The sequence below is a fragment of the Betaproteobacteria bacterium genome (genome assembly GCA_016194905.1).
In the GTDB taxonomy this organism is placed as follows: Bacteria; Pseudomonadota; Gammaproteobacteria; order Burkholderiales; family JACQAP01; genus JACQAP01.
In genome coordinates, this window is the sequence record JACQAP010000008.1 from 1 (window position 1) to 57,148 (window position 57,148).

The window sequence follows — 57,148 nt, forward strand, 5'->3', positions numbered from 1 at the left end:
GGCGGCCCACGAAACAGGCAATGAGGCAGACGAGGACTAGCGCCAGCAACATCGCTGGCGCTCCCCATATCAGAAAACCGGCCTGTCGATTTTTAGGATAAACCGGTCTTGACGTATTAGTCAAGTACTGCGTAATCGCCTATCTTTGATTGTCGCTAAATCGCTAAAATCAGAGCCACTCAATAAAAAGGTCCCCATACTTTGCGACAGATCAAATCGATGGGCTGCAAGCTCTGAAAGGTCAATCGATTTCAGACTAAACCTTCCTTTGGTGTTTGGATGAGTAGCGAGCTCCTGTGAAACCTCTGGATGTGCATTTACATGTGCCATAAATATGTCGCGCGAAAGAACTTCGACAGCGCCCCAAGCTAGCACCGCCCCTTGGAGGAGTAGTTCGATCGATGCTGTGCGGAACTCCTCGTTTTCCAAACTAGAAGTCAAATACCTATAGGCTTGAAAGGCGAGACTGCGTAGCCCGTCAGTTGACTCAAATTCATCAGAAAACTTCTTCCGTGTGCTTTCTAAAGCTGCCTCCTCGAGCTCTGGAGACATATCGCCGCTGCATTCGCCCTCCGATACCTCAAGAGGTATTTTCCGAATTCGTTCCGCCATTAGTAGTTGCTGAAATCGCATGTCGCTCGCACGATTGCTCGCAAACGTAATCGGTAGAGCGACAACAGCAATCAGAGCGTCAATATTTCCAACAAACGCTTCCCCTGCGGACTTATACGTCCCGGGCAGCTTACCCGCCGCATCCCTAAGAGGGGAAAGATACCAATCCTTATCGAAGCTAGAAAAGAAGTTCTGATAAACCGTGTTCCCTATCCGCCGCTCTTCGGGCGTGAGATGGCCCCATGACCTTCCTTTGGAAGCCATTGGAGCTTTAGAACGCATTTATCAAACCGTTCAAATTGTTGATCGAGTTGGACGTTGAAATACTTGCTCTCGTGACCTGGCAACAACCCAGTATCCGGGAACTCTAGTTCTTAAAGAAGATTCGAAAGAAGATTCCTGGCCCCGCTCCCCCTCCCCGCTGCTGGTATCGATCGAAGAAAAATATTCTGTCTTTCGCGTTCCTTTGCGTCCTTTCTTGCCCTTCCTTTGCGCCCTAAAAGGGTACTCCGACGTGCTGGGCACGTAGGGTATTTGCGTCAACGCCCCTGCGCTTGGGGTACTAGATATTCAGGCCGCGCTTCTCACCACCGCCCGCGGCGCCTTCGCCTGATTCATCTTCGCGACCGCCTCGTACGAAATCGGGAAAGGCGGCCGATCGACATAGCGCCCGCTGCCCTCGACGACATCGAGTTTGCCGTTGGCCCAGCAGACGCGTCCCTGCGACAGCGTATAGCTCGGCACACCTTTCACGGTCATGCCTTCGAAGATGTTGTAGTCGACTTTCTGGTGATGCGTCTTCACGGAGATCTTGCGCGTGGCTTCCGGATCCCAGACGGCAATATCGGCATCCGCGCCCACGCCGACGAAACCCTTGCGCGGATAGATGTTGAAGATCTGCGCGGCATTGGTCGAGGTCACACGCACGAACTCGCTCGGCGTCAGCCGCCCGGTATTGACGCCGTGATGCCAGAGCACGGTCATGCGGTCTTCGACGCCGCCGGTGCCATTGGGAATCTTGCTGAAGTCGTTGCGGCCCGCCGCTTTCTGCGGTTCGCAGAAGCAGCAGTGGTCGGTCGCCGTCGTTTGCAGATTCCCGGATTGCAGTCCGCGCCAGAGTGCTTCCTGGTGCTCCTTCGGGCGGAAGGGCGGGCTCATGACGTGGGCAGCGGCCGTGAACCAGTCCTTGTTCCAGTAGACGCTGTCGTCGATCAGCAGGTGGCCGGCCAGGCATTCGCCGTACACGCGGCGGCCTGCGTTGCGCGCGCGCGTGATCGCGTCCAGCGAGTCCTTGCAGGAGACGTGCACTATATAAAGCGGCACGCCGAGCACGCCGGCGATGCTGATGGCGCGGTTCGCCGCTTCGCCTTCGACTTCCGGCGGGCGCGACAGCACATGGCCTTCGGGACCGGTGATGCCCATGTCGAGCAGCTTCTTCTGCAACTGGAACACGAGTTCGCCGTTTTCCGCGTGCACCGTGGGCATCGCGCCGAGTTCCAGGGCGCGGCTGAAGCTGTTCACCAGCACTTCGTCGTCGGCCATGATGGCGTTCTTGTACGCCATGAAATGCTTGAAGCTGTTGACGCCGTGCTTCGCCACGAGCGTGCCCATGTCGTCATGGACGGTCTTGTCCCACCAGGTCACCGCGACGTGGAAGCTGTAGTCGGCGGCGGATTTCTTCGCCCAGCCGCGCCACTTGTGGAAGGCCTCGAGCAGGTTTTCCTTCGGCGACGGAATGACGAAATCGATGATCATCGTCGTGCCGCCGGCGAGGCCGGCGGAGGTTCCCGACAGGAAATCTTCGCTCGCCACCGTGCCCATGAAGGGCAGTTCCATGTGCGTATGCGGGTCGATGCCGCCGGGCAGGACGTATTGGCCGCCGGCGTCGATGGTCTGCGCGCCGGCCGGCGCCTTGATGTTCTCGCCGACCGCGACGATCTTGCCGCCGTCGCACACGACGTCCGCACGGAAGCTGCGATCTGCGTTGACTACGGTGCCGCCTCGGATGAATACAGACATGATGTGTCCTCCTTGTTCAGTCGCTGATGCTTGTACGAAAGGTCAGGATGTTGCGATCCGGCTCGGATTGTTCGGATGCGTGGTCCAGTCGCCATAGCCGCCGACCTTGTCACCGGTGCGCGGGTCGATTGCGCCGTCCGGTAATGTCACCAAGGTCAGGCAACCCTCGACCGGACAGACGTTCACGCACAGGTTGCAGCCGACGCATTCCTTGTCGATCACCTCGAAGTGGCGCCGGCCGTCCTTTTCCTTCGAGATGGCCTGGTGCGACGTGTCCTCGCAGGCAATGTAGCAGCGGCCGCACTTGATGCAAAGATCCTGGTCGATGCGGGCCTTGGCCACATAGCGCAGATTCAGGTGCTCCCAGTCCACGAAATTCGGCACGGCCTTGCCCACGAATTCCGGCACGCTGCGATAGCCTTTGCCGTCCATCCAGTTGTTCAGGCCATCGATCATGCTCTCGACGATCTTGAAGCCGTACACCATCGCCGCGGTACAGATCTGAACGTTCGCCGCGCCCATCGCCATATATTCCGCCGCATCGCGCCAGGCTTCGATGCCGCCGATGCCGGAGATCGGCAGTCCGGCGCATTCCGGATCGCGCGCGATCTCGCCGACCATGCGCAGCGCGATCGGCTTCACCGCCGGACCGCAATAGCCGCCGTGCGCGCCGCGTCCGCCCACGCTGGGTCCCGGCGACATCAGGTCCAGATCGACGTTGACGATCGAACTGATGGTGTTGATCAGCGACACGGCGTCCGCGCCGCCTTTTTTCGCGGCCCGCGCCGGCGTGAGAATATTGGTCACGTTCGGCGTGAGCTTGACGATCACCGGCAGGCGGCTGTACTGCTTGCACCAGGCCGTCACCATCTCGACGTACTCCGGCACCTGGCCGACCGCCGCGCCCATGCCGCGCTCGGACATGCCGTGCGGGCAGCCGAAGTTCAGTTCGATGCCGTCGGCGCCGGTGTCCTCGACCATCGGCAGGATGTGCTTCCAGGATTGTTCCTCGCAGGGCACCATCAGCGACACGACCAGCGCGCGGTCCGGCCACTCGCGCTTGATCTCGCGGATCTCGTTCAGGTTCGTCATCAGCGGCCGGTCGGTGATGAGCTCGATGTTGTTGAAGCCGATGAGCCGGCGGTCGTTACCGAACACCGCGCCATAGCGCGGCCCGCTGACATTCACGATCGGCGGATCTTCGCCGAGCGTCTTCCAGACCACGCCGCCCCAGCCGGCTTCGAAGGCGCGGCGCACGTTGTAGGCCTTGTCGGTCGGCGGCGCGGACGCCAGCCAGAAGGGATTCGGCGAGGGGATGCCGACGAAAGAAGAAGACAGGTCAGCCATGGGCAGCTCCTTTGGCCGGCGCGGCGCGCAGCACGTTGTTATGAAACCAGGCGTCTATCGATGCGGCGGCGCGCTTGCCGTTTTCCACTGCCGCGACCGTGAGGTCGAGCCCGCCTGCCACGCAGTCGCCGCCGGCCCAGACACCGGCAAGCGAAGTCTGGCCGTCGTCATCGGCCTCGATGCGGCCGTCGCGCATTTCCAGCACCTGTTTGCCGCCTTCGACGAAAGGGTCCGTGACCAGCACCTGGCCGATGGCCTTGAACACCATGTCCGCCTCCAGGGTGAATTTCTCGCCGGTGCCGGCAAGACGGCCGCTCGCCTGCGCCTTCGTATATTCGAACTCGATGCCGGTGAGCGCTCCGTTCGCGGTGACCAGCCGCAGCGGCTGCGACCAGTGCTTGATGCGCACGCCGTTGACCTGCGCCCAGTCCCGTTCCTTATGGCTCGCGCCCATCTGTTCTGCGCCGCGACGATAGACGATGGTCACGTCTTCCGCGCCGAGGCGCTTCGTCTGGCAGGCGATGTCGATCGCCGTCATGCCGCCGCCGATGACGACGATCCTGCGCCCGACCGGCAGCGCGGACAGATCCTTCGCCTGGCGCAGGGTCTCGATGTACTTGATGGCGTCGTGTACGCCCGAAATCCCGCCATCCTCGATGCCGAGCCCGTTCACGCCGGCGAGGCCGATGCCGAGGAAGACCGCATCGTGATCGCGGCGCAGTTGCGCGAGCGCGATGTCGCGCCCGAGGACTTTTCCGGTTTGCACGTCGATGTTGCCGACAGCCAGCAGATAGTCCACTTCGTGCTGCGCGATACCGCCGGTCACTTTGTAAGCGGCGACGCCATATTCATTCAGGCCGCCGAGCTTCGGCCGCGCATCGAACACCGTAACCTTGTGGCCCAGCGTCGCCAGCCGGTGGGCACAGCCCAGCCCGGCCGGCCCGCCGCCGACTACTGCAACGTGCCTGCCGCTCGCCGGACCGGCCTTGAACAACTGCACGCCCGCATCGAACAGCCAGTCCGTCGCGTAGCGCTGCAAGGCCCCGATCCTGACGGGACGTTCTTCCTGTGCCGTTCGCACGCACACACCTTCGCACAGCACCTCGGTCGGACAGACGCGGGCGCACACCGAGCCCATGATGTTCTGCGTCAGGATGTCCTTCGCCGCGCCCTTGGGATCGCCGGTGGCGATCTTGCGGATGAAGCTCGGGATGTCGATGGCCGTCGGACAGGACTGCACGCACGGCGCGTCGTAGCAGAAGTAGCAGCGGTCGGCCTCGACCAGCGCCTGCGCCGGAGTCAGCGGTGGGTGCGAGTCCGCGAAATTGCGCGCGTACTGTTCGGGCGGAAGTCGTTTGTCGCGGATGTCGCCCACGGGATTCCTCTACAGCGCCGCGCTGATCGCGCCGTAGCTTTCCGGCCGCCGGTCGCGGAAGAACTGCCACAGTTCGCGCACTTCGCGCACCATCTCCAGGTCCAGGTCCGCCACCAGCAGCTCATCCTTGTCGCCGCTCGCCTGCGCGACGATCTTGCCGCGTGGGTTCACGAAGTAGCTGGAACCGTAGAACTTGCCGATGTCCCATGGGGACTCGGTGCCGACGCGATTGATCGCGCCGACGTAATAGCCGTTTGCCACCGCCGCGGCGGGTTGTTCGATTTCCCACAGGTACTGGCTTAAGCCGGCCACCGTCGCCGAAGGGTTCACCACGTACTCGGCGCCGTTCAATCCCAGCGCGCGCCAGCCTTCCGGGAAATGCCGGTCGTAGCAGATGTAGACACCGAGCTTGCAATACGCGGTCTGGAATACCGGGTAGCCCAGGTTGCCCGGCTTAAAGAAGAATTTCTCCCAGAAGCCCGCCACCTGCGGGAGGTGGTTCTTGCGGTACTTGCCGAGGAATGTGCCGTCCGCGTCGATGACCGCGGCCGCGTTGTAGTAAACGCCCGTCATCTCCTCTTCGAAGATCGGCACGACGATCACCATCGAATATTTCTTCGCGTATTCGCGCATCAACTGAGTGGTCGGGCCATCGGGAATTTTCTCGACGGCGCGATACCACTTCTTGTCCTGGCTCGGACAGAAATACGGCTGCGTGAAGACTTCCTGGAAACACAGTACCTGCACGCTTTGTTTGCCCGCCGCATCGATCAGCGGCAGATGCGCTTCCACCATCTTGTCGCGGATTTGCTGGGGCGACATGCCGGTGTCGCCCTTGAGACCCATCTGGATCAGTCCCGCTTTCAATGTTGTCATGCTCTTTCCTTTCTCCTCGTGCCCTCACCCTCGGTCCCTCTCCCGGAGGGAGAGGGAGGAAAAGCCCTTCTCCCTCCGGGAGAAGGGTTGGGATGAGGGAAAGCGGCGCAATCGAACAGTGGCGCCGCTTATTTCTGCGCGGCTTCCCACACCTTGTGCGTCCACGCACCCTGCGGTTTCTTGCTGATGACCGGATCGGACTTGCCGGTCAGCAGCGTCTTGACCGTGCGATCGTAGGCCGCCGGCTCCAGGAAGCCCAGCTTGCCGCCTTCCACCAGCTTGGCGATTTCGCTCATCTGCGTGGTCTGATGCCCCTTGGTCTGGGCGCCGGAAGCGTCGTTCTCGAGCACGATCTTAACCGCTTCTTCCTGATGCTTGATGGCGTAGTCCCAGCCTTTCAGCGAGGCCTTCAGGAAGCGCGCAAGCTTGTCCGCCATCTTCGCGTCGGCGAGCGATTTCTCCAGCGTGTACAAGCCGTCTTCCAGCGTCGCCACGCCCTGGTCTTCGTACTTGAAGACGATCAGGTCGTCGGCCTTCATGCCGGATTCGATCACCTGCCAGTACTCGTTATACGTCATGGTCGAAATACAGTCGGCCTGCTTCTGCAGCAGCGGATCGACGTTGAAGCCCTGCTTCAGTACCTTGACCGCATTGGCGTCGCCGGAAGTTTTGTAGCCGAGCTTGTCCATCCACGACAGGAAGGGATATTCGTTGCCGTAGAACCAGACGCCGAGCGTGCGTCCGGCGAAGTCTTTCGGCGTCTTCACGCCGGAATCCTTGCGGCAGGTCAGCATCATCCCGGAGCGCTTGAACACCTGCGAGATGTTGACGAGCGGCACCCCCTTTTCGCGCGTGGCGAGCGCGGAAGGCATCCAGTCCACGATCACGTCGGCGCCGCCGCCGGCGATCACCTGGCTCGGATTGATGTCCGGACCGCCGGCCTTGACCGTCACGTCCAGGCCCGCCTCCTTGTAGAAGCCCTTGTCCTTCGCCACGTAATAGCCGGCGAACTGCGACTGGGTCACCCACTTCAGTTGCAACGTCAGCTTGTCCTGCGCGAAGGCGATGCTGTTACCGAACGCAAACAGTGCCAGACCCAACAAAAAATTGCGGCTTTTCATTTTTCCTCTCCTGAGTTCCGCCAAAAAACGTAACTGCGAAATGCGATCACCCGCGATAGGACGGGTGCCAGAACGTGCAAACCCGTTCGATCGCGGCGATCGCGCCATAGAAAACCGATCCAGCCAGGGCGGCGACCGCGATCGCCGCCCAGACGACATCGACATTTAGTTTTGCCACTTCCGTGCTGATGCGAAAACCCAACCCCAGTATCGGCGAACCGAAGAACTCGGCGACGATCGCGGCGATCAGCGCCAGCGTGGAATTGACCTTGAGTGCATTGAACACGAACGGCAGCGCCGAGGGCAAGCGCAGCTTGGCGAAGGTCTGGCCGAAGCTGGCGCCATAGGAATGCATCAGATCGCGCTGCATGGCGTCGACCGAGGCCAGGCCGGCCAGCGTGTTGACCAGCATCGGGAAGAAGGTCACCACGGTGACTACCGCCGCTTTCGACTGCCAGTCGAACCCGAACCACATCACCATGATAGGCGCGATGCCGACGATCGGCATCGCGCTCGCAAGATTGCACAGCGGCAGCACACCGCGCTTGAGGAAGGCGATGCGGTCCGCGATCATTGCGGTGACGAAGCCGGCGGCGTTGCCGATCGCGAAACCAGCAAGCACCGCCTTCATGAACGTCTGCCGGAAGTCCGGCCACAGGATGTCGGCGCGATTACCGAGTACCGTCGCTACCTGCGACGGCGAGGGTAGCAATACCTGCGGAACCGCGAAGCCGGTCACCACGACCTGCCAGAGATACAACAGCGCCAGCCCGAACAATCCCGGTGCGAGCAGCGCGGCGACGCCGTGGCCTGTCGACCGCGCAAGAACGTCGAGCCGCTGCCAGAGAAACAGCGTCCAGCCGGCGACGAACAACCACAGTCCCGGCGCCTGCATGCCGAAGGGGCCTGGTCCGCCAAGGAGGATCAGTGTTCCCGCTGCGCCAGCAATCAAGCCTACCGCGGCGGCCACATGATCGACCGCGAAAGAGCGCGGCCACAGACACAGCACCGCTCCCGCGCAGGCAATCAGCGCAAAGGCGAACGCGGCGGTATTGGCCATCCAGCTCGCGCCCCCCGCCGGCACCATCAGGCCGGCGGCCATCAGGATGATGGCGATCAGGTAAGTGCGGCGGCTGGCGTTCATGCGGGGGCCACCTCCTTCACCGCAAGTAGCATGCGTGCATCGAGCTGTCGGTGTCCGGCGGCAATCGCGGGCGGTCGCATCCCCATGGAATGGGGCCCCTGCTTCCTGCTCATGCCGCCCCCTGCCTGCTCATGACCAGTCGTTCGGCAACGGCAACCATGGACACCAGGACCACGCCGACCAGTGACGCCATGATCAATGCCGACCAGATCTGCATCGTCTGTCCGTAATACGACCCGCTCAGCAGCCTTGCTCCCAGGCCCGCTTGTGCGCCGGTGGGCAATTCGCCGACGATGGCGCCGATCAGGCTCGCCGCAATCGCCACTTTCAGACTGGCGAACAGGAACCCGGTGGCAGAGGGCCAGCGCAGTTTGCGGAATACCTGGGCGCGGCTGGCGCTGTAGGTGCGCATCAGATCCAGTTGCAGGGGATCGGGCGAGCGCAGCCCCTTGACCACACCGACGGTGACCGGAAAGAAACACAGATACATCGAGATGATCGCCTTTGGTAACAGCCCGCCGAAGCCCAGATTGCCGAGCACGACGACGATCATCGGCGCGATCGCGAGTATCGGCACGGTCTGGGAGGCGATGATCCACGGCAGCAGGCTGCGATCGAGCATCGGCAGATGAATGATGCCGATGGCGAGCGCAATCCCGAGCGCTGCGCCGAGAACGAAGCCGAGCAGGGTCGCGGACACGGTCACGCCGGCGTGATAGATCAGGCTGCGCTTGCTGTCGATGGGGGTGGCGAAAACCGTCTGATAGAAATCCCGCGCGATCTGATGCGGCGCCGGCAGCACCGGTCGCTCCATCGACCAGGTCGCATCGACCAGTTGTCGAACCGTCCAGTTGCCACCGTCGCGCGCGAAACGGTCGATCACCTGCGGCGCGTTGAGCCATACGGCGAGCGCGTACCAGCCCACGACCACGATCGCGAGGACCGCCACCACCGGCGCAGCGTGAAATGTGAACCGGGTTCCCGCTGTCGTCCAGGCGGCCGCGGGCAATGCGGAGACCTCAGTCGTCATAACTGTGTCCGGCACGCAACGCCTGGCGCACGCGGTGCGCCACTTCCAGGAAGCCGGTCGTGTCGCGAATGTCCAGACCGCGATCGGGCGGCAGCTTGTTTTCGACGATTTCCAGGATGCGCCCGGGCCGCGGACTCATCACGACGATCCGGTTCGACAGGAATACCGCTTCCGAGATCGAATGCGTGACGAACACGACGGTCTTCCCGGTCTGATGCCATAGCTGCAGCAGTTGCTCGTTGAGGTGATCGCGGGTGATCTCGTCCAGTGCCCCGAACGGTTCGTCCATCAGCAGGAGTTCGGGTTCGAAGGCGAGCGCGCGCGCGATGGAAACGCGTTGCTGCATGCCACCGGACAATTGCCACGGGAATTTCCGCTCGAATCCCGCCAGGCCGACCATGGAAAGATATGCGGCGGCTCGGACCTTGCGCTCCGCGGCCGGTATGCCGATGATTTCCAGGGGCAGCAGCACGTTGCGCAACACATTGCGCCACGCGTAGAGCGCCGGCGCCTGGAACACATAGCCGTATGCACGCTTGAGACGCGCCTGTTCCGGACTGACGCCATTGACCGTGATGCGGCCGGCGCTCGGTGTCGCCAGATCGGCGATGACGCGCATCAGCGTCGTCTTGCCGCATCCGGAGGGACCGATGAAAGAGACGAATTCGCCGCGCCGGATCTGCAGGTCGATGTTTTCGAGCGCGGTGACCGGCGCATCGGCGGTTTGAAACGTCAACGAAAGCCCGCTGATATTGACGGCAATCCCGGACGGTTCGGCGAATTTCTCCACTGCTTGTAGCGGTGATGCGGCGCGCACGGCAGCCCGTTCGGGCAATGCAAAAGCCTTGTCAGGAGTCGACACTGCGGTCACCGTACAAACCACTCTCGAGGGATGAACTGAAGTTGGGACACGACGTTTGTGCTCCGCTAGTACGCAACCGCTGTGCCAATACACAGTCGCTCTGCTAACGCAATCGCTGTGCCACGGTTTTGTGCCAGCGCGGCGCCGCGATCCGAAGCCTGGCGCGTCGAATCCTAAGCGCAATTCGGATTCCGACAGCCTACTCCGCGACGAAGGCGGAGTCCACGCGCCTATCGGTGGTGCGGACCGGACTAGCCGTGCACCGGCGTGTGGCGCCAGGGAGGGACCGTGACAGGTTACGGATGACGGGTGTGGTGATCGACTACAGGGCCGAGGTTCGAGGGCCGAGTGGAAAAAGGCATCAGGCACCTACTCGAACCTCGAACCTCGGCCCTCGTCCCTCGGCCGCGGTCTCAGGCGGCAGAGCTACGTCGGGTGACGGATGACGGGTTCGCAGCCCACCGGGAAATTCACCGAGCTGGCGATGAAACATTTCTCGTGCGCATCGTGATGCAGCCGCCTGGCGGTTTCGAGATCCGATTCCGGTGTGACCGTTATCTGCGGCCGCAGCGTCACTTCCAGAAAACGACCACCGCCGTCTCCGGTTTCTTCCATGATCCCACCCGCCTGATCCTCGTAGTCGAGCACGACGACCTTGTTGACCGCACACACATGCAGATACCAGAGCATGTGGCAGGTCGACAGCGAGGCGACCAGCAATTCTTCCGGGTTGTATCGCGATGCGTCGCCATGAAATGCCGAATCGGACGACGCCGGTATCGCCGGTTTGCCCGGACCGCGGATTTCATGATTGCGGCTGTAGGCGCGATACGCGGACGTGCCCGTGCCCATGTTGCCGGTCCAGCGCACCGTGGTTTCGTAGTGATGATGCTTGGCCATGCCAGCTCCTGTAACAGATTAGCGATGAGCGATGAACTTCTTCAAGCGTTCGATGCCTAGCGCCAAGCGGTCTTCGCTGGCCGCGAAGCACCAGCGGACAAAGCCTTCGCCTTCCGGTCCGAAGGCAATGCCCGGCGCCAGCCCGAGTCCCGTCTCCGCGACCAGGCGCTTGCAAAACGCCAGGCTGTCCGTCACGCCGCGCACCCTGAAGAAGGTGTACATCGCGCCTGCAGGCAGCGGCGCTTCGATGTCCGCAATTTCCCGCAGTTGCGCGGAAAGAAAATCGCGTGCTTTGTGAAAACGCCGCTGCGTGCGCGCAATCACCGCATCCCCCTGCTCGATGGCGACGATGCCGGCGCGCTGGACGAATCCGGGTGCACAGGATGTGTTGTACTCGATCAGCGTGCCGATTCCCGGCATCAATTCCCGGGGCGCCACGATCCAGCCCAGCCGCCAGCCGGTCATCAGCCAGGATTTGGAGAACGTATTGGTGCTGACGATGCGGTCCTCGGCATTGCCGATGTCCAGGAACGAGGGAGCCACGCCATTGCCGTAGTAGAGGCGCTCGTAGGCGTCGTCGCCGAGCATCCAGATGCCGTGCCGGCGGCAATGCGCGAGGATCGCGGTCTGCTCCTCCCGGCTGACGGTCCAGCCGGTCGGGTTGTTCGGCGAGTTGATGTAGATCGCACGCGTGCCGGGAGTCAGCGCATCGAGCAGGCGTTCCAGATCGAGTGCCCAACCGTTTGCGCTGAAAGTCAGCGGGAAGGTCAGTGCTTGCGCGCCGAGGATCCTGGGGATTTCCACCAGGTTGGGCCACACCGGCGTGACGATCACGACGCGGTCGCCCGGACCAATCAGTGCCTGGGTCGTCAGCATCAATGCCGACATGCCCGAATTGGTGACCGCGATGTTGTCGGGGGCCGCCTCGACCTGCGAGCCGTGCAGCCGCGACACGTAGGCGGCGATCGTATCGCGCAGTTCGGGAATGCCGAAATTCTGCGTATAGAAGGTGTCGCCCCGCTGCAGCGCCTCGATGCCGGCCTGGCGAATGAACTCGGGGGTCACTTCGTCAGGCTCGCCGAACCAGAAAGCGAGCAGGTCTTTTCCTCCCATTGCGGCATTGGCGACTTCGCGGATCTTGGAGTTGCGCAGGGCCTGGACGGCGGGGCGGGCGGCTAGGGAACTGACGTTCATAGGCCTGAATCTCGGAAGGAGCGGCATTTTCTCATACCGGAGGCCCACCTCTCCCCCACCGGGCGGGGAGAGGTAGTGGGGGGCTTGACAGGGTTTGGTAATTGTACCAAACTTTTTGGTAATCATACCAAGGAACGGCGATGGCCCCGGACAACGCAACCGACGTGAGACAGAGAATCCTCGATGCCGCCCTCGCCCTGATGGCCGAGCATGGCTTCATGGAAGTGACGCAGCCCAAGATCGCCAGGGCGGCCGGGGTGCGCCAGAGCCACCTGACTTATTACTTTCCGACCCGCAGCGAGCTGTTGAAGGCGGTCGCGGTGCATTCCATCGAGACCCTGCTCGGTTCGCTGGTGGCCGGTGCATCGGCGGGGAAGCTGACGCCTGAACTGTTCGCGCAGTTCGCCGGCGAAGCGCTGGCCGACAAGCGGCGCGCGCGTGTCATGCTCGGGCTGATCGTCAGTTCGGAGCAAGACCGGGAGATCAAGCAGTTCCTGCGCGACTTCATCGTGCGCGTACGCGCCGCGATGACCGATGTCGCACAACTGCTCGGCAGGGAACCGGATCAAATCAATATTGTGGCGCTGCACATGCTCTTCGTAGGCGCCACTATTCTGAATGTCGCGCGGGACGACGCGAACTCCAGGCGCGAATGCGCCGAGATTGCGCGCATTGCGATCGAGACCTTTCTGCCCGGGGGCGAGCCCGTACCTCCGCAGGAACGTCAACGGAGAAGGAAATGAAGGCCGCTTTACGCAGTTGTCGCTTTATTTTTATCGCCCCGATCGCGCTCCTGGCGGCGGGTTGCGGCGAACCGAAAGCTGTCGCCTACCAGGGTTATGTCGAAGGCGAGTATGTGCTAGTTGCATCGCCGGATGCGGGGTCGCTGCAGTCGCTGAATGTCGCGCGCGGGCAGAATATCGAGAGCGGCGCGGCGTTGTTCACGCTGGAGCGCGAAAACGAAACGGCGGAAAAGCGCGAAGCCGAGGAGAGATTGCGTGCCGCGCAGGCCAAGCTGGAGAACCTGCGCAAGGGACAGCGCGCGCCGGAACTGGAGACCTTGATCGCCGAAGCGGAGCAAGCCGAGGCCGCGCGCAAGCTTTCGGCTTCGCAGCTCGCGCGCAATCAGCAATTGTTCGAAAGCGGATTCATCTCGTCAGCGGGGCTGGACGAAGCCAAGGCCAACCTCGCACGCGATCGGGCGCGCGTGGAACAGGCTCAGGCGCAGATCCGGGTCGCGAGGCAGAGCGTCGGACGTACCGGCGAACTCGCCGCGGCGCAGGCGGAAATCGACGCCGCCAAAGCGGTAGTGGCGCAGGCCGACTGGAAACTCGCGCAGAAAGCCCAGCGCGCGCCGCAGGCTGCACTCGTGCAGGACACCTTCTTCGTGCAGGGCGAGTGGGTGCCCGCCGGCAAACCGGTGGTCAGCCTTCTGCCGCCTGCCAATATCAAGTTACGCTTCTTCGTGCCGGAAGCCGTGGTCGGTCAGTTGCACACCGGCCAGGGCGCGAAAGCCAGTTGCGACGGTTGCGGTGCGCCAATCGCCGCAACCATCAGCTATGTCTCGCCGAAAGCCGAGTTCACGCCTCCGGTCATTTACAGCAAGGAGTCGCGCGCCAAGCTGGTCTTCATGGTGGAAGCGCGGCCTGCGGCGGCCGACGCGGTGCGCCTGAAGCCCGGACAGCCCGTGGATGTCACCCTGTGAACGCCGGTTACGTCATCGACGTGCAGGGGCTGAACAAGCATTTCGGCGACAAACACGTCGTCAGGGATTTCTCCCTCAGGGTAAAGCGCGGCGAGATCTTCGGCTTCCTCGGTCCCAACGGCAGCGGCAAGACCACGTCCATCCGCATGCTGTGCGGATTGCTGACCCCGGACAGCGGCAGCGGCACCTGCCTCGGCTACGACGTGATTCGCGAGACCGCGGCGATCAAGCGCGAAGCCGGCTACATGACGCAGCGCTTTTCGCTGTGGGAAGACCTCACGATCCGCGAGAACCTGGATTTCGTCGCACGCATGTACGGCATGCCGAACCGCCGCCAGGCGGTTGACGCTGCGATCGCGCAACTCGGACTGAGCGCGCGCCAACGACAACTTGCCGGCTCGCTGTCGGGCGGATGGAAGCAGCGACTGGCACTGGCCGCCTGCATGCTGCACAACCCGAAACTGCTGTTGCTCGACGAGCCGACCGCGGGTGTCGATCCGAAGGCGCGTCGCGATTTCTGGGAACAGATCCATGCGCTGGCCGCCGGCGGCATCTCGGTGTTGGTTTCCACGCATTACATGGACGAAGCCGAGCGCTGCCACCGGCTGGCCTACATCGCCTACGGCAGGCTGCTATCCTCGGGCACGGTCGAGGAAGTGATCGCCCAGCAACAGTTGGTAACGTGGATGGTGTCGGGCCAGGATCTGCATTTGCTGGAAAATCAATTGCGCGAACTGCCCGGCGTCGGGCAAGTCGCACCGTTCGGTTCGACGCTTCACGTCACCGGCCTGGATGCAGCGGCGCTGGACGCAGCGATCGCGCCGTTCAAGGATGACCCGCGTTATCGCTGGCAGCGGACCAACGCGACCTTGGAAGACGTATTCATCCACCTGATGGATAACGTGGCGGATAACTTCCAATGAAGTTCAACCGTTTCTCCTTTTCGCGCTGGATCGGTATCGTGGTCAAGGAGTTCATCCAGCTCAGGCGCGACCGGCTCACCTTCGGCATGATCGTCGGCATCCCCGTGATCCAGTTGCTGCTGTTCGGTTTCGCCATCAATTCCGATCCGAAGTCGCTGCCGACCGCGGTACTGTCGCAGGACAACAGCCAGTACGCCCGCACGATCGTGGCCGCCCTGCAAACCAGCGGCTACTTCAGGGTGGTACGGCAGGTATCCACGGAAGCGGAGCTCGAGGACTTGCTGGCGCATGGCAAGGTGCAGTTCGTCGTCACCATCCCGGCGGGATTCGAGCGTGACCTGGTGCGCGGCGGGCGGCCGACGCTGCTGATCGAGGCCGATGCAACCGATCCGTCGGCCACCGGCAATGCGATTGCGGCGCTCGGGCCGTCGATCGAAACCGCGCTGTCGCACGATCTGAAAGGCGTGCTGGGTGATCAGGCGCCGGCATTGCCTGCCGTGGATCTGCGCATCCATCGCCGCTACAACCCGGAAGGCGTGACGGCCTACAACATCGTGCCCGGTTTGCTTGGCGTGATCCTGACCATGACCATGGTGCTGATGACCGGGCTGGCGATGACCCGCGAACGGGAGCGCGGCACCTTCGAGAATCTGCTCGCCACGCCGGCGCTGCCGATCGAGGTGATGACCGGGAAAATCGTTCCCTACATTCTCATAGGCCTGATCCAGGTCACGCTGGTGCTGCTGGCGGCGCGCTACATATTCTCGGTGCCGATGCAGGGCAATATTCTGTTGCTGTACGGCGTGGTGCTGATTTTCATCGCGGCGAACCTGACGCTCGGCATTACGTTCAGCTCGCTCGCCAGGAATCAGTTGCAGGCCATGCAGATGACTTTCTTCTTCTTCCTGCCTTCGATGCTGCTGTCGGGATTCATGTTTCCGTTCCGCGGCATGCCCGACTGGGCGCAGGTGATCGGCAACGTGCTGCCGCTGACGCATTTTCTCTCGCTGGTGCGCGGGCTGATGCTCAAGGGAAATGGAATCTACGACCTGTGGCCGCAACTCTGGCCGATCCTGTTGTTCATGGCGGTGGTGCTGGGGGTGGGGCTCAAGGCGTATCGAAGAACGTTGGACTAAAAAAACGGCCGGTCCCTGGACCAGGACCGGCCGAAGCGGTGAGGCTTTTGGACCCCACCCGCACAGGTGGTGAAGTGCGCTACATGTGGTTTGCAGCCGCCGTGATCATTCCGATACGACGCTGGATGATCTGATCGCGATCGGTGGCGCTGTTGCGCAGCGCGGTGAGCAGCGTCGTATCGTCGGTGGAGCCCGGGCCGAATCGCGCCGGAACAGGCGCTGCGTCGCGGGTGCGCGTCTGGGCGATGGCGAAAGCAGTGAACAAAGTCTGGGTTTTCATCCTTGTTGCCTCCTGGCTGCTGCGGTTGATCGGCGGGCGCGGCGCCATGTTGCTCAGCAGCGCGACGTCATGGAAGCGTTATGAAAGGGGTTGCTACCTCGGCGCCTCGCGGTATCATCTGGTTAGCCTTTCAGGCTTCCCGGGGGAGGGACCATGTCGCAGGCAGTCGCGGTGGTGGAGGCGCTGAAGCGCTCGCTCAAGGCAAAGAAGCTGACCTATGCGCACGTGGCGCGCGGGCTCAAGATGAGCGAGGCCAGCGTCAAGCGCATGTTTTCGTCGCATCACTTCACGCTGGAGCGTTTCGAGCAGGTTTGTCAGATCGCGGGGCTCGGCCTGACCGAACTGGCGCGGGAGGTGGACAGCGAGAAGAACTACATCTCCCACCTGACGCTCGAGCAGGAACGTGAAGTCGTGGGCAACGCCAAGCTGTTCCTGGTCGCTGTCTGCACGCTCAATCACATGACCCTGGAACAGATTCTCGCGACCTACGACGTCCCGAAATCGGAGTGCATCCAGTTGCTGCTCAAGCTGGACAAGATCAAGTTCCTCGAACTGATGCCCAACAACCGCATCAAGCTCAAGGTGTCGCCCAATTTTGCCTGGCTGCCGAATGGGCCCATCCTGCAGTACTTCAAGACGCAGGCCCAGCACGAATACTTCCGTTCCCGCTTCGACGGCCCGAACGAGATCATCATGGTGATCAATGCCATGCTTTCGCCGGCATCGAGCGCACAGGTCGTTGCCAAACTGCGCAAGCTGGCGAGCGAGTTCTCCGAACTGCACAACGACGACAAGCAGCTGTTGATCGGCGAACGCCGCCCGGCCAGCGTGGTGCTCGCGCTGCGTCCCTGGGAGCTGGATGACTTCAACAAGCTGCGCCGCAAGCGTCGGACGCGCGCCGCTGCCTGAAGGGGTCCTGACTCCGGGTTCACGGCCGTGCTAGCATCGTCGGCGTCGCGGAGCGTGCGATTGAGCGCGGCGCTTCGCCAGGGGCTAGGGAAGAGGGACTAGGGGCTAGGGTTCAAGCGGCTAGTGCTTCCGGCCCGCTGGTCCGGGACCAAATCAAGCCTGATAACAAAATCCAACGAGGAGTTATGAGCACAACACAACTGCAGAATTACATCGCCGGCGAATGGGTTGCCGGCGCCACGATGTCGAAGGACGTCAATCCGTCCGACACCGGTGACGTCATTGCCGAATACGCGCAAGCGGACAAGGTACAGGCCGAGCGGGCAGTGGAAGCGGCACGCGCCGCCTTCCCGGCATGGGCGACGTTTGGCGTGCAGGCACGCGCCGACCTGCTCGACAAGGTCGGCAACGAGATCATCGCGCGCAAGGACGAACTCGGCAAACTGCTGTCGCGCGAAGAAGGCAAGACGCTGCCGGAAGGCATCGGCGAAGTGGTCCGGGCGGGGAACGTCTTCAAATTCTTTGCCGGCGAAGTGCTGCGCCGTTCCGGCGAACTGATACCGTCCGTGCGTCCCGGCATCGACGTCGAACTCACGCGCGAACCGGTCGGTGTCGTCGGCATCATCGCGCCGTGGAATTTCCCGGCTGCCATTCCCGCATGGAAGATCGCGCCGGCGCTGGCCTACGGCAACTGCGTGGTGTTCAAGCCGGCCGATCTGGTGCCGGGCATGGCGCACGCGATTGCAAAGATCCTCGTCGACGCCGGCGTTCCGAAGGGCGTTTTCAATTTTGTCATGGGCCGCGGCAGCGTCGTCGGCGAAGTGCTGGTCAACGACAAGCGCGTCGATGCCATCACTTTTACCGGCTCGGTCGAGACCGGCAGGCAGGTCGCCGCCAAGGCGATCGCGCGCATGGCCAAGTTCCAGCTCGAAATGGGCGGCAAGAACCCGCTGGTGGTGCTCGACGACGCGGATCTGAAGACCGCGGTCGAATGCGCGGTCAATGGCGCGTTCTTTTCGACCGGCCAGCGTTGCACGGCCTCGTCGCGGCTGATCGTGACCAAGGGCATTCATGACAAATTCGTTGCGGCGGTAGTCGAGCGCCTGAAGGGCGTGAAAGTCGACAACGCGCTCAAGCAGGGCACCGACATCGGCCCCGTGGTGGACAAGAACCAGCTCAACCAGGACCTCTTCTATATAGAGGAAGCCAAGAAGGAAGGCGGCAAGCTTGCTTTCGGCGGAAATCCGGTCAAGCGCGAAACCGACGGCTTCTATCTGGAGCCGGCGCTGTTCACCGAGACCGTGAACACCATGCGCATCAACCGCGAGGAAGTGTTCGGTCCGGTCGCTTCGGTGGTGGCGGTGAAGGATTACGAGGAAGCGCTGGCGGTCGCCAACGACACGCCGTTCGGCCTTTCATCCGGCATCGTCACGACCTCCCTGAAACAGGCCTCGCATTTCCGCAAGAACGCGCAGGCCGGCATGGTCATGGTGAACCTGCCGACCGCGGGTGTGGACTATCACGTGCCTTTCGGCGGACGCAAGGGCTCGAGCTACGGTCCGCGCGAGCAGGGACGCTACGCGGCGGAGTTTTTCACCACGGTGAAAACCAGCTACGTGCTGGCCTGAGCATGAACCGGCGACGTCTTCGATCCGGCGCATCGGCGGCATTGTTGTGCCTGGCGTGCAGTGGTGTCTTCGCGGCCGACGATGAGCGCATCGTGCCGGCCAATGAGGAGCCGCGCCATGTGGTCAAGCTGGAAAACGAATGGGTGCGCATCATCGACGTCGAAATTCCGGAGGGCGAACAGACGCTGTATCACACCCATTCGCTCGACTATCCCTACGTACTGGTGACAAGTGTCACGCTCTACAACCAGATCCACGGGCAGGAACCCAGGGACGTGAAAATGCAGGCGGGCTTCATCGGTTACTACAACGCCTCCTCGAAAGGCGCCTACACGCATCGCTTCATCAATCGCGGGCCGGGCACGTTCCGCGCGATCGGCATCGAACTGCTCAAGCCGATGGAGGATCCCGCAGCGCCGAACGCAGCATTGCCGACCTTGACCGGCGCCGAGACCGCGCTCGACAACGCGCGCGTCGGCGCTTACCGCGTCAAGCTCGCACCCGGGGCAACGATCGGTCCGCTGACGATACCAGGCCCGAGTATCCGCGTGGCGATGGGCGAGGGAAAAATGGTGCATGAAACCGAGGGCACGCAAACCGAAATGCATCTTGCGCCGGCACAATTCGTGTTCCAACCGCAGACCACCGCAGTGACCTTCACCAATACAGGCGCCGCGGAACTGGAACTGGTCGAATTCGTGCTGAAGTAAGCGTTGCCGGGACAAGAAAAAAGGGCGCCTCGCGGCGCCCTTTTTTGCTCCGTTGCCGATGCAACCGGCATCGAAGACTTGTTTCCCTCCAACCAACAGCCTTTCCCGGGAAAGGTAAGAAGGAGACCAGCGGGACCGCCCGGACAGGCAGGCCATAAGCAGGCCATAAGACATGCGTGCCAGCGCGGTTTTAGATACCTTACTGCCGTGTCTGACATTGGCGCAGGCTTCAGGTTCCCAGTCGCCCTAGGAAGACTGCGCTTGAGCACTCGCGTCCACGGAGCATAACGCCGTCATGTTGACGAGGCGCCGCACCGTCGCGCTGGGCGTCATGATGTGAACCGGCATCGCCGCTCCGAGCAGGATGGGGCCGACCGTAATCCCTTCCCCTCCGAGCATCTTGAGCAGGTTGAAGGAGATGTTGGCGGCGTCGAGGTTGGGCATGATCAGGATGTTGGCTTCGCCCTTGAGTCGGCCGTCGGGATGAACGTGCGACCGGATCGCTTCCGAGAGCGCCGCATCGGCATGCATCTCGCCGTCGATTTCCAGTTCCGGCGCAATCCGCTCGATCGCATCCAGCGCCTGGCTCATCTTCAGCGCCGAGGGAGAATCGTCGGAGCCGAAATTCGAGTGCGAAAGCAGCGCCACCTTCGGCGCGATGCCGAAGCGGCGCACTTCCTCGGCCGCCATTACGGTGATTTCGGTCAGTTGTTCGACCGACGGATCTTCGTTGACATAGGTATCGCTGATGAACACGGTGCGCTTCGGCAGCATCAACACGTTCATCGCCGCAAAAACGCTGGAACCGCGCCTCAGGCCGATGATGTTGGCGACATGCCGCAGATGGTCCTTGTGCCGGCCGAAGGTACCGCACAACAATGCGTCGCCGTCCCCCCGGCGCAACAGCATGGCCCCGATCAAAGTATTGGACTGGCGCACATGCACCTTTGCGTCATCCGGAGACACGCCGCGCCGGCGCATCAACTTGTAGTACTCGGTCCATACCTCCTTGTAGCGGGTATCGGACTCCGGGTTCACCAGCTCGAAATCCCGACCCGGCGCGAGCCGCAGGCCGAAGCGCTCGATGCGCGTCTCCACCACTTCCGGACGCCCGATCAGGATAGGCCGTGCGAGCTTCTCGTCCACCACGACCTGCGCGGCGCGCAATACCCGTTCGTCCTCGCCCTCGGCATAGATCACGCGCTTGGGTGTTTTTTTTGCCGCGGCGAACACCGGCTTCATGAAGAAGCCGGACTGATAGACGAAGTTGGTGAGTTGCTCGCGGTAGGCCTCCAGATCGGCGATGGGCCGAGTGGCGACCCCGCTTTCCATCGCCGCTTTCGCCACCGCCGGTGCGATACGGGTAATGAGCCGCGGATCGAAGGGCGTGGGAATGATGTAATCCGGACCGAAGGACAGGTTCTCGCCCCCATAGGCCATTGCCACCACGTCGGATTGTTCGGCCTGCGCCAACTCGGCGATGGCGTGCACGCAGGCGAGCTTCATTTCCTCGGTGATTTTGGTGGCGCCGACGTCGAGCGCGCCGCGGAAGATGAACGGGAAGCACAGCACGTTGTTGACCTGGTTCGGATAGTCCGAGCGGCCGGTGGCGATGATTGCGTCGGGCCGCACCGCCTTGACCTCCTCCGGCAGGATTTCCGGCGTGGGATTGGCAAGCGCGAACACCATCGGCCTGTCGGCCATCTTCTTGACCCAATCCTGCCTCATTGCGCCGGGCCCGGACAGGCCGAGAAAGATATCGGCGCCGGCGATCACGTCGGCGAGCTGGCGGGCGTCGGTCTTGCATGCATAGCGGGCCTTGTTCGGCTCCATTTTGTCGTCGCGGCCCTCATAGATCACGCCTTTCGAGTCGCAGACGAAAATGTTTTCGCGCTTGAGTCCCAGGCCGCACAGCAGATCGAGGCAGGCGATGGCCGCGGCGCCGGCGCCGGAGCACACCAGCTTCACCGAGCCGATTTTCTTGTTTACTACCTTGAGTCCGTTGCTCACTGCCGCGCCGACGATGATCGCGGTGCCGTGCTGGTCATCATGGAACACCGGTATCTTCATGCGCTCGCGCAGCTTGCGCTCGATGTAGAAACATTCGGGCGCCTTGATGTCCTCGAGGTTGATGCCGCCCAACGTCGGTTCGAGCGCCGCGATCATGTCCACCAGCTTGTCGGGATCGTTTTCGGCGAGCTCGATGTCGAACACGTCGATGCCGGCGAATTTCTTGAACAGGCAGCCCTTGCCTTCCATCACCGGCTTGCCGGCGAGCGGGCCGATGTTGCCCAGTCCAAGCACCGCGGTGCCGTTGGTGATCACGCCGACCAGGTTGGCGCGCGAGGTCAGTCGTGCAGCGCGTGAGGGATCGGCTTCGATGGCCTTGCAGGCATAGGCAACGCCTGGAGAATAAGCGAGCGCAAGATCGCGCTGATTGATGAGCCCCTTGGTCGGGGTAACGGATATTTTTCCAGGCGTCGGTTTCTCGTGATACTCGATCGCCGCCGCTTCGAGCTGGTCGTTCATGATGCGCTCCTCCTGTAGATGGATTTTTATAACGGCGATGATACTCGGGGCGCCCGATTTGTCATCATCCGGTTATGAATTTCACAATGCGGGATAACTCGCGCCGGGTTGGGCGCAGCAACCTTTGCTGCGCCGCGAGCATCCTGCTTCGCGTTATTCTATCGACCGCTTGCAGGCGGACCCCCCAATTTTGCTCCGGCAATCACAACCCAGGTAAGCATGAACTCCGAAGCGCATAACCTTTCCGAGCCGATGCCGCCCGTCCGCGTTGCAGCCAGCCTGCGCGCGCTGTCGGTGTTGTTGCGTTTCGCGACGCCTTATCGGCGGCGCATGGTCCTTTTCAGCCTCGCGTTGATCGTGTCCGCCGGCTGTTTCCTGGTCATCGGCCAGGGACTCAAACAAGTGGTCGACCGCGGCTTTTCCGGTGGCGATCCGGCAGCGCTGAACCAGGGGTTGTTCTTCCTGTTGACGGTGATCGTGGTGATGGCGAGCGCGACCTGGGTGCGCTTCTATCTGATTTCCTGGTTGGGCGAGCGCGTGATCGCGGACATCCGCCGCAAGGTGTTTTCGCACTTGCTTACGCTGTCGCCCGCCTGGTTCGAGCAGACCCGCACCGGCGAGATGATTTCGCGGTTGACCACGGATACCGCGCTGCTCGAGCAGATCGTCGGCACCAGCGTGTCGATGGCGTTGCGCAACGGCCTGCTCGGAGCCGGCGCGCTGGTCATGCTGACGCTCACCAGTTGGAAGCTCACGCTGCTGGTATTGCTCACTGTGCCGGTTGTGATCGTTCCGATCGTGTTGTTCGGCCGCCGCGTGCGCAAGCTGGCGCGCGCCAGCCAGGATCGCGTCGCGGACCTCGGCGCCTATGTGGACGAAGCGCTGCACGAGATCCGCACCGTGCAGGCCTACGGCCACGAGGAAACCGACCGCAAGCTGTTCGGCCGCCGCATCGAGGCCGCGTTCGATACCGCGCGGCAGCGCATCCAGGTGCGCGCATCGCTGATATCGGCGGTGATCGTGCTGGTGTTCGCCGGCATCGGCATCATCCTCTGGATCGGTGGGCACGACGTGCTGGCCGGAAAGCTGACCGCGGGCGAGTTGTCCGCCTTCGTATTTTATGCCGCGATGGTGGCCGGCGCGGCGGCGGCGCTGAGCGAAGTCATGGGCGACCTGCAGCGCGGCGCCGGCGCCGCCGAACGGCTGATCGAAATCCTCGACACGAATCCCGCGGTCGTCGTACCGGAGAATCCGCTTGCGTTTCCGCAGCCGGCGGTCGGATCGGTCGAGTTCGACGCGCTGACTTTCCACTATCCGTCCCGACCCGCCAGTGCCGCGATACAAGACTTCACGCTGGATATCGCGCCCGGCGAAAAGCTGGCGCTGGTGGGGCCATCGGGCGCGGGCAAGTCGACGGTGTTCCAGTTGCTGCTGCGCTTCTACGATCCGCAGCGCGGCACGATTCGCATCGACGGCGTCGACATCCGGCGCGTGGATCCGATGCAGCTGCGCAACCGCATCGCGCTGGTGCCGCAGGAGCCGGCGATTTTCGCGGCCAGCGTCACTGAGAACGTACGCTACGGCAGGCCCGACGCGGCCGATTCCGATGTCAGGCAGGCCTGCGATGCGGCGTTCGCCACGGAATTCATCGAGCGCCTGCCGGAGGGATTCGACACTTACCTGGGCGAGCGTGGCGTGCGCTTGTCGGGTGGCCAGCGCCAGCGACTGGCGATCGCCCGCGCGGTTCTGTCGAATCGCCCGATCCTGCTGCTGGACGAAGCCACGTCCGCGCTCGACTCCGAGTCTGAACGCATGGTGCAGATCGCACTCGAGCGGCTGATGGAGTCACGCACCACGCTGATCATCGCGCACCGGTTGTCCACAGTGAAAAGCGTGGATCGCATCGCGGTGATCGACCGGGGCCGGCTCATCGGGGCGGGCACGCACGAAGAACTACTTGCCTCCAATCCCCTCTACGCCCGGCTCGCCGAACTGCAGTTCGGTGTCTGATTCTTGAACCACGGAGGACGCGGAGGACACGGAGGAAAAGCAAGAGCAAAAAATGCTCCGACTACACTGTTGCCGTGGCTGATCATGATCCGTCGCAGCAAGAGTTGGCGGCGCAGCTTTGCGAACAGTCACTTTCCTTTTAACCCCGAATGGTTTTTTCTCGCTTTGTTTTTCCTCCGTGTCCTCCGTGTCCTCCGCGGTTCAAAACTAACTGCTTCGAGCAGTGCGGCGCTCGCGGCGCCACTGCCACGGGGGTTCGGGATCGTTGTCGCGCCACAATCCGCGGCACTCGCTTTTTGCCTGGCGCTCCGCTTCCAGATAGGGCTTGCGGTCTTCGACCGGCAGTTCGCGCAGGCATTGCGCAAACACCCAGGCCGAACCTTTCCCGATCTGTTCAAGATCGACGTCGACACCGTCTCGATTTTGCCGACGATGCGGCCATAGCGATCGGTCTTGGACCACTCGACCACGACCGGCTGGCCGGATAGCTGGCGTGCGTACCGGTGGATCTGGTTTCGGGCGCGCAGTATGACATCGCTTCGAATAGCATGCCGCCGCGCGTCGCCAAATCCCTGCTGTTAGAATCCGGCTACTTTCCAACTCCGCAATTCAGACGAAACCTCCATGAGCATCCAGCTTTTCACGCCCTTCCCCATGCGCGGCCTGACGTTGCCGAACCGTATTGTCGTCTCCCCGATGTGCCAGTACATGTCCGTGAACGGCTCGGCGAACGACTGGCACCTGATGCACCTCGGCCAGTTCGCCATGGGCGCGGCCGGCCTGGTCATCACCGAAGCCACTCATGTTTCTCCCGTCGGACGCATCTCGCCGCGTTGTCTCGGGCTGTACAGCGACGAGAACGAGAAGACGATCAAGCATGTGGTGGATTTCTGCCGCAAGCACGGCGTCGCCAGGCTCGGCATCCAGCTCGCGCATGCCGGCCGCAAAGGTTCGGCGCACACGCCGTTCGAAGGCGGCAAAGCGCTTGCCGCGAACGAGGGCGCCTGGACCACAGTGGCGCCGTCCGCCTTGCCGTACGGCCCCGGCTGGCACGTGCCGGAAGCACTCAGTCCGAGCGGTCTGGCGGACGTGAAGCAGCAGTTCGTCGAATCCGCGAAGCGGGCGCTGCGCATCGGCTTCGACCTCGTCGAGTTGCATGCCGCGCACGGTTACCTGATGCACCAGTTCCTGTCGCCGATTTCGAATCAGCGCACCGACGATTACGGCGGCTCGCTGGAAAATCGCATGCGCTTCCCGCTCGAGGTATTCGAGGCGGTACGCGCTGTGTGGCCGCAGGACCGCGCGCTTGGGGCGCGCGTGTCCGCCACCGACTGGATCGACGGCGGCTGGACGCCGGAAGAAACCGTGATGTTCGCCAGGGAACTGCGGTCGCGCGGCTGCGACTTCATCGACGTGAGTTCCGGCGCGCTGGATCCGCGCCAGCAGATCCCTTTCGGACCGGGATTCAATTTGCCTTTCGCCGAGAAAATAAAAAAGGCCGCCGGCATCGCCACAATGTCGGTGGGCATGATCACGAAGCCGGCACAGGCCGAGGAAATCGTTGCCAGCGGCAAAGCCGATCTGATCGCGATCGCGCGCGCGGCGATGGACGATCCGCGCTGGGCCTGGCGCGCGGCGCGCGAACTCGGCGGCGAGGCGCCCTATGCGCCGAACTACGTGCGCTGCAGTCCCGCGGTGTGGAAGCCCTGACCCTCGATCCGGAATCCGGAAAGGTCGTTACGTGACTGCGATCGCGCATGTTGTGGAGAGCCGCCGCCGCGAACTCGGCGGCGGCTTCGAGGTCAGGCGAATTTTGCCGTTCGGCGGCGGGCGCATGGTCGGACCTTTCATCTTCCTCGATCACATGGGGCCGGTTACCTTCCCCGCGGGACAGGGCGTCGACGTGCGCCCGCACCCGCATGTCTGCCTGGCCACGGTGACTTATCTCTTCGATGGCGAGATCGAGCATCGCGACAGCCTCGGCGTGGTGCAGACCATTCGTCCGGGCGACGTCAACTGGATGACGGCGGGCAGCGGCATCGTGCATTCGGAGCGTACGGGTGCGGCATTGCGCGCGTCGGGCCACAAGCTGCACGGGCTGCAATCGTGGGTGGCCTTGCCGCTTGCCGATGAAGAAACCGGGCCCGCGTTCCATCATTTTCCGGCAAAGCAGTTGCCGTTGCGGGATGTAGACGGCGTTCGCATGCGGCTCATTGCCGGCGGGGCCTTCGGCCTGCGCTCGCCGGTGCAAGTGTTCTCCGAAACGTTCTATGTCGATGCGACATGCGATTCTGGCGCAATACTCGAATTGCCGATCGAGCATGCGGAGCGCGCGGCTTACGTGGTCGAAGGCAGCATCGAAGTGGAAGGCCGGACCTTTGCGGAAGGAACGCTGTTGGTGTTCATCGAAGGCGAAGGTGTGAAGTTGCGCGCGAAGAATCCGAGTCGTGTCGCGCTGCTGGGTGGAGCGCCACTCGAAAGCCGGCGCCATATCTGGTGGAATTTTGTGGCGAGCTCGCCGGAACGCATCGAGCGGGCAAAGCGCGAATGGGCGGATGGAAAGTTTCCGCGCGTTCCCGGCGAGAGCGAGTTCATCCCGTTGCCGACCGGCTGAAGCAACCGGAATCGGCCGCATCGACGCGAGTTTCGGCTCACTGGACCCGCGCCATCAGATTCCGTTCGCGCTGGGCCTGGCCGCGCTAGCTGGGCGGCGAGACGCCGTGCGCGCCGAACTACGTGCGTTGCAGCCCCAGCGTATGGAAGCTTTGAATGATTCGCGTCGCCACACAGTTCGGAAACGGCTGGCAGTCAGAATGAATCCAGTGGTAGAAAGCCGAGCACTTCGGCCGTGGAGGAATCGAGGAGCACGGTCCAGAACACTTTTCTTCCCACGAGTGGCAGGTAAAGCACTGCATCGGGGGCGCGCCCGGTCCGTTCGATCGCCTGGTCGATATCCGCCGCCCTGTCGGGGAAGCGTTTCTTGAGCAAGACGGCAGGCTTGGCGGACTCAATCACCCGGATGCGTGCGTCCGGGTAGGGTTGCCACAGGTCCGGTCGCGCGCCGAGCGGCAACCCCTGCAACGCCGCCATCGTGGTATTGAATTTCTCGTCGGCATCCCGGAAAGGGCGCAATGCCAGCACAGTGGTCCCGAACGGAGGCAGTGTGCGCAATTCGGGTGGTGCCTGAGCAAGTAGTTCCTTCGGCACTTCGATCGCGTGGACCACGCGAAAGCGGTCGTACTCGAAAACCAGATGCACGGGGCGCGCTACGAACGCCGTCCACATGCCATAACCGAGGGCAACGAGCTGGACCACGCCAACGCAAACCAGATCGCGGCGAAGAACCAGCCAGGGCTTGGCGCGGTTGAAAATCGACAGGGTGATCAGTGGTCCGAGGATGACGTCAACCGATACCAGAATCAGAAATAGTTCACGTCCGCCGGAAATCTCGCGGTAGGGATCGGGATACCAGAAGACAAATACGAACAGCGCGGAGACGACCGCGATGATGGCACTGATGAAGAAGTGAACGGCGCAGGCCCGCAGTCGGTCTCGCCAAGAGAAATGGATTGCATTGAGCATGGTCGCAATGATTCGTGAGGCGCGCTTGATCGTTTGTCTCGTCGGCCAACGTCGGTTTCGTCGCGCCGGAACGCCTCCGGAATCCGTCCGGGCGCACGATAAGAATATCGCAATTTTCCGATCAATCAAGAGTGACGCTGCCACCGGGTCAGAGCGACGTGGCAACCCGCAGTGCTGAAAGCGGCGCAGCTTAGAATATCAGCCGTACCAGGTACAGGCTGACGATCGGGAACACGAACAGCAGGATCACGCGCAGGAAATCCGAGACCAGGAAGGGAATGACGCCCTTGAAGGTTTCCATCATCGGCACGTCCTTGGCGAGACTGTTGATCACGAAAATGTTCAGCCCCACGGGCGGATGCACCAGCCCGATCTCGACCACCATCAGCATCAGGATCCCGAACCAGATCGCCTTCTCGGTGTATTCGAGCCCCCACAGGTCGAGGCCCATGATCGCCGGGAAGATCACCGGAATGGTCAGGATGATGGTGGCGAGTTCGTCCATGAAAAAACCCATGACGATGTACATGGCGATGACGATGGCGACGATCGCCAGCGGCGACCAGCCGATGTGCGTGACCCAGTCGGCAAGCTGCTTCGGCATCTGCGACAAGGCCAGCGCGCCGTTCAGCATGTCGGCGCCGAGGAAGACCATGAAGATCATGCCGGAGGTTACGGCGGTGCCGAGGAAGCTGCGGCCGACGCCCTTGAGGCTGAGTTCACGCCGCAGCAGGGCTGCGGCGAACATTCCCGCCGCGCCCACCGCGGCGCCTTCGGTGGGCGTGAAGAATCCGCCGTAGATGCCGCCGAAGACGATGACGAACACCGCCGCAATCGGCCAGATCTCGAGGAAGGCGCGCAGGCGCCCGGCATTCGAGACGCGCGGCTGCGCCGGTCCGAGGTCGGGGCGCAGCGTCACGGTGATGGCGATCACGATGCAATAGCCGATCGCCGCGATGATGCCGGGGATGAAGGCCGCCATGAACAGCTTGGCGATATTCGTCTCGGTCAGGATCGCATACACCACCAGCGGCACCGATGGCGGAATCAGGATGCCGAGGGTGCCGCCGACAGCGAGCGTGGCCGTGGACAACCGGCCGGAGTAGTTCAGCCTGCGCATTTCCGGCAGCGCCACTTGCGCCAGCGTTGCCGCAGTGGCGACCGACGATCCGCACACCGCACCGAACATGGCACAGGCGACGATCGCCGCCATGGCCACGCCGCCGCGCAAATGCCCGATCAGCGAACTGGCGAACTTGAACAGGGAGCGGCTCAAGCCTCCCTGGGTGGCGAACTGCCCCATCAGGATGAACAGCGGGATCACCGACAGGTCGTAATTGGAAAAACGCGCGTAGGTCGCGCCTTTCAGGTGATTGAACAGTGCCGCATCGCCGGCGAGCAGCCAGTAACCGACCGCGCCGGGCAGGAACATCGCGACCGAAATCGGCACGCGCAGGATCATCAGCGCAAGCATCGCGCCGAACAGAGACAGGCCGAGGCTGAAATTATTCATCGCCGGCTTTCTTCCACGCGGTGCGCGCCGACTGCAGCGCCGCAAATACCGTAAGGAGCAGGCCCGGGATCATGGCGACATAGCCGATCCACAACGGGAAGCCGAGGATCATGGTGCTTTCGTTGCTGGCTTTGACGGCGATCGCGCCGGCACAGGTTCGCCATGTCACCAGCGCCATGACCAGCGCGAACAGCGCTGCGCCCATGGCGTCGAGCCGGCGTTGCTTTGTCTTGCGCAGGCGTACGGTAAAGAAATCGACGGTGAGGTTGCCGCCCTGCAATTGGCACCATGGCAGCATCAGCGCAATGCAGCCCGCCAGCGCGACCTGTACCAGTTCGAAGTCACCCTGAATCGGCTGGAAGCCGAGCGAGCGCATGACGATGGACGCGACCGCCATCGCGGCAATCGTGGTCAGGATCGCACCGCCCGCGAACGCCGATACGGCGGCGAGTTTTTCGATGAGTGACGGCTTGCCTGCCGGAGGGTTTGCGGTCGTGCTCACGATTTTCGTTGTTGTCGGGCCCGGACCCGCTTCTCCGTGTGACCTTTGGCTCCAGCATGGCCGCCGGATGTCGCGCCCTTTTATCGGACGGCCAACTGTTGGAAGTCCAATATTCTCACATTGCCGGCCGCGATGGGTGCCGCTGCGCTACTTTGGCGGTGCAACCACCACCTTGTCGTAGGGATGGCGCCGCGTGATCAGCTTCGAGTGGGCAAATACGTCCAGCGCGGTTTCGTAGTGCGCGGGATCGATCGCGATATCGCCGGCCCAGCAACCGAGTTCCTGGTAATAGCGTATCGCGGCGATCATGGCGTCCGGCGCGATGTCCGGAAAGAAAGATTGTTCCGCCCCGGCAACGGTCGTGGCGGACGCCGCCTGCACCCAGGCGCGGGCCTTGCGATAGGCGCGCGCGAAGCGAATCGCGTCCGGCGATGCCAGCCATCGCGGCGCCGCAGCAAGGCTGCTGAAAGCGACCGGGCCGATGGCTTCGCCGACCGAGGCGACGACTTCGGCCAGGCCCTCGTGCCGCAGTTGCTGCGGGTAGGGCGCCTGTTCGTGGTACCAGTCGCCCTGGCCTTTGCGGAATGCCGCCATCGATTTTTGCGGATTCCCCGCGTCGATGTCGGAGGTCTTGTCGAGCGAGACGCCTTTCTTGTGCAGTGCGTAAGCCAGCATCGCCTGCGGCTGGCCGCCGTGAGCGTACATGAATTTCCCGGTGGTCAGCTTGGCCCAGCCGAACTCCGGCACCGGATGGCGCGATGCGATGAGGAAACCGTCACGCTGGTTGATCTGCGCAAAACTGACGAAGGGCGGCCGCTCGCCTTTCTCCAGATAAGGCCAGGCTCCGGACACGGCGGTCTGCGAAACATGAATTGCGCCGGATACCAGCATTTCGCCGACGCTTTTTCCCGGCGGCATCACGCTATAAGTCGGTTCGAAGCCTTCCGCCGCGAAGAAGCCCTCGGCGATGCCGGCGATCAGCGGGCTGTAGAACGCTGAATGACGATAGACCATCAGATTGAGAGTTCCCATCGCGGCCATTATGATTCGTTCCGGCCGGAAATGTCCGGTATTGCGGGGGAGGGCACTTTGTCGGAAAGCAGGCGTAGGGGAATCTTTGCGTTGATCCGCAGCCGCCAGGACGCGCTGAACGTCGTCACCGACACGTCCATCGTGTTCCTGCTCGTGGCCGGCATCCTGGCGCTGCTCTATCTGATAGAAGGCGAGCGGACACTGCTCGACGTGGGACTGTTCGGGTTCCTCGGCGGTTTGCTCTGGCGTTTCAAAAGTCCCGCCGCCGCGATCACGCTGCTGCTCGTATCGGTCATGAGACTGTTCGTGACGCTGGCGCAGATTCTCGACACCGGCGAGGTCAACTGGATATTCGTGGTGATCACGGCCGTTGCTATCTTCACCAGCATTCGCGCGGCCGAGGCAACGCTGAAGCTGATCGGGCGTTTCCACCTTCCCGCAGCGCAGGACGAACAGCCCTGAGCGTTCAGTTCTTCGGGGCTCGCCTGTTGACGAGAAAAATCCCGGTTCCCACCATGGCGAGCGCGCCGAGGAAGGCCGGGCGCAGCGGTTCCGCGAGCACGACCGCTCCCATCATCACGCCGAACAGCGGTGTCAGGAATCCGAACACCGCCAGCCGTCCCGCGAGATAGCGGGTCAGCAGCCAGAACCAGGCCAGATAAGTCGCGAATGCGACAATCATGCCCTGATAGACCAGGCTTGCCACCGCGATCGGCGTGAGCGCTATCACACCCGCTTCCCCCATCAGCCACGACGCGATCGGCAAGGTCAGCGACGAAACCGCGAGCTGATAGAACAGCACTTTTGCTGCGCTGATGCGGGTGAGTCCGGTGGCGCGTATCCACACGGTGGTGGCCGACCAGAGGATGCCGCCGATGACTCCGAATGCATCGCCGAGCAGGGAAGCGGGTGACGACGCGAAGCCGTCGCCAAATGCGGTAACGATGCCGCCGAACGCCAGCAGGATGCCGATCCATTGCGCCGGATGCAGCCGCTCGCCCGGCACGAACCAGTGAAGCCCAAGCGCGGTCAGGCACGGCGCCGTGTAGACGAACACCACCATGCGCGATGCGCCGGTATGCGCGAGTCCGGCGTAGATGAACAGGAATTCCCCCGCGAACAGCGCGCCGGCAATCAGTCCGGCTTTCAGCGTGCCATCGCCGTCGAACAGCGGGATGTTGCGCATCCGCGCCCAGATCGTCAGCAGCACCGTGGCGAGTATCGAACGCAGGCCGCTCTGCATCACCGGGGAGATGTCCGCGGCCGCGAGCTTGGTCGCCACGTTGGTGAAGCCCCAGACAAAGCAGCACAACACCATCGTCGCAAAGGCGACGGAATCGAGAGGGACGCGTTTCACTTGTTGAGGGGCTAGGGGTTAGGGGCTAGGGAGGAAATTAAGTCAATGGAATCTCAATAATATTGCGGAGCGCTTATCGTCGAAGACCGGTACTAGAGTTTTTGTTTTTCCCTAGCCCCTAGTCCCTAACCCCTAGCCCCTCGCCGCCCGCGCAGCTTAGCGCATCGGCGGTTTCACCGACGTGCGAGATAGGCGCGGAAGAAGTCGAGGAAGGCGCGTACTTTTGCGGAAGTGTAGCGCGCGTTCGGGTACACGGCGTGCACGCCACCCTGCGGCAGCGACCAGCCCGCCAGCAATCGCACGAGGCGGCCGGCGCGAATATCGGCATCCAGCATGTATTGCGGCAGGATCGACACCCCCACGCCTTCGCGCATGAACGCACGTAATGACGCCGTGCTGTTGGTGCTGACCGTCGACGAGACTCGAACCGTCTGCGTCTTGCCGTCTTTCGCGCTGAAGGTCCAGGTGAGTGCGCCGCACAACAGAGTCAGCGCGATCCAGAGGTGCTTCGCCAGATCTTCCGGGCGCTTGGGTGTGCCGAATTTCTTCAGGTACGCCGGCGCGGCCGCGACGACCTGATCGAATCCACCCAGCCGAGCGGCACGCAGGCTCGAGTCGCGCAGCCAGCCGGTGCGGATGGCCAGGTCGAAGCGCCCGGCGACAAGGTCGACCACCTGATCGGTGGCAACGAATTCGACCTTTACCTCCGGGAACCGGTGCATGAATGCCGCCAGCGCAGGCACGACAACCGCCGAACCATAATCCTCCGCGGTCGTCAGCCGCAGTGTGCCGCTCGGCACTTCCGATCCGCCACCCACCCGCGCGATGGCCGCTTCCAGTTCCTGCAGCACCTGTGCGCAGTCGGCGTAGAACACCGCACCCGTCTCCGTCGGTGTCACCTTGCGCGTGGTCCGGGTCAGAAGACCGATACCCAGTTCCTTTTCCAGCCGGCTGACGTGCTGGCTGACCATGGCCTTGGTCAGCCCGAGTTTTTCCGCGGCTGCCGTGAACGAACCGGATTCCACCACGGCCGCGAAGGCCGCGAGGCGGTTGAGGTTGACCGAAGAGGCGACGGGCATGGCGATTGTTTAGCTTTGGTTGACAGAGAATTATGATTTGGACGCTTTATCCGATCAATACCCGGGAGGAAGATGGGCGGGTCGAAATATATCTGCGGAGGATCGAGTCATGATCGTACTGATGGGTGCAAACGGTAACATCACGTCCAGGCTGGCGAAGTTGCTGCTTGGCCAGGGCAGGAAAGTCAGGGTTGTCGGGCGCGATGCCGCGCACATGAAATCGCTGAAAGATGCCGGGGCGGAACTCGCTGTCGGCAGCGCGGCCGATGCGGCTTTTCTGGCGCAGCAGTTCAAAGGGGCCGATGCGGTGTACGCGATGATCCCGCCGGACTACTCCTCGGCGGATCACCGCAAATATCAGAATGCGGTGGGCGAAGCGGTCTCGCTGGCCATCGTCAGGAGCGGAGCGAAGAACGTCATCAGTCTTTCCAGTGCGGGCGCTGCATTACCCGGCGGCACCGGACCGATCGCCGGCCTGCACGACCAGGAAGAACGCTTGAAGAAGCTCCCCGGCGTCAACATCCTGCATCTGCGCGCGGCCTATTTCATGGAAAACCACTTGCATGCGATCGGGCTGATCAAGGCGTTCGGCGTCTATCCCGGCATGATCGTGCCGGACGCTCCGATGGCGATGATCGCGGTGCAGGACATCGCGGCGCATGCGGCAAAGGAACTGGTGCAGCCGACCTTCAAAGGCCAGTCGGTGCGTCATCTGATCGGGCCGCGTGACTACACCATGAGCCAGGCGGCGGGCATTCTCGGCGCGGCGATCGGCAAACCCGACCTCAAGTATGTCAAGGGCGATCCGGTGCAGGCCAAGGCCGGCATGGTGCAGAACGGCTTCTCGCAGAATGTCGCCGACCTGTTCGAGGAAATGAGCAACGCCATGTCCGACGGCCGCATTACCCGATCCATCGACGCCGGCACCACGATCCGCACGTCGACAACGCTGGAGCAGTTTGCCCCGGTGTTCAAGGCGGCGTTTGCCGGCGCCCACTGAATCGAGATCAAGCGCGTGCTTGCCGACGGCGACTTCGTCATCCTGCACGTGCACGGCATTCCCGAGCCGGGCGCGCGCGGCCTGGCGATCGTGGACATCTTCCGGGTGGACGGCGAGCGCATCGTCGAACACTGGGACGTAATCCAGGATATCCCCGAAAAAGCGGCCAACAATAACGGCATGTTCTGAGACAATCGCACTCTTAAGTCTGGCGCGCCGTCCGTCCAGAGTGGACGGCCGGTTTGCATTCATGCTGCCGGATCTTCAGGGAGGAGCGAAAAGCATGGCCGATGTTGCCGGTTACCGGCGGCCCCCGAAGGGCACACAGCCCGAATATCTTCATCCGCCTTACGCATCCACGCGCAAGCGCGCGCCGACCCGGCCGCTGATCCTGCTGCCGCATACATTGTCCGAGGTGACCGGCCCGGTGTTCGGCGAGGACGACGTGCGGCCGGAGGATCACGACCTCACGCGCCAGCACGCCGGTGACCCGCTGGGCGAGCGCATCATCGTCAGCGGCCGCGTGCTCGACGAAAACGATCGCCCGGTGCCGCATTCGCTGGTCGAGATCTGGCAATGCAATGCCGCGGGCCGCTACCGGCACCAGAACGACAATCACGACGCGCCGCTGGACCCGAACTTTACTGGCGCCGGCCGGGTGCTCACCGACAAGGAAGGCCGCTACCGCTTCGTCACCATCAAACCGGGCGCTTATCCGTGGCGCAATCATCACAACGCCTGGCGTCCCGCCCATATCCATCTTTCGCTGTTCGGCCGCGCGTTCGTGACGCGGCTGGTGACGCAGATGTATTTCCCCGGCGATCCGCTGTTGCCTCACGATCCGATTTTCAACGGTACTGCGAACGAAGGAGCGCGCCACCGGCTGGTGGCCGACTTCGACTGGGACACCACTGCGCCCGAATACGCACTGGGGTACCGTTTCGACATCGTATTGCGCGGCCGCAACGCGACGCCGCTGGAAAAAGTGAAATGAATCTCACGGCCACCGCATCGCAGACCGTCGGCCCGTTCTACCGCATCGGGCTGGAGCATCTCTACGTCAACGATCTCGCACCATCGGCAGCAGCGGGCGACAAGATCGTGATCCACGGTCGCGTGGTCGACGGCGATGGCAAACCCGTCAACGACGCCATCCTCGAAATCTGGCAGGCGGATGCGCACGGAAAATATGCCCACCCCGACGATGCACAGGACAAGCCACTGACGCCGGGTTTCAAGGGTTTCGGCCGCGTGCCGACCGATGAGAACGGCGGATTTCGCTTTACTACCGTCAAGCCGGGGAGCGTCGCCGGGCCGCGCGGAATGCCGCAGGCATCGCATCTGCTCGTCGCCGTGTTCATGCGCGGGCTGTTGATCCATTTGCTGACGCGCATTTATTTTCCGGACGATCCGGCCAACGCCACCGATCCCGTGTTGAAACTGGTTCCCGCGGAGCGTCGGTCCACGCTGATTGCAACGAAGGCCAACGACGGGCTCGAGTGGAATGCGATCCTGCAAGGCGAGAACGAAACGGTTTTCTTCAGCTACTGAACCGTGACCCGTACTCTTGAATCATGACCCGTCTTCTCGACCCGTTGTTCCGGACCGATGCGATGCGCGAGATCTTTTCCGATCGCGGGCGCCTGCAAGGCATGCTCGATTTCGAAGCGGCGCTTGCGCGGGCCGAAGCGCGCCTCGGAGTGATTCCGAAGGCGGTGACGCCGGCGATCGAGGCCCAATGCCAGGCGAAGTTGTTCGACATCGAAGCGCTGGCGCGCGCGGCGGCAACGGCCGGCAATACGGCTATTCCCATGGTGAAGGCGCTGACTGCCCTGGTCGGGAAGAAGGACAAGGAAGCGGCGGACTTTGTCCACTGGGGGGCGACCAGCCAGGATGCGATGGATACCGGACTGGTATTGCAACTGCGCAGCGCATTCGATTTGATCGACGCCGATCTCGCGCGGCTTGCGGATGTACTGGCACGCCTCGCGAAAAAACACAAACGCACGCCGATGGCGGGGCGCACCTGGCTGCAACAGGCGGTGCCGGTTACCCTCGGTCTGAAGGTGGCCGGCGCATTGAGCGCAGTGGAGCGGCATCGCGCGCGCCTGAGTGAGTTGCGTGCGCATGTGCTGGTCATCCAGTTCGGCGGTGCTGCGGGGTCGCTGGCGTCGCTCGGCGATTGCGGCCTCGACATCGCCAAGGCGCTGGCAGCGGAGTTGAAGCTCGGCGATCCGGATATTCCGTGGCATGCGCATCGCGATCGTGTCGCGGAAGTGGCCACGACGCTGGGTCTGCTGGTCGGCACGCTGGGGAAGATCGCGCACGACGTTGCGCTGATGATGCAGACCGAAGTCGGCGAAACTTTCGAACCGGCGGCACCCGGGCGCGGTGGGTCTTCGACCCTGCCGCATAAACGCAACCCGGTCGGCTGCGCTGTGGTGCTGGCCGCGGCAACGAAGGTGCCCGCGCTGGTGTCGGTGATGCTTGCGGCGATGGTGCAGGAGCACGAGCGCGGGCTCGGCAACTGGCACGCCGAGTGGGAAACGCTGCCGGAGATCTGCATGCTCTCGGCCGGCGCGTTGGAACAACTCACAAAGATAATCGAAGGTCTGCAGATCGACGCGGTGCGCATGCGCCATAATCTTGACGCCACGCATGGCCTCATCCTGGCCGAGGCAGTCTCCGCCGCGCTCGCGCCGAAGCTCGGCCGCGAAGCGGCGCATGGGCTGATCGAGGAGGCTTGCCGCCGCGCCATCGAACAGAACAAGCCGTTGCGCGATGTGCTGGCGAAAGATGCAAAGGTCCGCAAACATCTTTCCGCGTCCGATCTGGACCGGTTGTTCGACCCGGCCAACTATCTCGGCATATCCGAACAATTCGTCGAACGTGTGCTGGCCACGCGCACCCACTGGAAGAAACAAACATAGGAAAATCGTTATTCACGGAGGACACGGAGGAAAGGCAAGAGCAAGGATGTATTTGGGTAGGAACGTGTCAATGGGTGATGATCCGTCACGGCAAAATCTGGCAGTACAGGTTTTCGGATAGTCACTCTGCTATTAACCCCCGATCCGCTCTTCTCCATTTTTTCTCCGTGTTCTCCGTGATTCAATGGTCTTCCTTATCGAGATAAAAGAGGAGTGGGAATGGACGAACGAGAACGCTATGGCAAGGGACTGGAAGTGCGTCGTGCGGTGCTCGGCGATGCGCACGTGGATTGGACGCTGAAGACCCGGACGCCGTTCAACGACGATTTCCAGGATCTCATCACGCGTTACGCCTAGGGTGAAATCTGGACCCGCCCGGGCCTGCCGAAGCACACGCGCAGCATCGCCACGCTGGCGATGCTGGTCGCGCTCAACCGTCCCGACGAACTGAAGCTGCATCTGCGCGCGTCGGTCAACAATGGCGTGACCCGGGACGAGATCAAGGAATTGCTGATGCAATGCGCGATCTACTGCGGCGTGCCCGCCGCCAATGCTGCTTTCCACATGGCGAAGGAAGTCTTTGCCGAGATGGACGCCGGCAAGTGAATCGGTAAGCGATCGTTTTGTCCGAAAGGCATTTCCGTACCACGCTGATCCTCAGCGCGCTTGTCGCATTCGCGCCGATGTCGATCGACATGTACCTGCCGGCGTTGCCGGCGCTCGAACGCTATTTCGCCACCGACACCGCATCGGTGCAGCACACGCTGGCGTCCTTCTTCATCGGGCTCGCGATCGGGCAGCTTTTCTACGGGCCGCTCGCGGATCGTTACGGCCGCAAGCCGCCGCTGTATTTCGGACTCACCCTATATATAGCGGCTTCCGCGGGCTGCGCGCTGGCGCCGGGCATCGGCAGTCTCATCGGATTGCGTTTCCTGCAGGCGGTCAGCGGCTGCGCCGGCATGGTGGTGGCGCGCGCGGTGGTCCGGGATCTTTACGACTATCAGGAATCGGCGCGGGTGTTCTCCATATTGCTGATGGTGATGGGCATTGCGCCGGTGCTGGCGCCGCTGGCCGGTGGATACCTGCTGGCCTGGCTCGGCTGGCGTTCGATTTTCTGGGTGCTCGCGCTGTTCGGCGTGGCGTGCCTGCTCGCGGTGAAGTTCAGGCTGCCGGAGACACTTCCCAAAGACATGGCTCGTATTCCTCTCTCTTCTGCACTCGCGAACTACGCCAGCCTGCTGGCAGACCGGCGCTATCTCGGCTACGCCTTGTCCGGCGGATTCGGGCAAGCGGGGATGTTCGCCTACATCTCCGGCTCGCCGTTCGTGTTCATCGACCTGTACGGTGTGCCGGCGCACGCGTACGGCTGGCTGTTCGGTCTGAATGCGGCCGGCATCATCGCGTTCACGCAGGCCAACCGCCTCTTGCTTTTGCGTTACGACGCCGACCGGGTTCTCGGTATCGCAAACCTCGTGAATTTCCTGTTCTGCCTCGTGCTGCTCGCGATGGCGTTTACGAACGCAGTTGGATTGATCGGGATCCTGGTTCCGCTGTTCTTCGTTGTGTCCTTGCGCGGCTTGACGTTCCCGAATGCTTCCGCCGGCGCAATGGCGCCGTTTCCCGACAAGGCGGGAAGTGCGTCGGCATTGCTGGGCAGCGTGCAGTTTGTGATTGCCGCTATCGCCAGTGCGGCGGTGGGAATCTTGCACGACGGGACTGCGGTGCCGATGGCTGCGGTAATCACGGTTTGCGGGTTGCTGGCGTTCGTTACTTACCGCTGGCTTGCGCGAATGGACTAGAGCGAAGAGCGTTGACGCAAAGGGCGCAAAGGAAAAAAGAGAGGGCGCGAAGTAAGTGCGGGATGGGGCGGTGCGGGAGCGTCGCCCCTTTTGTTTTGGCTTTCTCCCGGGATTCTTCCCCTTGAAGCCGCGTGGCACTCAGCACGCATCCGTTAACGCATAAGTTGCGCTTGCGCACTAATCCGCAGCAGAATGATGCTGTATCGACTATGACGCGGAGGTTTTATCCATATCCACGGCAAAAAAGAAGAACTCACTCGTCTGATCCAGGAGCAACCGGAGGACAGATCGCGCGAGGAAATCGTGTGCGAGCTTGCCTTTTATGTCATGGTGGAGCGGGGCTGGCTGACTCGGACGCAAAACGCACGATTTCCAGTGAATTGTCGTCACTTCTGATGTTTATTTTCCATTGGAATGCAAAATACATCAGTGGCCCATCGATATTGGGAGATGTATCTTGGAGTGTCGAACATGCTCGCCTATGACACAGATTTGAATCTTGATCTTGCTTTGGGCGACCGCTACAAAAGCGAGACGCAAAAGGCAAGGGTTATTTCGGAAGCATGGACCGAAAGAAATGCATTCTGCTGTTCATGCGGAGGCACCCTGACAAGAGGACAAAACAATGCGCGTGTGCTTGATTTCACCTGTGTGAAATGTGAAAACGAATTCGAATTAAAGAGTACTCGTGGAAATTTCTCTACCAAGATACCCGATGGAGCATTTGAGGCGATGATGGCCCGCCTAAGTGATGCTTCTAGTCCGGACTTCTTTTTTCTCACTTACGATGTCAGCTCTTCTCGCGTGACAAATTTCTTTGCAATTCCAACCTACTTCCTTGATGCAACCGTAATTGAGAAGCGAAAGCCGCTGAGCCCTCAGGCGAGACGCGCAGGCTGGGTAGGATGCAATATCGTCATGAATCGCATTCCAGAAGCTGGTAGGGTTTTCTACGTAAGGAACAGCGAAATCCTAAAAAGGTCGGCTGTCATAGAAACGTGGGGACGAACTGCTTTTCTGCGGCGTGAAACGAACCTCGAAGCTAGAGGATGGACACTGGAGATTCTTCGTAATATCCAGTCTCTAAATGTCCGAGAATTCACGCTTCAAAAAATGTATGACTTCGAGGCTCAATTGAAGCGGCGATTCCCGCGCAACAATTTCATTCGAGCTAAAATTCGCCAGCAATTGCAGGTCTTAAGAGATGCCGGCCTCATAGTGTTCGAAGGTCGGGGACGCTACGTGGCCAATTTTGGTCCCTCTATCGAACCATCGCAACATATGCAGCCCGCGAACTCGGTAATCTCTGTAACAAATTAGGAGGGGAATCGGTGTCTTATCTTAACTACTATCACTGCTCTTGTGGAACGCGTTGGGTCGATACGTGGAGTTGTACGTGCAATGATCGATGCCCAGTATGCAATAAGGAAATCGAGCCTTATCGTTCGGATGACTTTCCTCAGAACGAAGGCCAGAGTTCGGTCGCACCCGCGCAACGCAATGATGCGGCCATATAAGCCCGCAAAATAGGCGCAGCAAAAAAGGGGGGTCAGAGCAGCAGAAAAGAGGGCCAGTTCTTTACCTTATAGGCGACACGGACCGTGTACGTGCTTCATTGACGGGATCGACTGAACCGCGGCAGAGCGAATGCGCGCGGTAAGACCACTGCGTAGTCAGGTGTCCAGCGTGATCGAATTTTGGTGCAAATGCTGCATGGTATTGGCTTGGTTGCTGCCAGTTGTAGCCGCCGCTGCGGATGGCCGGCATTCCGTCGCATTCGACCTCGGATCGGCTGCGATCCGCTACCATAAGCAATACCGCCTCCCGGTGGACGATGCGCCGAAGCACGTTCTGCGCATTTACGATCTGAGCCGCGAGTTCGCGCCCGGGTTTTTTGCTCTCGGTGCGGTCGCGGTCACAACGATCCGGGAATGGGGATCGAGCGACCTTGTCGACGAGAACGGGACCGAGTCGGCGTACGTGATGTTCGTTCTGGAAGACGGCAACCGCGTATTCGGGCGTTATCGCGGGACGGTCGAGACCCGGCGCTGGCCGGATGGCTCGCGCCACTACGACATCCGGGGCGTCATCAATCTTACTGGCGGCACCGGCGAGTTCGGGAACATCCGCGGCGCGATCAGCACCTGGCAGGCGCTCGACCCAGGCGCGGACAGCAGTCAGGGGCGAGCCGAGGGCGAATACTGGTTCGAACGGTGAATGATTTTCAGAACGACCGCGTCGGCCCTGCGGCATTGTCTTACTCTTGCGGTTGTCCGGACTGATGGCAAAGGCGAAATCGTCTCGTGATGCGGTCGCCCCCAAAGAGCGGGTGAAGCGAAAAGAACCACGTCGCCTCGACCGCGCCGCGTTCAACCGGACCACTCTCCAAGTCGCCCGTGACCTCTTAGGTAAATTTATCGTGCGGAGTTATCGAGGTCGCAATATCTCCGGGATGATCACCGAAGTGGAAGCGTACAAGGGTCCGAGGGACGCCGCTTCTCATGCCCGCGGAGGGCGACGTACTGCGAGGGTCGAACCCCTCTATGCCGCTGGCGGGACGGTGTACGTGTACTTCATCTACGGCATCCACTGGATGCTCAACTTCAGCACTTCCGGCAAAGACATACCGGAGGGCGTTCTGATTCGCGGCATCCTGGCCGACCCCAACGGGGAGCGGAAACTCCTCGCCGGACCGGGCAGAGTCACCAAATATCTGAAGATCGACAAGAAGCTCGACGGCGCGGACGTGACAGACTCGAAGCAGATCTGGCTCGAGGATCGGGGAGTCCGCATACCAGCGCGATCCATCAAGCGCGGACCCCGCATCGGCGTCGACTTCGCGGGGCCGTACTGGGCTGCGCGGCCTTGGCGATTCTGGATCGAACGTAGTACGGCCGCACTGGTCACTAACCGGCTGTTGAAATAAGGCGGGCTTCCTCAGCGTGCTTTCGCATGCTCGCTTGCCCACCGAATGGCGTAATCGGCGACTTCCTCCCATCCAGGTTCGGCGCAGAGGAAGTGCGAGCGGCCCGGGAATAATTTGAAGTCCGTCCTAACCGGCGACTTGCTGTGCTTGCGGTAGGCCGCTTCGACCATGCCGGGCGTGACGGTACGGTCCTTCTCCCCGGCAATCAGCAGCAGCGGGGCGCGATCCGGGTTCTTCCAGTTCACGCCGGTGCCGATACCAATTGCGCCCTCAAAGTAAATGCGTCCGGGCGTGGGCACGATCTGTCGTTCATAAGTCGCGCGCTTTTCCGCCTCCGGCAATCCGTTGGCGAAATCCCTGGAGAAGTTCTCGAATTTCATCGTCAGCGTGCGGTTCCATCCGTTCCAGGCGAACAGCACCGGAAGCGCGCTGAGTAATGCGGTTGGCCCGACGATGACCCCGCGCGGAGCCGCGGGATCGATGGCCACGCCCGCCGCCCCCAGGCCGCGATCCAGAAGCAACTGGGTGAATAACCCTCCGAAGGAATGCCCCATGATGATGGGCGGTTCGGGCAGTTCGCGGATCTTGGCGGCGTAGTGATCGACGATTTTCCCGACCGTCAGATTTTTCAATTCCGGATGCGGCGCGCGTTTCAGTTCCGCGACCGGACGATCGTCATAAGGCCAGGCCGGCGCAATGACCTTGTAACCCTGTGCTTCGTAGCGGGTCTTGAACGACTCCCAGCCCGCGGGGGTGAGCCAGGCGCCATGGATGAGCATTACAGTCTTGGCCATTCCAGTCTCCTCTTGAGAATTCTCAGCGGATCAGTGCATCCTAGCTTGATCAGGTTGAGCGTGGGCAGAACCTGCTGCAACCGGCCGCCGGCGGCGAGTGTTGCGATTTTCCCGCAAGATCGGAATCGCGCCCATCCCGATGATCGCGTGAGCGATACCATGGCGTGTGCGCCGACTTCCAAGCCTGACCATCCGCCGCCCAAACCGTTCCCCGGCACCCGTGCATGAAGCTCCATTCAAACGACCTGGATAAAATATCCGCCCTGACCCTGGAACACTACAACCAGCGCGCCGAGGATTTTCGCGACGGCACGTACGATCATGACGTGAGCCAGAACATCGCCGCACTGCTGGGCCATATCGAAGCCGAGCCACCCTTCACGATTCTCGATTTCGGCTGTGGACCGGGGCGCGACCTCAAGACATTCGCCGCTCTCGGCCACCTTGCGATCGGGCTGGATGGCGCCGCGCGTTTTGCGGAGATGGCGCGAACGGAGTCAGGCTGCGACGTATGGCAGCAGGATTTCCTCAAGCTCGATCTGCCGGACGGGCACTTCGACGGCGTATTCGCCAATGCCGCGCTGTTTCATGTTCCGTCCCAGGAGCTGCCGCGCGTGCTGCGGCAATTGCATGCTACGCTGAAGCCCGGCGGCGTGCTGTTCAGCTCCAACCCGCGCGGCCGCAATGAGGAAGGCTGGAACCACGGTCGTTACGGCGCCTATCATGATCTTGAAGCCTGGCGCGCCCGGATGTCGGATGCGGGATTCATCGAACTCGATCACTACTACCGGCCGGCCGGATTGCCGCGCGAAGAGCAGCCCTGGCTGGCGAGCGTATGGCGCAGACCGGCACCTTGAGCGGACCATGAAAGACGCGGTATGAATGAACTCTTTGCCGGGTTGATCGCCGGCGTGTTCGGAATGGCTTATTTTGTGTACGGGAAACGTCAGGCAAAATTCGCTCCGATGATCTGCGGCGTTCTGCTCTGCCTGTATCCCTACTTCATCGATAGTCTTGCCTGGTTGTGCGTTATCGGGGCGGCGCTGCTCGTCGTGCCGTTCGTGACGGATTTCTAGACCTTCGATTGCCCATGCGATTATCCGACGGACTGCGCGCGGTCGCCGCATACGAAGCGGCCAAGGGAGCATTGGTACTCTTTGCGGGATTCGGGCTGCTATCGCTTTTGCAGCACGATGCGCAGTACTTTGCCGAGCAGTTGGTGGCGCATCTTCACCTCAATCCCGCCAAAGGATATCCACGCATCTTCATCGATGCGATGACGAACGTCACGGACGCCCGGCTGTGGCTTCTCGCCGGGTTGGCGCTCGTTTATGCCGCGGTCAAAGGGATCCTGGCGTATGGCCTCTGGCTGGAAAGGCGCTGGGCGGAGTGGTTTGCCGTTGCCAGTGTCGGCATCTACGTGCCGGCAGAGGTATACGAGATCGTTCGGGGGGTTACCTGGACAAAAATACTGCTGTTGATCGTCAACGTCTGTATCGTGGCGTATCTGATTTATGTGTTGTGGCGTTTGAAAGGCAGCCGGATCGAACAGCAGAACAAAGAGACCGGATCCTAAAGTCCTGGCCTCAGGCGCCGCAGCGCGTATTTCGATGACCGAATAACATTTTTCCGGAGGAATAGTGAAGATCTCGATGTATCAAGCCTCAGTACCCGTGTTTGTCCGCGCGCTCAATAACCTTGCCGCCATTCTCGAAAAAGCGGCCGCGCACGCCGAAGCCAGGAAGGTCGATCCCGCGGCACTGATCAACTACCGCCTCTACCCCGACATGCTTCCGTTTGCGAAGCAGGTCCAGATCGCCAGCGACAGCGCCAAGGGAGGCGTGGCGCGGCTCGCAGGCGTCGAACCGCCCAAGTACGAAGACAACGAAGCAAGCTTTCCCGAATTCATCGCCCGCCTGCGCAAGACGGTGGCTTACCTCGAATCGATCAAGCCGGAACAGATCGACGGTTCCGAAGACAAGACCGTTACGTGGAAGACGCAAACCACCACCAGGACCATGCAGGGCATGCCATATCTTCTGAGTCACGTGACCCCGAACGTCTATTTCCACGTCACCACGGCCTACGACATTCTCCGGCACTGTGGCCTCGAAATCGGCAAACAGGATTTTCTCGGAAAGACCTGAGCGTTTTGCTGCCGGTCAGCGCGACACGGATCGGTCCTTCAAGGAGGGGCGGGTCTGAACTACCGTTCCGCAGCCTCGCTCGGTCGTCGACGAGGCCACGCGGATCGGGGTGCGGGGCATGGGCTGGCAGTGGATCTTGTCGTCGATCATGACGCACTTGTCGTTGCCGTTGAGGCTAAAGTCGACGCGCTGCTTGCCGTTTTCCATATTTCCCTGTGAGATATTCACGTCGCGAGGTCGGGTTCCCGCCCGGGAAGCCTGTATTCCGTGACAAATTCACACTTGCGGCGCGCGCCCTGGCTGCTGGAAGGACTGGGTATGGGGTACGATATCGAACGCTACCAGTGCGATCCGGCGTGAATCTTGATGGTGTTTGACCGAAAGGTCTCCTATGCGACCCAAGGAAAATGCAGAAGTCAGGAATCTCGCGGAGAGCGAAAGTTCGCTACGCGAGAGCGAGGCGCGCTTCCGCGATCTGATCGAGCTGTCCTCCGACTGGTATTGGGAACAGGACGCCGAATTGCGTTACACGATCCTGTCAGGCGGCGTTTTGCAGACGGCCGGATTCCGTCCCCAAGACAGCATCGGCAAGACCCGACGGGAACAACCCGGAATAGCGTTGTCCGAGGAAGAATGGGCCGCGCACCAGTCGGTGCTGGATGCGCACCAGCCGTTCTACGACTTTACGTATAAGCGAATCAATCCCGATGGCGAGGCGCGCTACGTGTGTATAAGCGGCCGTCCGGTCTTCGATCCGCAGGGAAAGTTCAAGGGCTATCGCGGGATTGGGCGAGATATCACCAAACGCGTAAACGCCGACAATGCCTTGAATGAAAGCGAGGCGCGCTTCCGTGACCTGATCGAGTTGTTCTCCGATTGGTACTGGGAGCAGGACGAGAATTTACGCTTCACAATTCTTTCCGGAGGGGTTCTACAAAAAGCCGGGCTCCGTCCCCTGGACAGCATCGGCAAGACCCGACGGGAGCAACCCGGAATCGTGTTGTCCGAGGAAGAGTGGGCGGCGCACCAGGCGGTGCTGGATTCACGCCAACCCTTTTACGACTTGACGTATAAGCGCGTCAACCCCAAGGGTGAGACGCGCTACGTGTCGATTAGCGGACGACCGATTTTCGGTGCACAAGGCGATTTCAGGGGTTATCGCGGTATCGGCAAAGACATTACCGAACACGTGCTTGCCGAAGACCTTCAGTATCTTGCCTATCACGACGCTCTCACGACGCTGCCTAACCGCACCATGTTCAGCCAAATCCTGAACCGCGGAATCAGGCAGGCGCATCGCCGCAACAAGAGACTTGCCGTACTCTTCCTCGACCTCGACGGTTTCAAGAATATCAACGACACGCTCGGGCACAATGCGGGCGACTTGCTGCTGCAAGAGGTTGGGACACGAGTCAAACGCAGCCTGCGCGACAGCGACATCGTCGCCCGTTTGGGGGGCGATGAGTTCGTCGTATTGCTGGAAGAAGTGAGCCAATCCAGGCCTGTGCGCACGGTTGCGGACAAGATCCTTTCCGCCATAGTCAAGCCATTTCGCATAGTCGGTCAGGAGGTCAGCGTCACGGTGAGCATCGGCATCAGCATCTACCCTGATGATGGCAAAGACCAGCAATCGCTAATGAAGGCTGCGGACATCGCGATGTACCGGGCGAAGGTACAGGGCAAGAACAACTGCCAGTTCTATTTCGAGAAAACAGACACCCCTTCGTTCGAGTAGGCTGGTTTGGAGCGCAACAAAGCCGGACGGCTCTTGGTGGCGGCATACCTGACAACGCTAAGAAAACCTTTGGAAAGCCCAAACCGATGATCATCGTCCACCATCTCAACAATTCGCGATCCCAGCGAATTCTCTGGCTGCTGGAAGAACTCGGCCTCGAATACGACATCAAGCGTTATCAGCGCGATCCGAAGACCATGCTGGCGCCGCCGGAGTTGCGCCAGATCCATCCGCTCGGCAAGTCGCCGGTCATTACCGACGGCGATCTCACGCTCGCCGAGTCCGGCGCGATCATCGAATACCTGGTGGGTCGTTACGGCAACGGACGCCTGGTGCCTGCCGCCGATACGCCGGAGAAGCTGCGCTACGCCTACTGGCTGCATTACGCGGAAGGTTCGGTGATGCCGCCCCTGCTGCTACAGCTCGTCTTTGGCCGTCTCGACAAGGGCAAGATGCCGTTTTTTGTGCGACCGATTGCCCGCGCCATCAAGAATCGGGTGAAGAGTTCGTTCATCGAGCCGCGGATCAATCAGCATCTTGACTACATGGAAGCCGAACTCGGCAAGGCGGCCTGGTTTGCCGGGCCGGCGTTCACCGCGGCCGACATCCAGATGAGTTTCCCGCTGGAAGCGGCGGTCGCGCGCGGCGGCCTCGACGCGAAACGGCCGAAACTCATGGCGTTCCTGGATCGCATCCACGCGCGGCCCGCCTACAAGAAGGCGATCGAGCGTGGCGGCGAGTATCAATTGCTGAAGTAGAGGAAGACGATGTCGTGGACACATCGGCAGGCGACGCGCGAAGATTTGCCGGCTATCGTCGAAATCTACAACGCGACCGTTCCTTCCCACCTGGCTACGGCGGACCTCGAACCGGTGTCGATCGAAAGTCGCATCGAGTGGTTCGAGGAACACCGGCCGGATTTCCGTCCGCTCTGGGTGGCGGAGCGGGACGGGCGCACCGCCGGATGGCTGAGTTTTTCCACTTTCTACGGGCGGCCTGCCTACAACAAGACCGCCGAGCTGAGCATCTACGTCGACGAACCCTTCCGCCATCGCGGCCTGGGTTCCTATTTCCTGGCACAGGCCGTCACCCATGCGCCCTCCATCGGGGTCGACAGGCTGCTCGGATTCGTTTTCGGACACAACCAACCCAGCCTGGACTTGTTCGAAAAGTTCGGCTTCGCGCGCTGGGGTGGATTGCCCGGCGTTACGCTGCTCGATGGCGTGGAACGCGACGTGATTATCCTTGGCCGGCGAGTGGCGAACTCGACATGAAGATGGCGTATCGGCGGAAAGACGACCGCATCGTCATGGACTGATTTCTCGCGAAGTCAGTGCCTACCTGAAGCTTTCGGGATCGAGGCTGTCCCGGCGTTTGCCGCCGACTTCCGCCTGCGGATACTTCCGAGTTTGCTGGGTTCGTGTCGAAGCGTCGCCAATTTCAGGCGCACTGGACGCGAGCGGCAGCGGGAAAACATTTCTTTTGCGAATGGATATCGCAATCTGTTGCGCGTCTCAGCGATGAATATAGCGGAGACAACTGTCCGACCCGACGTGTCGTCAAATGGTGACATTCGACCAAAACAATTTGCAGGCGATATTGCAACAATCCGATAATTCGAGTTGTCTATTGGATCGCATGTGTCTTACCAAACAAGGAGGCCTTCATCATGCGTAATGGAAATCTTCGATTCTTGCTGGGCATCATCGCACTGGGATTTGCCGTCACCGGCGGCGGATCGCTGCGTGCAGCCGATACGGATGACGGCTCGACGACCGTGAGTACGGCGGCATCCCATCCCACCGAAGAACTCGTCGAGAAGTTCAGTGCCTTTGCCGGATCGACGCAGAATGCGGAAGCGTTGGTCAACGGGCTGCGCAACGGGACGTCGATCACTCTGACCGACAGTGGTGGATCGAGCACGGCCATCACGCCGTCCACCAAACCCATGGGCTTCGGCAACGTGAACATCGCGCTTTCCCTCGCGCGCCAGGAACTCGTACAGCAGGGCATCACACAGCCGACGCCCGCGCAAATCCAGGCAGCGCTGACCGGGGGAACGATTACCACATCCACCGGATCGGTGGCCTTGACGGGTATTCTGACTTTGCGCGGCCAGGGCATGGGCTGGGGTGCAATCGCCAATTCCCTGGGATTCAAGCTCGGAGAAGTGGTGCGGTCGACCCGTGCCGAGAAAATCGGAAAGGCGGAGAAATCCGACAAGGCGGACGCCGATGACAAGTCGGCGAAGCCCGAGCGCATCGAAGTGGGTCGCATGGACAAGGTGGAGCGACCTGAGCGTCCGGTCCGACCGGAGCGCCCCGAACGCGCGGGTAAGTAGACTGCCGGATTGCAGCGTCCCGGATTGACCTGCGGCACCGGCGTGCTGCAGGTCAATTCGTTTATTCACCCAATGTAAATCGGATCAGAACATCGGGAACATGAACCCTCGTCATTTCACGGCGCGTTTTTGCGCGACCCTGGTATTCACGTTTGCCTGCGCGGGAGCGTGGGCGGCCGACGGACAACTCAGTCTTTCCACCGGCTTCGATTACAGTTCGGGCGACTACGGCGGGTCGACGTCGACCGACATCCTGTCGATCCCCGTCATCGGAAAATACGAAACCGGGCCGTGGACCTACAAACTCACGGTTCCTTTTATCGAAGTGACCGGTCCGGGAAACGTCGTTCCCGGCGTCGGACGCGAGAACGCGGTCAAGGGCAAAAAAGGAGCGGCTGTCAGCGGCACATCGACCGAATCTGGCCTCGGCGACATTACCGGCGCGGTGACCTATAACCTCTTCGCAGGGAGCGCGTCCGCGCCCGCCATCGATCTCACCGGCAAGATCAAGCTCGGTACCGCAGACCGCGATAAGGGGCTGGGCACCGGCGAGAACGACTATTCGGTGCAGGTTGACGCCTATCAAATCTTTGGTCGGGTCACCGGATTTGCCACGCTCGGTTACAGCATCCTGGGCAGTTCCAGCGCCATCCCGCTGGATAATGTTTTCTACGTGGCGATCGGTGCCGGTTACAAGTTCGATGACAGGCTCAGCGGCGGCTTGATGCTTGATCTGCGCCAGGCTGCTTCATCCACCAGTGGAGAGCGGCGGGAGCTGACCGGTTACGTCAACTACAAACTCGACAAGGACTGGAAAGTGCAGGGCTACCTGTTGCAGGGTTTTGCAGATGGCAGCCCGGACTTCGGATTTGGCGCGCTCGTGACGCGCATGTTCTGAGCGCTTACCGGATGAATGCCGGTGCGGATCGTGCATTGTCCGGCTATACCGAACTCGAATGAAAAGGCCGGGTAGTTTCATGCCCGGCCCGATGTTTCCCGGCAAATGTGAGGAAAAAGGATGACGGGAATCCTGCGTGGTCGCGATACTCACGCGCGCCAGGCACTCGCCCTGGTCGGCAGCGATGCCGTATTCTCGATCGCACGCCCGACTTTCAAGCTGTCTGCCTGACCAGAAGTCTTCCTCATTGCGAACCTAGGCTGGCGCGCCGACCGAAGGCAGCGGCGACCAAGCTTCGTAACACTTTCGGTTTCGGAATCACGAAGCGGGAAATGATTTCGAACGTAAGCCGGCCGGCCAATCGCCCTTCGAAATCTGGTTGTGTTAAGCCGTACGTGGGCAGCGCCTGCTCTGAGAAAGACACGACGATCCATCGCCCGCCTTCGTAACCACCGGCAAAAAAAAGCCGGCAATCACGCCCGGCAAATAGTACTACGGGAGGAATTCTTGGTCAGTTGGACTCGGAGGAGGCCATGCGGATCGGGGCTTTCGGCATCGGTGCGCAGTGGATCTTGTCGTCGATCATGACGCACTTGTCGTTGCCGTTGAGGCTGAAGTCGACGCGCTGCTTGCCGTTTTCCATGGACACGCGGAAATTGTCTTCCGCGAAGGCGGTGGAGCTGGACAGGACGGCCGCGATCAGAAGGGCGCCGAGAATCTTGTTCACGATCTGTTCCTCCAAAAGCGTTTCGTGTTGGAGAAACTTTACGATTGAGGGGGGTGGCGGCGCGGTGAACTCTTGCCGCTGTTGCGTGTGATTTATTCACATCCTGGCGCCTTGCCGACTGTCGGTTCAGATAGTAGGGTGATCCAGTCGCCTGTCATGGCCTTGTCGGATCGGGAAGATTCCGGTTCTCCCGGGAGGCGTTTCCGGACCCGGCCTGTCTTGATCGAAAGCTGCAAAGGGGCCAGAGTTCCCTGACTTCAGCTCACAAAAGCGACAGACCGCCTCGGGAGGAGAGTCCATGCGTGTGCGTCGGTGGGAAGAAAGATGGTCGATTGGTCGCCATGATCGTCGCGAAGTGCGGTTTCAATCGCTGATGAGGCGCGTGACGCAATCTGCGCTCACAGTCAATCTGAAGGTCGCGAAACCGCATGGGATAAGGATCCCGCAGTCGATTCTGCTGCGTGCCGATGAGGTGATCCGATGAATCAACAGCATTCTCGTCGCGCCTTTACGTTCGCTCTTACCGTCCTGATCGCCTGCCTCGGCTTATTCGGACTCGCCAGTGCTGCCGATTCGCAGCAACCGATAGCGCCGCGGCGCATCGGGGTGCTCCTAGCGGCCTCGTTACCCGAGGAAAAGGTGCCACAGGCATTCCGCCAGGGGCTGCTGGACGCGGGCTACGCCGAAGGGCGTGACGTGGTTATCGAGTGGCGATCCGCCAATGGCGATTACAATCGGCTACCGCAGTTGGCCGCGGATCTGGTCCAGAGCAGAGTCGATGTAATTGTCGTGGGGAGTACGGCTGCAGCCCAGGTGGCCAAGCGTGCCACGTCCACCATTCCCATCGTTTTGGCCATCGTCGCCGATCCAATTGCAAGGGGCTTGGTTGCAAGTTTCGCCCATCCTGACGGAAACATCACCGGGCTCTCGGCGATGACGGAAGACCTCAGCGCCAAGCGGCTGCAGCTGCTCAAGGAAGCTATTCCCCGAGTCGCTCGGGTGGCAGTCCTGTGGAATCCTGATGCGCCGTGGCACGCGAAGGTGATCGAGCAGCTTAAGGCAGCAGCGCCCTCGCTGTCGATCAAGTTGAATTTCGTGCCCGCGCGAACGCCCGAGGAGTTCGATGCGGCATTCTCCGCAATGAGACAAGCGCACGCCCAGGCGCTGTACGTGATCGAGGATGCCTTTTTCTTCGGCAATCGAATGACGCTTCTCAAGTTGGCGTCGAAGGCGCGGCTACCAATCATCTACTGGGTGAAGGAATTCGCCGAAGGAGGGGGATTGATGTCTTACGGGGCGAGCTACGGGGACCTGATGCGCCGATCGGCCGGATACGTCGACAAGATACTCAAGGGCGCGAAGCCCGGCGATTTGCCGATCGAACAGCCGACAAAATTCGAACTCGTCGTCAATCTGAAAACCGCCAAGGCGCTGGGTATCACGATCCCGCAGTCGATTCTGGTGCGTGCAGATGAGGTGATCCGGTGATGCACCGTCTTGTAGTTCTCTCAATTGCCCTCGGCTTAACTGCCATAGTGACCGTCGCGGGCGCACAGCAATCCAGCAACGTGCCGGTCGTGGGCGTTCTCAGAATTTCTTCCCCGGTCCGAAATGATCTGTCGATGGAGGCCTTGCGCAATGCGCTTCGCGAGTTAGGCTACTCAGAAGGCAAAAGCATTAAGATCGAACAGCGTTTTGCTCAAGGCCAGGCTGATCGGTTACCTGAGCTTGCCGACGAGATCGTCAGGCTGCACGTCGACGTCATCATCGCAACAAACGAAGCATCGGTACGTGCCGCGCAGCACGCGACCAGTACGATCCCAATTGTCATGGTTGCTTATGATCACGACCCTGTGGCATCGGGCATGGTTCAGAGCCTAAGCCACCCAGGTGGCAACATCACCGGAATTTTTTCCCGGCAAATCGAGCTGGCCGGAAAACGACTCGAGCTGCTGAAAGAGACGCTGCCAGGTGTGTTGCGCGTTGCCGTCTTTCATGATTCCTCCAACCGGCGTCCGATCGACGACCTTGAGGCGGCGGCCCGTTCCCTTGGTATCCGGCTACAGGTCGTCAACTTGCACCCGGACGAAGATCCTGCAAGCGCTTTCAAGACCGCCAGGAAGAAAGGAGCCGGCGCTGGAATCGTGCTGTTCTCCCCCGTGTTTTACGCAAAGCGTGTGCGTCTTGCGGAGGTCGCTGTCGAGGCAGGGCTGCCGACGATGTCGCAAGAACGCGATTTCGTGCAAGCGGGGTTCCTGATGTCCTATGCGCCCGACCGTGACGCGATTGTGTCGCGGGTGGCTTATTTTGTGGACCGGTTGCTGAAGGGCGCGAAGCCGAGTGACCTCCCCGTCGAGCAGGCCGACAAATTCAAATTGACGGTGAACTTGCGAACCGCAAAGGCGCTCGGCATCACCGTCCCGCAATCGATCCTGTTAAGTGCGGATGAGGTGATTAGATGAGTTACTCGTCCCGAGTCCTCCTGATAGCGCTTACCGCTTTCCTGGCGTCGGGTTGGGTAGCCGAGGACATCTATTCGCAGCAACCCAAAAGCCCACGGCACATTAGGGTCGTGGCAATCGCCATAAGCGAACAAAGCGATGAGGCAAAGGCGTTCCGCCAGGGACTGCGCGACGCCGGCTATGCTGAAGGGAAGGACATCTTGATCGAATGGTGGTTCGGCGGCGGCCGTTACGACCGTGCGCCTGAGGCGGTTGCCGACCTGGCCAAGCGTAAAGCAGATGTGATAGTCGTGGAAGGTACCCCGGCGGCGCTCGCAGCCAAGGGCGCAACAAGCACCATTCCCATTGTCATGGCACTGGTCGGCGATCCAGTCGGGTCCGGTCTGGTTGCAAGCCTGGCGCGCCCGGGTGGCAACGTCACCGGGGTGACCAACCAGACCGTCGACCTCGCGGCCAAGCGCCTGCAACTGCTCAAGGAAGCGATTCCCGGAGCGAGGCGCGTGGTTGTTATCTTCAATCCGGAAACACGTCCCAACAGCATAATGATCAGCCGTTTAAAGGAGGCGGCACCGGGAATAGGTGTCGAATTGAAGTTCATCAGCGTACGAAATGTAGAGGAGCTGCGTGCAGCGTTCGCGGGGTTAAGTCGCTCGAACGTGGACGCTCTGTTTATTGTCGACGACGGCTTTATGTTTACCCACGGAGAAGAGATTCTTCAAATGGGAATGAGTGCCCGGCTGCCGATTGTTTTTGCCAACAAACCCCTCGCAAGGAAGGGGGTGCTGCTTTCCTACGCAGTCGACCACCCCGCGCTGTTTCGGCGTGCCGCGGACTATGTGGACAAGATCTTCAGGGGAGCAAATCCAGCCGACCTTCCCATTGAGCAGCCGACCAAGTTCGAGTTGGTCGTCAACCTCAAAACCGCACGGGCACTCGGTCTCACGATCCCTCAATCGATTCTATTGCGAGCGGATGAGGTGATCCGGTGAGGATGGCGTCATTCCCTACACGCAAGTTTATGACTTGGGTCCTGACCGGCGTTGCGCTGCTATCGTCGATCGCCTTTGCTGATCAGCCCTCGACCATCCCTCGGATCGGAGTCCTCAATCCGCAAACGGCGAGCGCATCGATGGAAGACGCGCTACGGCACGGGCTCAACGAGCTCGGCTATGTCGAGGGCAAGAACATCAAAATCGAATGGCGGCGTGTTGCAGGCACGCAGGACGAAATGCGCTCGCTCGCAGCCGATCTGGTCAACTCGAATGTAGATCTGATTGTAGCGATGGGTTCACCGGCTACTCGCGCCGCGCTGGATGCGACGGCCAAACCGGTCGTGTTCCTCGCGGGGGATCCCGTCGCCAGCGGATTCGCTTCGAGCCTGGCCAAGCCAGGCGGCAATGCGACGGGTGTGTCGGTCGTCTACACCGAACTGATCACGAAGCATCTGGAAATTCTGCATGAGCTTGTGCCCCGGGCGCGGCGAATCATCGTGCTCACCAATTTTTCCAACCCGGGTACGCCGCCATCACATAAAAAGCTGCAGCAGGCTGCCAAGACACTCGGCATAAAACTGGTGAACTTGAGTGCCTCAAACGTAGCTGAAATGGATGTGGCGGTAAATGCCATTGAGCATACGCGGGCGGACGCGGTCCTTGTCGGCGGCGATCTTCTCGCCCTGGCGAACAGAGATAAGATTGCTAAAGCCATCCACCATGCGAGATTGCCCGCGGTGTTTCCCTTCAAGCAGTACCACGAAGCCGGCGTGTTGATATCCTACGGGCCAAATTACGAGGCGGCGATGAGCCAGATCGCTACTTACGTCGACAGAATACTCAAGGGTGCGAAGCCATCCGACTTGCCGATCGAGCAAGTTTCCAGATACGAGTTGGTTGTGGATCTCCGGATCGCGCGCGAACTGGGGCTCACGGTCCCGCAGTCGATTCTTCTGAGGGCCGATGAGTTGATCCGATAGGGCTGGCCATGAGCCGACTATTCCTACTAGCTATTGGACTCGCGCTTTGGTTTGGTGCGGGAGTAATTGGCGCGGCACCGGCAGACCCTCCGCGCATTGGTTTCCTGACGCTGCTACCGGAGTCGGGGCCGGACCGAGAGGGTTTCCGCCAGGGACTCCGCGAGCTAGGGTACGTCGAGGGCAAAAACATCCTCATCGAATGGCGGCAACATGGAGGTGCCGGTCAAGAGTTGCGCGCGTTGACGGAAGCGTTGGTCAACGCAAAAGTGGACGTCATCGTCGCATCCGGCACAACGGCCGCCGACGCGGCGATGCGGGCTACTGCGACGATCCCTGTGGTGTTTGGAAGCGTTGGCGACCCTGTGGCGAGTGGCTTCGCGGCGAGCCTGGCGAGGCCCGGTCGAAACGGCACCGGCGTATCCATAGACTCCACAGAGTTGTACCCAAAGCGCTTGGAATTCCTGCACCAGCTTGCACCAAAAGCCAGACGGATCACCTACCTCGTCAACTCATCCAACCCGATAGCGGCCAAGATGCTCGAAGAAACAGAGATCGCGGCACGCACGCTGAGTGTGCGGCTACAGACGCTCGATGCGCGCAACGCCGTTGAGCTAGGCGCCGTGCTGCAGACTCTGAGCAAAAATCCACCCGAGGCGATTTTGGTCGGCGGAGACCTGCTCTATCTCGCCAATAAGGGTAAGGTCGCCGCAGCAGTGCGCAAGGCTCGGGTCCCGGCGATTTTCGCTTACGAGGACTATCACGAGCACGGTGCGCTGATGTCCTACGGTCCGAGCGTGAGAGAAGCGGCGCGCCTTGCGGCCGGGTACATCGACAAGATCCTCAAAGGCGCGAAACCTTCCGAATTGCCCATCCAGCAGATCTCGAGGTTCGAACTCATTATCGACCTGCGCCTGGCGCGCGAGCTGGGAATCGATGTGCCTCGCGAGCTATTGGCGCGTGCGGACAGGGTGATCAAGTGATCTGGCGCGGCAGCCTCTTCCTCAAGTACGCGTTACCCCTGGTGATTCTGGTGATCGGCGGGCTTGTCGTCAGCGGGCTGGTCGAAATTTACTTCTCATATCAGGAAAACAAGGTGGCGCTGGCGCGCATCCAGCACGAAAAAGCGGTCGCCGCGGCGCTGCGGATCGAGCAATTCGTCAAAGAGCTGGAGCACGACCTCTCCTGGATTGCGCAGATGCCCTGGGGACCACGCGGGGTTTCGCTCGATCAGCGGCGGCTCGATTCTCTGCGATTGCTGCGCCAGGTGCCGGCCATCACCGAAGTCAGCCACCTCGATCCGATAGGGCATGAACAATTGCGAGTGTCGAGACTGGCAATGGACGTCGTCGGCAGCAACGCCGATTTCTTCCGCGATCCCAAATTCCGGGAACCGATGGCCCACAAGACGTACTTCAGCCCGGTCTATTTCCGCAAAGAGTCCGAACCTTACATGACCATCGCAATGGCGGGTTCAGGCGAGGACGCGGGCGTCGTGGCGGCGGAGGCAAACCTGAAGTTCATCTGGGACGTGGTGTCGAATCTGAGAGTCGGTAAGGGCGGGTATGCCTACGTCGTCGATTTCCAGGAACGCCTCATCGCTCATCCGGACATCAGCCTGGTGCTCAAGAAGACCGAACTAGCGACGCTGCCACAGGTGCAGATCGCGCACGCCGCATCGGCCGCAAGGACAAGCGATACGGTCGAAGCGATCGTGGGAAAGGACCGATCCGGGAGTGAGGTCCTGTCTGCTTATGCCGTCATTGCTCCGCTTAACTGGACCGTGTTCGTCGACTTGCCGATCGCCGAGGCGTTCGCGCCGCTCTATGCCTCGATCTGGCGGACCGTGGTGCTCGTATTCGTGGGCGTCGCGATTTCCCTTATCGCGAGCCTGTTCCTGGTGCGGCGAATGGTCGCGCCGATCCACGCGCTCCGCGCCGGTGCTGCCCGCATCGGCGCTGGATCGCTCGATCATCGGATCGCGGTAAAAAGCGGTGACGAATTGCAGGCGTTGGGCGACGAGTTCAATCGCATGACCGAACGCC

58 protein-coding genes and 1 pseudogene (1 of these 59 cut by a window edge) are annotated in these 57,148 nt (G+C 61.4%); 37 read left to right on the plus strand and 22 right to left on the minus strand.

Features of this window, described 5'->3' with window-relative positions; translation table 11 throughout:
• Positions 1–120: 120 nt before the first annotated feature.
• The 11 genes from HY067_03465 to HY067_03515 all read right to left on the minus strand — a co-directional run bounded on the left by HY067_03465 (position 121) and on the right by HY067_03515 (position 12,480).
• Positions 121–894 carry a hypothetical protein gene (locus tag HY067_03465; GenBank protein MBI3527003.1) on the minus strand — a complete coding sequence of 258 codons (774 nt, stop codon included), beginning with the start codon at positions 892–894 and terminating at the stop codon, positions 121–123.
• Positions 895–1,182: 288 nt separating this feature from the next.
• Positions 1,183–2,631 carry a dihydropyrimidinase gene (gene hydA / locus HY067_03470; protein MBI3527004.1) on the minus strand — a complete coding sequence of 483 codons (1,449 nt, stop codon included), beginning with the start codon at positions 2,629–2,631 and terminating at the stop codon, positions 1,183–1,185.
• A gap of 42 nt (positions 2,632–2,673) precedes the next feature.
• A complete protein-coding gene (gene preA, locus HY067_03475) occupies positions 2,674–3,978 on the minus strand; it encodes an NAD-dependent dihydropyrimidine dehydrogenase subunit PreA (GenBank protein ID MBI3527005.1) in 1,305 nt (434 codons plus the stop codon).
• On the minus strand, positions 3,971–5,353 hold the full coding sequence (locus tag HY067_03480) for an NAD(P)-dependent oxidoreductase (GenBank protein MBI3527006.1): 1,383 nt from the start codon (positions 5,351–5,353) through the stop codon (positions 3,971–3,973). The genes preA and HY067_03480 overlap by 8 nt, the downstream gene beginning before the upstream one ends.
• 9 nt (positions 5,354–5,362) lie before the next feature.
• The gene (locus HY067_03485; protein ID MBI3527007.1) at positions 5,363–6,229 is read right to left on the minus strand and encodes an acyltransferase; all 867 of its coding nucleotides are present in this window, start codon (positions 6,227–6,229) and stop codon (positions 5,363–5,365) included.
• 128 nt (positions 6,230–6,357) lie between these two features.
• A complete protein-coding gene (locus HY067_03490) occupies positions 6,358–7,350 on the minus strand; it encodes an ABC transporter substrate-binding protein (GenBank protein MBI3527008.1) in 993 nt (330 codons plus the stop codon).
• Between the two features lie 46 nt (positions 7,351–7,396).
• Positions 7,397–8,494, minus strand: coding sequence for an ABC transporter permease (locus HY067_03495; GenBank protein MBI3527009.1), 1,098 nt, complete (start codon positions 8,492–8,494; stop codon positions 7,397–7,399).
• 109 nt (positions 8,495–8,603) lie between these two features.
• Complete coding sequence (locus HY067_03500; GenBank protein ID MBI3527010.1) at positions 8,604–9,524, minus strand: ABC transporter permease; 921 nt, start codon at positions 9,522–9,524, stop codon at positions 8,604–8,606.
• Positions 9,514–10,341, minus strand: coding sequence for an ABC transporter ATP-binding protein (locus HY067_03505; GenBank protein ID MBI3527011.1), 828 nt, complete (start codon positions 10,339–10,341; stop codon positions 9,514–9,516). The genes HY067_03500 and HY067_03505 overlap by 11 nt, the downstream gene beginning before the upstream one ends.
• A gap of 471 nt (positions 10,342–10,812) precedes the next feature.
• Positions 10,813–11,286: an OsmC family protein gene (locus tag HY067_03510; protein ID MBI3527012.1), complete on the minus strand. Its 474-nt coding sequence runs from the start codon at positions 11,284–11,286 to the stop codon at positions 10,813–10,815.
• Positions 11,287–11,304: 18 nt separating this feature from the next.
• A complete protein-coding gene (locus HY067_03515; GenBank protein MBI3527013.1) occupies positions 11,305–12,480 on the minus strand; it encodes a pyridoxal phosphate-dependent aminotransferase in 1,176 nt (391 codons plus the stop codon).
• Positions 12,481–12,620: 140 nt separating this feature from the next.
• On the opposite strand from HY067_03515, the gene HY067_03520 reads away from it, so the two are divergent.
• From HY067_03520 to HY067_03535, 4 genes are read left to right on the plus strand one after another with little or no spacing between them, the layout of a single operon-like run.
• A complete protein-coding gene (locus tag HY067_03520) occupies positions 12,621–13,223 on the plus strand; it encodes a TetR/AcrR family transcriptional regulator (protein MBI3527014.1) in 603 nt (200 codons plus the stop codon).
• Positions 13,220–14,185, plus strand: coding sequence for an HlyD family efflux transporter periplasmic adaptor subunit (locus HY067_03525; GenBank protein MBI3527015.1), 966 nt, complete (start codon positions 13,220–13,222; stop codon positions 14,183–14,185). The genes HY067_03520 and HY067_03525 overlap by 4 nt, the downstream gene beginning before the upstream one ends.
• The gene (locus HY067_03530; protein MBI3527016.1) at positions 14,182–15,108 is read left to right on the plus strand and encodes an ABC transporter ATP-binding protein; all 927 of its coding nucleotides are present in this window, start codon (positions 14,182–14,184) and stop codon (positions 15,106–15,108) included. Before HY067_03525 ends, HY067_03530 begins: the two co-directional genes overlap by 4 nt.
• Positions 15,105–16,244, plus strand: coding sequence for an ABC transporter permease (locus HY067_03535; GenBank protein MBI3527017.1), 1,140 nt, complete (start codon positions 15,105–15,107; stop codon positions 16,242–16,244). Before HY067_03530 ends, HY067_03535 begins: the two co-directional genes overlap by 4 nt.
• Positions 16,245–16,323: 79 nt before the next feature.
• Here the strand turns inward: HY067_03535 and HY067_03540 are convergent, their stop codons facing one another.
• Positions 16,324–16,524 carry a hypothetical protein gene (locus HY067_03540; GenBank protein ID MBI3527018.1) on the minus strand — a complete coding sequence of 67 codons (201 nt, stop codon included), beginning with the start codon at positions 16,522–16,524 and terminating at the stop codon, positions 16,324–16,326.
• A gap of 153 nt (positions 16,525–16,677) precedes the next feature.
• On the opposite strand from HY067_03540, the gene HY067_03545 reads away from it, so the two are divergent.
• The 3 genes from HY067_03545 to HY067_03555 all read left to right on the plus strand — a co-directional run bounded on the left by HY067_03545 (position 16,678) and on the right by HY067_03555 (position 19,771).
• Positions 16,678–17,433, plus strand: coding sequence for an XRE family transcriptional regulator (locus HY067_03545; GenBank protein MBI3527019.1), 756 nt, complete (start codon positions 16,678–16,680; stop codon positions 17,431–17,433).
• 185 nt (positions 17,434–17,618) lie between these two features.
• Positions 17,619–19,061 carry an aldehyde dehydrogenase family protein gene (locus HY067_03550; protein MBI3527020.1) on the plus strand — a complete coding sequence of 481 codons (1,443 nt, stop codon included), beginning with the start codon at positions 17,619–17,621 and terminating at the stop codon, positions 19,059–19,061.
• A gap of 2 nt (positions 19,062–19,063) precedes the next feature.
• The gene (locus tag HY067_03555) at positions 19,064–19,771 is read left to right on the plus strand and encodes a hypothetical protein (protein ID MBI3527021.1); all 708 of its coding nucleotides are present in this window, start codon (positions 19,064–19,066) and stop codon (positions 19,769–19,771) included.
• A gap of 246 nt (positions 19,772–20,017) precedes the next feature.
• On the opposite strand, the gene HY067_03560 is transcribed toward HY067_03555, so the two are convergent.
• Entirely contained in the window at positions 20,018–22,300 is a 2,283-nt protein-coding gene (locus HY067_03560; protein ID MBI3527022.1) for an NADP-dependent malic enzyme, read from the minus strand.
• A 252-nt stretch (positions 22,301–22,552) separates the two neighbouring features.
• On the opposite strand from HY067_03560, the gene HY067_03565 reads away from it, so the two are divergent.
• From HY067_03565 to HY067_03580, 4 genes are all read left to right on the plus strand, one after another.
• Positions 22,553–24,310 carry an ATP-binding cassette domain-containing protein gene (locus HY067_03565; protein MBI3527023.1) on the plus strand — a complete coding sequence of 586 codons (1,758 nt, stop codon included), beginning with the start codon at positions 22,553–22,555 and terminating at the stop codon, positions 24,308–24,310.
• A gap of 84 nt (positions 24,311–24,394) precedes the next feature.
• Entirely contained in the window at positions 24,395–24,754 is a 360-nt protein-coding gene (locus HY067_03570) for a hypothetical protein (GenBank protein MBI3527024.1), read from the plus strand.
• 180 nt (positions 24,755–24,934) lie between these two features.
• Complete coding sequence (locus HY067_03575; protein ID MBI3527025.1) at positions 24,935–26,020, plus strand: NADH:flavin oxidoreductase/NADH oxidase; 1,086 nt, start codon at positions 24,935–24,937, stop codon at positions 26,018–26,020.
• Positions 25,974–26,924, plus strand: a complete 951-nt coding sequence (locus HY067_03580; protein ID MBI3527026.1) for a pirin family protein — start codon at positions 25,974–25,976, stop codon at positions 26,922–26,924. The genes HY067_03575 and HY067_03580 overlap by 47 nt, the downstream gene beginning before the upstream one ends.
• 194 nt (positions 26,925–27,118) lie before the next feature.
• Here HY067_03580 and HY067_03585 read toward each other — a convergent pair whose 3' ends face one another.
• From HY067_03585 to HY067_03600, 4 genes are all read right to left on the minus strand, one after another.
• Positions 27,119–27,892, minus strand: coding sequence for a pilus assembly protein (locus tag HY067_03585; protein ID MBI3527027.1), 774 nt, complete (start codon positions 27,890–27,892; stop codon positions 27,119–27,121).
• Between the two features lie 190 nt (positions 27,893–28,082).
• The gene (locus HY067_03590; protein ID MBI3527028.1) at positions 28,083–29,405 is read right to left on the minus strand and encodes a TRAP transporter large permease; all 1,323 of its coding nucleotides are present in this window, start codon (positions 29,403–29,405) and stop codon (positions 28,083–28,085) included.
• The gene (locus HY067_03595; GenBank protein ID MBI3527029.1) at positions 29,398–29,907 is read right to left on the minus strand and encodes a TRAP transporter small permease; all 510 of its coding nucleotides are present in this window, start codon (positions 29,905–29,907) and stop codon (positions 29,398–29,400) included. The genes HY067_03590 and HY067_03595 overlap by 8 nt, the downstream gene beginning before the upstream one ends.
• Before the next feature lie 147 nt (positions 29,908–30,054).
• Positions 30,055–30,939: an ABC transporter substrate-binding protein gene (locus HY067_03600; protein MBI3527030.1), complete on the minus strand. Its 885-nt coding sequence runs from the start codon at positions 30,937–30,939 to the stop codon at positions 30,055–30,057.
• Between the two features lie 90 nt (positions 30,940–31,029).
• Between HY067_03600 and HY067_03605 the strand changes: the two genes are divergently transcribed.
• Complete coding sequence (locus HY067_03605; GenBank protein ID MBI3527031.1) at positions 31,030–31,401, plus strand: hypothetical protein; 372 nt, start codon at positions 31,030–31,032, stop codon at positions 31,399–31,401.
• 4 nt (positions 31,402–31,405) lie between these two features.
• Here HY067_03605 and HY067_03610 read toward each other — a convergent pair whose 3' ends face one another.
• Together HY067_03610 and HY067_03615 are read right to left on the minus strand one after the other, a co-directional pair.
• A complete protein-coding gene (locus HY067_03610; protein ID MBI3527032.1) occupies positions 31,406–32,257 on the minus strand; it encodes a DMT family transporter in 852 nt (283 codons plus the stop codon).
• 212 nt (positions 32,258–32,469) lie between these two features.
• Positions 32,470–33,375, minus strand: coding sequence for a LysR family transcriptional regulator (locus HY067_03615; GenBank protein MBI3527033.1), 906 nt, complete (start codon positions 33,373–33,375; stop codon positions 32,470–32,472).
• A 109-nt stretch (positions 33,376–33,484) separates the two neighbouring features.
• Here HY067_03615 and HY067_03620 point away from each other — a divergent pair, with 109 nt between their 5' ends.
• The 10 genes and pseudogenes from HY067_03620 to HY067_03665 all read left to right on the plus strand — a co-directional run bounded on the left by HY067_03620 (position 33,485) and on the right by HY067_03665 (position 42,030).
• Positions 33,485–34,375, plus strand: a complete 891-nt coding sequence (locus tag HY067_03620; GenBank protein ID MBI3527034.1) for an NAD(P)H-binding protein — start codon at positions 33,485–33,487, stop codon at positions 34,373–34,375.
• Between the two features lie 15 nt (positions 34,376–34,390).
• Positions 34,391–34,564 (plus strand): hypothetical protein, encoded by a 174-nt coding sequence (locus HY067_03625; GenBank protein ID MBI3527035.1) that lies wholly within the window; start codon positions 34,391–34,393, stop codon positions 34,562–34,564.
• A gap of 94 nt (positions 34,565–34,658) precedes the next feature.
• Positions 34,659–35,369 (plus strand): protocatechuate 3,4-dioxygenase subunit beta, encoded by a 711-nt coding sequence (pcaH, locus tag HY067_03630; protein ID MBI3527036.1) that lies wholly within the window; start codon positions 34,659–34,661, stop codon positions 35,367–35,369.
• Positions 35,366–35,926 (plus strand): protocatechuate 3,4-dioxygenase subunit alpha, encoded by a 561-nt coding sequence (gene pcaG, locus HY067_03635; GenBank protein ID MBI3527037.1) that lies wholly within the window; start codon positions 35,366–35,368, stop codon positions 35,924–35,926. Before pcaH ends, pcaG begins: the two co-directional genes overlap by 4 nt.
• Positions 35,927–35,949: 23 nt before the next feature.
• Positions 35,950–37,305 (plus strand): 3-carboxy-cis,cis-muconate cycloisomerase, encoded by a 1,356-nt coding sequence (locus HY067_03640; GenBank protein MBI3527038.1) that lies wholly within the window; start codon positions 35,950–35,952, stop codon positions 37,303–37,305.
• Positions 37,306–37,524: 219 nt separating this feature from the next.
• A pseudogene (gene pcaC, locus HY067_03645) lies at positions 37,525–37,911 on the plus strand (4-carboxymuconolactone decarboxylase).
• Between the two features lie 17 nt (positions 37,912–37,928).
• A complete protein-coding gene (locus HY067_03650) occupies positions 37,929–39,104 on the plus strand; it encodes a Bcr/CflA family multidrug efflux MFS transporter (GenBank protein MBI3527039.1) in 1,176 nt (391 codons plus the stop codon).
• Between the two features lie 471 nt (positions 39,105–39,575).
• Positions 39,576–40,424, plus strand: a complete 849-nt coding sequence (locus HY067_03655) for a restriction endonuclease (protein ID MBI3527040.1) — start codon at positions 39,576–39,578, stop codon at positions 40,422–40,424.
• A 366-nt stretch (positions 40,425–40,790) separates the two neighbouring features.
• Positions 40,791–41,321: a hypothetical protein gene (locus HY067_03660; protein ID MBI3527041.1), complete on the plus strand. Its 531-nt coding sequence runs from the start codon at positions 40,791–40,793 to the stop codon at positions 41,319–41,321.
• 64 nt (positions 41,322–41,385) lie between these two features.
• Positions 41,386–42,030 (plus strand): DNA-3-methyladenine glycosylase, encoded by a 645-nt coding sequence (locus tag HY067_03665; GenBank protein ID MBI3527042.1) that lies wholly within the window; start codon positions 41,386–41,388, stop codon positions 42,028–42,030.
• An 11-nt stretch (positions 42,031–42,041) separates the two neighbouring features.
• On the opposite strand, the gene HY067_03670 is transcribed toward HY067_03665, so the two are convergent.
• On the minus strand, positions 42,042–42,824 hold the full coding sequence (locus tag HY067_03670) for an alpha/beta hydrolase (GenBank protein ID MBI3527043.1): 783 nt from the start codon (positions 42,822–42,824) through the stop codon (positions 42,042–42,044).
• 224 nt (positions 42,825–43,048) lie between these two features.
• On the opposite strand from HY067_03670, the gene HY067_03675 reads away from it, so the two are divergent.
• The 4 genes from HY067_03675 to HY067_03690 all read left to right on the plus strand — a co-directional run bounded on the left by HY067_03675 (position 43,049) and on the right by HY067_03690 (position 44,971).
• The gene (locus HY067_03675; protein MBI3527044.1) at positions 43,049–43,681 is read left to right on the plus strand and encodes a class I SAM-dependent methyltransferase; all 633 of its coding nucleotides are present in this window, start codon (positions 43,049–43,051) and stop codon (positions 43,679–43,681) included.
• Positions 43,682–43,702: 21 nt separating this feature from the next.
• A complete protein-coding gene (locus HY067_03680; protein ID MBI3527045.1) occupies positions 43,703–43,900 on the plus strand; it encodes a hypothetical protein in 198 nt (65 codons plus the stop codon).
• A gap of 14 nt (positions 43,901–43,914) precedes the next feature.
• Positions 43,915–44,400 (plus strand): DUF2127 domain-containing protein, encoded by a 486-nt coding sequence (locus HY067_03685; protein ID MBI3527046.1) that lies wholly within the window; start codon positions 43,915–43,917, stop codon positions 44,398–44,400.
• 64 nt (positions 44,401–44,464) lie between these two features.
• Positions 44,465–44,971, plus strand: coding sequence for a DUF1993 domain-containing protein (locus tag HY067_03690; protein MBI3527047.1), 507 nt, complete (start codon positions 44,465–44,467; stop codon positions 44,969–44,971).
• A 15-nt stretch (positions 44,972–44,986) separates the two neighbouring features.
• Here HY067_03690 and HY067_03695 read toward each other — a convergent pair whose 3' ends face one another.
• Positions 44,987–45,178, minus strand: coding sequence for a hypothetical protein (locus HY067_03695; GenBank protein ID MBI3527048.1), 192 nt, complete (start codon positions 45,176–45,178; stop codon positions 44,987–44,989).
• A gap of 184 nt (positions 45,179–45,362) precedes the next feature.
• Between HY067_03695 and HY067_03700 the strand changes: the two genes are divergently transcribed.
• From HY067_03700 to HY067_03720, 5 genes are all read left to right on the plus strand, one after another.
• Positions 45,363–46,706, plus strand: a complete 1,344-nt coding sequence (locus tag HY067_03700; protein ID MBI3527049.1) for a diguanylate cyclase — start codon at positions 45,363–45,365, stop codon at positions 46,704–46,706.
• 86 nt (positions 46,707–46,792) lie between these two features.
• Positions 46,793–47,464 carry a glutathione S-transferase gene (locus tag HY067_03705; protein MBI3527050.1) on the plus strand — a complete coding sequence of 224 codons (672 nt, stop codon included), beginning with the start codon at positions 46,793–46,795 and terminating at the stop codon, positions 47,462–47,464.
• Between the two features lie 9 nt (positions 47,465–47,473).
• Positions 47,474–47,980, plus strand: a complete 507-nt coding sequence (locus tag HY067_03710) for an N-acetyltransferase (GenBank protein MBI3527051.1) — start codon at positions 47,474–47,476, stop codon at positions 47,978–47,980.
• Positions 47,981–48,375: 395 nt separating this feature from the next.
• On the plus strand, positions 48,376–49,047 hold the full coding sequence (locus HY067_03715; GenBank protein MBI3527052.1) for a hypothetical protein: 672 nt from the start codon (positions 48,376–48,378) through the stop codon (positions 49,045–49,047).
• 100 nt (positions 49,048–49,147) lie between these two features.
• Positions 49,148–49,945, plus strand: coding sequence for a transporter (locus HY067_03720; GenBank protein MBI3527053.1), 798 nt, complete (start codon positions 49,148–49,150; stop codon positions 49,943–49,945).
• Between the two features lie 511 nt (positions 49,946–50,456).
• Here HY067_03720 and HY067_03725 read toward each other — a convergent pair.
• Positions 50,457–50,672, minus strand: a complete 216-nt coding sequence (locus HY067_03725; protein ID MBI3527054.1) for a hypothetical protein — start codon at positions 50,670–50,672, stop codon at positions 50,457–50,459.
• A 480-nt stretch (positions 50,673–51,152) separates the two neighbouring features.
• Here HY067_03725 and HY067_03730 point away from each other — a divergent pair, with 480 nt between their 5' ends.
• The 6 genes from HY067_03730 to HY067_03755 form a co-directional block, all read left to right on the plus strand.
• Positions 51,153–52,160, plus strand: coding sequence for an ABC transporter substrate-binding protein (locus HY067_03730; GenBank protein MBI3527055.1), 1,008 nt, complete (start codon positions 51,153–51,155; stop codon positions 52,158–52,160).
• Positions 52,157–53,134: an ABC transporter substrate-binding protein gene (locus HY067_03735; GenBank protein ID MBI3527056.1), complete on the plus strand. Its 978-nt coding sequence runs from the start codon at positions 52,157–52,159 to the stop codon at positions 53,132–53,134. The genes HY067_03730 and HY067_03735 overlap by 4 nt, the downstream gene beginning before the upstream one ends.
• A 110-nt stretch (positions 53,135–53,244) precedes the next feature.
• Complete coding sequence (locus tag HY067_03740; GenBank protein ID MBI3527057.1) at positions 53,245–54,123, plus strand: ABC transporter substrate-binding protein; 879 nt, start codon at positions 53,245–53,247, stop codon at positions 54,121–54,123.
• 29 nt (positions 54,124–54,152) lie between these two features.
• Positions 54,153–55,106 carry an ABC transporter substrate-binding protein gene (locus tag HY067_03745; protein MBI3527058.1) on the plus strand — a complete coding sequence of 318 codons (954 nt, stop codon included), beginning with the start codon at positions 54,153–54,155 and terminating at the stop codon, positions 55,104–55,106.
• Positions 55,107–55,114: 8 nt separating this feature from the next.
• Entirely contained in the window at positions 55,115–56,086 is a 972-nt protein-coding gene (locus HY067_03750; GenBank protein ID MBI3527059.1) for an ABC transporter substrate-binding protein, read from the plus strand.
• A protein-coding gene (locus HY067_03755) for a GAF domain-containing protein (protein ID MBI3527060.1) crosses the window boundary here: on the plus strand, positions 56,083–57,148 show its 5' portion. Its footprint extends 3,431 nt past the window's final position; only the first 1,066 of its 4,497 coding nucleotides appear in the window; the start codon lies at positions 56,083–56,085; its stop codon lies off the right edge, out of view. Before HY067_03750 ends, HY067_03755 begins: the two co-directional genes overlap by 4 nt.

Coding starts and splice junctions, on each gene's coding strand:
- HY067_03695 (MBI3527048.1), bottom strand. CDS start 45,178: ATGGAAAACGGCAAGCAGCGCGTCGACTTTAGCCTCAACGGCAACGAC.
- HY067_03560 (MBI3527022.1), bottom strand. CDS start 22,300: ATGAACGACCAGCTCGAAGCGGCGGCGATCGAGTATCACGAGAAACCG.
- preA (MBI3527005.1), bottom strand. CDS start 3,978: ATGGCTGACCTGTCTTCTTCTTTCGTCGGCATCCCCTCGCCGAATCCC.
- pcaH (MBI3527036.1), top strand. CDS start 34,659: ATGGCCGATGTTGCCGGTTACCGGCGGCCCCCGAAGGGCACACAGCCC.
- HY067_03545 (MBI3527019.1), top strand. CDS start 16,678: ATGTCGCAGGCAGTCGCGGTGGTGGAGGCGCTGAAGCGCTCGCTCAAG.
- HY067_03590 (MBI3527028.1), bottom strand. CDS start 29,405: ATGAATAATTTCAGCCTCGGCCTGTCTCTGTTCGGCGCGATGCTTGCG.
- HY067_03745 (MBI3527058.1), top strand. CDS start 54,153: ATGACTTGGGTCCTGACCGGCGTTGCGCTGCTATCGTCGATCGCCTTT.
- HY067_03680 (MBI3527045.1), top strand. CDS start 43,703: ATGAATGAACTCTTTGCCGGGTTGATCGCCGGCGTGTTCGGAATGGCT.
- HY067_03465 (MBI3527003.1), bottom strand. CDS start 894: ATGCGTTCTAAAGCTCCAATGGCTTCCAAAGGAAGGTCATGGGGCCAT.
- HY067_03535 (MBI3527017.1), top strand. CDS start 15,105: ATGAAGTTCAACCGTTTCTCCTTTTCGCGCTGGATCGGTATCGTGGTC.
- HY067_03720 (MBI3527053.1), top strand. CDS start 49,148: ATGAACCCTCGTCATTTCACGGCGCGTTTTTGCGCGACCCTGGTATTC.
- hydA (MBI3527004.1), bottom strand. CDS start 2,631: ATGTCTGTATTCATCCGAGGCGGCACCGTAGTCAACGCAGATCGCAGC.
- HY067_03685 (MBI3527046.1), top strand. CDS start 43,915: ATGCGATTATCCGACGGACTGCGCGCGGTCGCCGCATACGAAGCGGCC.
- HY067_03540 (MBI3527018.1), bottom strand. CDS start 16,524: ATGAAAACCCAGACTTTGTTCACTGCTTTCGCCATCGCCCAGACGCGC.
- pcaG (MBI3527037.1), top strand. CDS start 35,366: ATGAATCTCACGGCCACCGCATCGCAGACCGTCGGCCCGTTCTACCGC.
- HY067_03485 (MBI3527007.1), bottom strand. CDS start 6,229: ATGACAACATTGAAAGCGGGACTGATCCAGATGGGTCTCAAGGGCGAC.
- HY067_03555 (MBI3527021.1), top strand. CDS start 19,064: ATGAACCGGCGACGTCTTCGATCCGGCGCATCGGCGGCATTGTTGTGC.
- HY067_03670 (MBI3527043.1), bottom strand. CDS start 42,824: ATGGCCAAGACTGTAATGCTCATCCATGGCGCCTGGCTCACCCCCGCG.
- HY067_03575 (MBI3527025.1), top strand. CDS start 24,935: ATGAGCATCCAGCTTTTCACGCCCTTCCCCATGCGCGGCCTGACGTTG.
- HY067_03700 (MBI3527049.1), top strand. CDS start 45,363: ATGCGACCCAAGGAAAATGCAGAAGTCAGGAATCTCGCGGAGAGCGAA.
- HY067_03495 (MBI3527009.1), bottom strand. CDS start 8,494: ATGAACGCCAGCCGCCGCACTTACCTGATCGCCATCATCCTGATGGCC.
- HY067_03510 (MBI3527012.1), bottom strand. CDS start 11,286: ATGGCCAAGCATCATCACTACGAAACCACGGTGCGCTGGACCGGCAAC.
- HY067_03620 (MBI3527034.1), top strand. CDS start 33,485: ATGATCGTACTGATGGGTGCAAACGGTAACATCACGTCCAGGCTGGCG.
- HY067_03715 (MBI3527052.1), top strand. CDS start 48,376: ATGCGTAATGGAAATCTTCGATTCTTGCTGGGCATCATCGCACTGGGA.
- HY067_03665 (MBI3527042.1), top strand. CDS start 41,386: ATGGCAAAGGCGAAATCGTCTCGTGATGCGGTCGCCCCCAAAGAGCGG.
- HY067_03550 (MBI3527020.1), top strand. CDS start 17,619: ATGAGCACAACACAACTGCAGAATTACATCGCCGGCGAATGGGTTGCC.
- HY067_03490 (MBI3527008.1), bottom strand. CDS start 7,350: ATGAAAAGCCGCAATTTTTTGTTGGGTCTGGCACTGTTTGCGTTCGGT.
- HY067_03580 (MBI3527026.1), top strand. CDS start 25,974: ATGCGCCGAACTACGTGCGCTGCAGTCCCGCGGTGTGGAAGCCCTGAC.
- HY067_03610 (MBI3527032.1), bottom strand. CDS start 32,257: ATGGTGTTGTGCTGCTTTGTCTGGGGCTTCACCAACGTGGCGACCAAG.
- HY067_03705 (MBI3527050.1), top strand. CDS start 46,793: ATGATCATCGTCCACCATCTCAACAATTCGCGATCCCAGCGAATTCTC.
- HY067_03615 (MBI3527033.1), bottom strand. CDS start 33,375: ATGCCCGTCGCCTCTTCGGTCAACCTCAACCGCCTCGCGGCCTTCGCG.
- HY067_03655 (MBI3527040.1), top strand. CDS start 39,576: ATGCTCGCCTATGACACAGATTTGAATCTTGATCTTGCTTTGGGCGAC.
- HY067_03525 (MBI3527015.1), top strand. CDS start 13,220: ATGAAGGCCGCTTTACGCAGTTGTCGCTTTATTTTTATCGCCCCGATC.
- HY067_03565 (MBI3527023.1), top strand. CDS start 22,553: ATGCCGCCCGTCCGCGTTGCAGCCAGCCTGCGCGCGCTGTCGGTGTTG.
- HY067_03515 (MBI3527013.1), bottom strand. CDS start 12,480: ATGAACGTCAGTTCCCTAGCCGCCCGCCCCGCCGTCCAGGCCCTGCGC.
- HY067_03710 (MBI3527051.1), top strand. CDS start 47,474: ATGTCGTGGACACATCGGCAGGCGACGCGCGAAGATTTGCCGGCTATC.
- HY067_03750 (MBI3527059.1), top strand. CDS start 55,115: ATGAGCCGACTATTCCTACTAGCTATTGGACTCGCGCTTTGGTTTGGT.
- HY067_03640 (MBI3527038.1), top strand. CDS start 35,950: ATGACCCGTCTTCTCGACCCGTTGTTCCGGACCGATGCGATGCGCGAG.
- HY067_03570 (MBI3527024.1), top strand. CDS start 24,395: ATGATCCGTCGCAGCAAGAGTTGGCGGCGCAGCTTTGCGAACAGTCAC.
- HY067_03585 (MBI3527027.1), bottom strand. CDS start 27,892: ATGCTCAATGCAATCCATTTCTCTTGGCGAGACCGACTGCGGGCCTGC.
- HY067_03675 (MBI3527044.1), top strand. CDS start 43,049: ATGAAGCTCCATTCAAACGACCTGGATAAAATATCCGCCCTGACCCTG.
- HY067_03520 (MBI3527014.1), top strand. CDS start 12,621: ATGGCCCCGGACAACGCAACCGACGTGAGACAGAGAATCCTCGATGCC.
- HY067_03600 (MBI3527030.1), bottom strand. CDS start 30,939: ATGGGAACTCTCAATCTGATGGTCTATCGTCATTCAGCGTTCTACAGC.
- HY067_03730 (MBI3527055.1), top strand. CDS start 51,153: ATGAATCAACAGCATTCTCGTCGCGCCTTTACGTTCGCTCTTACCGTC.
- HY067_03500 (MBI3527010.1), bottom strand. CDS start 9,524: ATGACGACTGAGGTCTCCGCATTGCCCGCGGCCGCCTGGACGACAGCG.